We start from the raw sequence: 50,202 nt of genomic DNA on the forward strand, positions 1-50,202 counted from the left end.
ATGAAAAGACGTAACAAGTATTTACTTGTTACGTCTTTCGATTACATATATTTACTAAATCTATTTTCTAATCGTTCCTGGAAGATCGAAATAACAATACACAATGGCCAATAGATGAAGGCAACCAATATATACATGGTTAACGAATCAAACGTTCTGCCACCTGCAATTTGTGCCTTTTGAAACAATTCTGGAACCGTAATAACTGCTGCTAAAGATGTAGCCTTGACTAAATCCAGGAAAATATTCGTTAAAGGCGGCATTGCAATACGGGCTCCCTGTGGCAGAATGATTTTCAATAAAGATTGCCAATAATTTAATCCTAATGCCTTGGCTGATTCCCATTGTCCTTTTGGTACACTATTAATTGATGCACGAATCACTTCTGCAATATAAGCAGCGCTGTTTAACCCAAAACCGAAAATAGCGGACGTTAATGCCGTCATTTGCAAATCGACTGTTTCGATCATCGGTAATCCATAATAGATTATAAATAAGAAAACCAGAATAGGAGTACCTCTCATAAAGGATATATACACCCTAGCAGGATACCTTAATGCGATTTTACTCGAACTGCGCGCCAGAGCCAGAAATAATCCTAACACCAAACCGAAAGCCATACTTACAAAGGATACAATAACTGTCATTGGCAAACCACTTAATATCAGCGGTAAATTTTCAATCGCTAATTTTACATCAAAAAAATCTCCCATTTATGATCACACCTTATAAGTCTAGCCCCCTCAATTTCCTCTATTTCACCTTCAGGCTTTTGCGAGGCATCTTCTTGATAAAATTTAACAGCTAACTCTGATAATGTGCCATCTTCTCTCATTTCACTTAACGTCTCATTAATTTTTTGCTGTAGTGTTTCCGCATCTTTATCCATCACAACTGCTTGTTCCGTTGGATGAAATTTTAAATCCGGATGTAAATGGATATCGAACTCCGGAAATGCACCAACTCCGAATTTAGATAAATAATAATCATTAACTATTACATCTGTATTGCCATTATGAACATCGCGGAGATACGCTTCATTTGGGGCATTACCATATGTAACAACTTCTGCTCCAAAATGCTCTGCGATTTGACTAAAAATCGTGGTAGCACCTCCACCGGCACGTTTCCCTTCAAGATCTTCCAAACTTTTAATACCTGAATTATCTGCTTCTCTCACTACCATCGTCGTATAGGAATACTTATATGGTTCTGAAAAAGCAAATTGCTCTTTTCTGTTATCCGTTATCTCAATATCATTTACTGCTACATCAATTCTACCACTCTCAATTGCCGGCAGCATACTATCGATACCTAATATTTCAAATTTAATATCTAATCCCAATCGGTTCGCAACTTCCCGCATAATTTCAACATCATATCCGGTTAACTCTTCATTGTCATCATAGGTGGAAGCTGCGATAAGTGTACCTGAAGTACCTGCCACAATCGTTCCTTTTTCCTGAATTTCATTCCATTTTTCTGCATTTTTTGATGATGCCTGTTTCTCGTTAATGTCTGTTCCGCCACATGCAGCCAACATAACCATTACTGCGATAAAACTAATAAAAAGAATAATTTTTTTCACTTTTATTGCACCCCTTATTTTTGTTATATAATTTATTCCTATTAAAAGATAACAGTTTATCTCTCTTATTTCAACATATTTATAATCTGTATTATTTTTTAAATTATACCTGTTATATAAAAGTATACCACATTAATCCTGATTGACTTTTTATAAAAAAATGCTATGATAAAATTAATTATTTATTTATAATTATTATAAATAATGTATAATGAAAATCATTGTAAATTAGGCGCATCGCTGAATTTCATTCTCAATTAGAAGGAGGTATTATTAAAATGAGTAGTAGCATTAAAATAATTTTAAACAAGCCGAAGATGGTGGCTAAGTTTAACAACAACCAGTCTTCTTCTCTTGCTTTCATATGGACTCACCGTGAGTTAATTGCTGCCTTATTTAGTGGGTTGCTGATACTTCTGACATGGCAATTTCACGATTCACTAGCTGAACGTAACTGGATCCTGTTATTGTTGGGTGCCTTTATTATTGGCGGTTTTGCTAAGGCAAAGGAAGGTATCACCGAAACGATAACCAAGAAAAAATTAAACGTCGAACTACTTATGATAATTGCAGCGATTGGTGCTGCTTCTATAGGCTACTGGACAGAAGGAGCAATTTTGATCTTTATTTTCGCCTTATCTGGTGCATTGGAAACCTATACAGAAAATAAAAGCGAGAGAGAACTGGAATCACTAATGAATTTACAACCAGAGCATGCGACTTTAACTTCGAACAGAGAAATAAAAGTAAAAGATTTGCAAATTGGCGATCAAATTATAATAAAAGCCGGAGAAAGAATACCCGCTGACGGAGTGATTTTTAAAGGTGAAACATCCATTGATGAAAGTGCATTATCTGGTGAAGCTATTCCTGTCAGCAAAACTATTAAGGAGAATGTGTTCGCAGGAACTGTTAATTTAAATGGAACATTATATATCGAGATTAATACGCTACCTAATGAAACACTCTTTCAAAAAATCATCCAACTGGTGCAACATGCCCAAAGCGAGAAATCACCGTCTCAGCAATTTATTGAACGATTCGAAAGTATGTATGTAAAGATGGTCTTAATTTCAGTAGGAGTAATGATGTTTCTACCCCCCCATTTCTTGTTCAGCTGGTCATGGACAGATACGATTTATCGCGCAATGATCCTGCTAGTGGTAGCTTCACCCTGTGCGCTTGTCGCATCGATCATGCCAGCCACCCTGTCTGCTATCTCGAACGGGGCAAGAAACGGTGTTTTATTTAAAGGCGGTATACATGTGGAAGGTTTAGCAAACATCGACATCATTGCTTTTGACAAAACAGGAACTTTAACACAAGGCAAACCTGTTGTGACAGATGCTTTTTTCGCTCCAGTATATTCAAAACAAATGATCGCAAGTGTAGTATATGCCATTGAAAATGAATCCAATCATCCACTAGCTCAAGCTATGACGACATGGGCCGGTGAACTTAAAACAGACACCCCCCTCAAGTGGAAAAGGTCTTACATGAAAACGGAAAAGGTGTTAAAGGTTATATTAACGAGGAGGAATGGTTAATTGGAAATCAAGCATTAATAGGTGATAAGCAAGCACAGGCATTTATAAGTGACCAGCATATCAACTTGGAAAAGCATAGTGAGAAAACAATTATATTCATCAAAAAATCTAAGGAAATCGTTGCTGTTTTCTTATTAAAGGATACGCTGCGTCAGGATTCTGTTGAAGCTATCCAGACACTTAATAAATTAGGAATCAAAACAGTGATGTTAACAGGCGATAACCAGAGTGCTGCAACAGCAATCGCAAGAGAAGCGCATATTCAGGAATTCTATGCTAATTGCCTTCCAGAGGATAAAGTAACGCATTTAAAACAATTATCAAAGAATAACCAAAAGGTCGCGATGATTGGCGATGGGATAAATGATGCACCCGCCTTAGCTACAGCGAATTTAGGAATTGCGATGGGGGCTGGCAGTGACATTGCCCTTGAAACTGCTGATATTGTGCTGATGAAAAATAGATTGACGAAAATAGTAAACGCGATTCACTTATCCAAAAGAATGAATCGTATTATTAAACAAAATATTGTTTTTTCTATTGCAATCATCTTATCGCTGATCGCATCAAATTTCTTGCTTTTAATTGACATGCCCCCCCTCGGAGTTATAGGCCATGAAGGCAGTACCATTCTAGTTATCCTAAACGGCCTACGCTTACTGACATTTAGTGATACACTAGGTTAGAAAAATACCCTTTAAAAAGGGGGGGAAAATCCGAACGAATGGTTAGATCGTTCGGAATTTTCTCTGGTTATTTTTATGTGACAATTGTCTTTTTATCATGTTGTTTCCTTTCAATCTCTGCGTTTATTTCTCCTCCGGTGATAATAATTATTCCTGATAAATAGAACCAGATCATAAGAATGATGACACCACCCAAGCTTCCATATGTTGCCGAATAGTTACCCATCGATGACACATAATAAGAAAAGGCTAACGATGCTAATTGCCAAAATATGGTTGCAAAAATTGCTCCAATATAAACATGTTTGAAATAAACCTTCTTACTCGGCGCTAATCGATATAAAACTATCAAAACAAGAAAGAAAACAACAGATGAAATCACCCATCTCAAGGTATTCCACCATTGCAGGAATCCATCCGATAAGCCTAGCAATGAGAACAGGTAAACACCAATCATACGGCCAAAAATCGGTAATACGAATGCGATAATGATCACAAGCAACATAGCTATCGTTAACACGATTGATATTCCTCTCGTTACAATAAATGAACGGTCTTCCTCAATGTCGTATGCTTTATTAAAGGAACGAATTAATGCATTTATCCCGTTCGAGGCAGACCATAATGTACCAATAATACTAATTGAAAGTAAACCACTATTCCGATTATGCATTATTTGCGTTAAATTATCATTCAAAAGATTCATAATCTCATTCGGTGCATACGTGGATACAAAGTTCATTACATCAATATCATTGAAGGGTAAATACCCAATTAACGTCACAAGGAAAATCATAAAAGGAAATAAGGATAGCAGAAAAAAGTAAGATAATTGGGCCGCCAAGCCCGGCACTTCATCAGATGTTATCCGTTCTGCCAATCGTTTAATAAAACGAATGAACAAATTATCTAACAGCTTTTGCTTCATTCAGTATCTCTTTCAATATCTCTTTTTTCTACTTTTTGAGTTACCTCTTGTAATTGATTAAGCATATCCAAAGCGAACGTTAAACCTGAAGATAGCTGCTTCGAACATTTAGCGTATCCTTGATTTAATTGATGGATCGCATCTGCGGGATGTTTAACATAATATACGGATTTGCTTCCACATGTCTGTAAGTTTTTTGATACAAATGAACGCGTATCTTTATCAAATAATGTGATTAGTCCTCCAACTACCGCTCCTGTTACTACACCTTTTACTAACAATTCTTTTCCCATAAAACCTCAGTCCTTCTCTAATTATTTTGGTTATAACTCGTGTTGTTTCTCGATATAATCATATAAATGTTCACAACCTTCTCTGACTAAATCAAACGTATAATCAAAGTTTTTTGTGAAATATGGATCTGGTACATTCTGTTCTTTTGGACGCTCAACAAAATCCATTAATTTTCTGATCGTCACCTTTGAAGATATAGAGGAAAATTGCTGCAAGTCATCCATATTCTGTTGATCCATCGCTATCACATAATCAAAGTCTTTCATGTCTTCTTCTTTCAGTTGCCGTGCGAGTTGACCCTGATACGAGATTTCCATTTCATCAAGTTTTCTTCTAGTTCCTTCATGTGGAGGATTTCCGATATGCCAATTTCCTATCCCAGCTGAATCAATTACAAAGATATTCTCTTGTCCTTTTTCCCTGACGATTTGTCGAAATACCGCTTCAGCCATCGGTGATCTGCAAATATTACCTAAGCATATAAATAACACTTTAATCATATAATACCACCCCCCCGCTCATCAGGTTAATCCTTTTTTTAAAAATTGACTTATTAAAAAACATGACTATCCCCCCCTTTATCCTTTTATTTTCTTTCTAGTATACGTTAATTTGTTTTATTTAAAAAGGAATTTTTCACCTTAACATATCTATTCTTTTCTGGAATCTTGCTTTAACATTTGACGCTAGACCGCTTAATTGAAGATATTCTTGCATCCGTTTCTTATTTTGCTGATCATGAAACAAGCAGTGAAATATGTCAAAAGCGGAAACATGACTTTGTACTTCTTGTAACTTTTTTAGAGTATCCGCAGGTGCTACCCATCCCTCTTTTAATACTCTAAAATAATAACCACCATAACCCGTATCAGTGACCACAGCTGGCATATCCTTAATACCATGTGTTCTTGCAATTTTGTAACATGGCTGCCTGGGTTGAGATACTTGAATCTCAGCTTGACCTAATTGAAAAATTTCTCCAATATATACTTCCCGTTCCGTCAAGCCGTCAATCGTTATATTCTCACCAAATGAAGGATATGGAAATTGCTGTTGGTAACGTTGATTCCAAAAATTATAGTGTTCTTTTGGATACATTAATAATGCCTTTTCTTTTCCTCCATGATTTTTTAAATCTGCCTGTCCATCATCCTTAAAACCAGTCACCGTTAAATAATTCGGTTTATCTATCGGCCTTTTGATAAATCCTGTTTCAATATTTTGCCCATCTAATTGATAAACTGCCGGTTTTCCAACGTTTAAAGAAATAATCGTATACTCCATTATAAATTCCCCCCCACTCTTCTAACACTATTATACAAAAATTTCTTTTGAAAAATGAAGAATCTCCTCTTTTCACATTATTTTTTTCGTGTTAGAATGACACCTGCAACATTCTTAGTAAGGAGTGTTAGGAAATTGCACGTAGGCAGCAAAGGTTGGTACGTAGAGAAATTAAAAGACAAAGGTGTGCGTCATTATGAAGGAAGAAAAATCGAAAAATTTAAAGCACACGTTCTCGCCAATTTATTAGAGGAAAAAAATAAACCCACGCTCAACAGGTCAGTCCATGGCCTGTTTTTTTGTGTGATATCGCCTTTTACAATAGACATTCGTGTTCTAAAAATTATTTGTTAAAATACACCATCCTATCTACCGTCATAATTCTTGATTAAAAATAGAATAACTATAAGATGAAGAAGTACAACTATTGGAGGTAACAACATGTTTTCAAATACAGAAATTGGAATAGATCTTGGAACAGCAAATATTCTTATATATGCAAAAAATAAAGGAATCATCTTAAATGAACCATCTGTCGTAGCTGTAGATATCACAACAAATCAAATTGTAGCAGTAGGTAATGAGGCCAAAGAGATGATAGGTAAAACGCCACGAAATATTGTGCCTATTCGCCCTCTGAAGGATGGTGTAATAGCTGATTTTGATATGACCACCCAAATGCTAAAAGCGTTTCTAAAGAAAGTCAGCAAAAAAGCAGGTGTCTCGATGCGCAAGCCTAGTGTTGTCGTATGTACCCCCCCATCTGGGAGCACTGCTGTAGAACGAAGAGCGATTGATAACGCGATAAAAAGTTTCGGAGCAAAAGAAGTACACCTTATTGAAGAACCAATAGCAGCTGCAATTGGTGCTGATCTTCCGGTCTCTGAGCCTACTGCAAGTATGATTGTTGATATCGGGGGCGGCACTAGTGAGGTAGGCATCATCTCCTTTGGCGGTGTGGTTGCGAGCCGCTCTGTTCGAGTGGGTGGAGATCATATGGATGAAGAAATTATTCAATATATAAAGCGACACTATAATGTATTAATCGGAGAGAGCAGCGCTGAGAAAATCAAAATAGAAATCGGTTATGCGTTAGTCGATCATACCGAAGAAGAAATGCAGGTAAGAGGGCGTGATCTCGTCACTGGTTTACCAAAGGTCATAACCATTCGTTCCACAGAGATCCAACGTTCTATTAAAGAAGTATTAGATTCCATATTACACGCCATTACAGAGACATTGGAAAATTGTCCTCCAGAGCTAAGTGGGGGGGATATTGTCGACCAAGGGATTACCATCACTGGTGGCGGCGCGTTATTAAAGGGTATGCAAGAATGGCTTTCAAATGAGGTAAAGGTCCCTGTACATCTTGCGCCAAATCCATTGGAATCTGTTGCGGTCGGTACTGGCCGTTCTTTACAAATGATTCAAAAATTACAAAAAGCTGTAAAATAAAGCAAATTCACCATCAGTAGTGAGCACCTGCTCCTACTGATGTAATATAATTTTTAATATTTTATCTCATTTCCCATTTCTTAATATGTGATAAACTAGGAAAAAAGATTATATTTATGAGGAGTTTGAAGATGAAAATACCTTTTTCCATATCAAGAGATAAGCGAGAGGAAATGATACTTCCATTCAAGATTACTTTCTGAATGAGCGACAAGAAGAATTCGGAAATTTGGAAGCAGGATTTCTGCTGGATTTTTTCATGGTTGAATTTGCGCCAACCTTTTATAACCAAGGTGTGAAGGATGCTCATCAGTTTTTAAGTGAAAAATTAGAAGATGTGTTTGAAATTGAAAAAACAAAAAAGTAAATAAGCAAGAAAAATATCATCCTGTGTATAAAAAGATATACCTTCCATTTAATTAAGAAATCTTTTATCTTCCAATAAAAAGTGTTATGATGCCTTCTGTTGGGGGTGTTGAGATGAAAGCATATATTCTATTGACTTTAGCCACTATTTTTTATGCCGGAAATCTAATTGTCGGAAAGCCTGTCGCCCAGGAAATTCCTCCGATTACCTTATCGTTTTTTCGTTATGTTATTGCCGCATTAGTTATTTTACCAATTGGTTATCGGGAATGGCGAAATAATCAGGATTTATGGAAAAAGGAATGGAAAGCAATCCTAGCATTATCTGTAACAGGACTTGTTCTATTTAATATATTTGTATACTTAGCATTAAATTATACGACATCGATTAATGCAGGAATTGTCGAAGGATCTACTCCGATATTCACATTAATTCTTACCTTTTTACTATTTGGAGAAAAATTTTCTAAAAAACAAATGGTGGGGGGTCTTTATCTCGTTATTCGGTGTGTTTTTTGTCATTACAAAAGGATCGTTAGATGTAATAATGAGTCTGCAATTTAATATTGGGGATTTAATTATGTTGTTGGCAATGATCACTTGGGCCTTTTATTCGATTTTTATAAAACAGCACACATGGAAGTTTCCAACGTATGGCGCTCTGCTCGTAATGGCTGTCATTGCTATTATTATTTTTATCCCTTTACTAACAATCGAAATGGATCATTACCGTTCGATTAATTGGTCATGGGAAGTTATTAGTGGACTTGCTTATTTAGGTGTGTTTCCTTCTTTAATTGCATTAATTGCTTACAATAAAGGAATTGAAGCGATCGGTCCATCGCGAGCATCTGTCTTTTTAAATTTAATTCCTGTGTTTACTATGCTAGGAGCTGTGATATTTTTGCGCGAGCAGATCACATGGATACAATTAATCGGCACATCCTTTGTTATCTTCGGTGTACTTATTACCAATCGCGCAAAATAAGAAAAAACTTGCTTAACCCTCATAGCTTATTCCGCTTAGAAAGTTCAATAAGTTACCGTTCATAATAGATGTAGAGCAAATACGGCCGCTTTCACTCCTACGGAATGTTTTTATCCGAAGATCCACTTTGGCTTGCCAAAGTTAGCTGAGGAGAAATCCGTGGAAAGGAAAGCGGACAAGCCGAAGCGGTTGCTAAGCAGTCATACCATTTCAACATTACCACATCCGCACGTGCGCAGCATCTGCTGTTATTCACCAAATGTCCATTCAGCTAAGCTATCAATGGCAAAGGTGGGGGGTGTTTTTCGATTGATTTTAAATCCTCTTTTGTCGTCACGCCTGTGTGAACCAGTAAAGAATCAATGCCAGCATTAATTCCAGCTAATATATCTGTCGCATAGTTATCACCAACCATTAATGTCTCTTCTTTCGACGTTCCTAAAACTTCTAGCGCTTGCTCAACAATAATCGATTCTGGCTTGCCGATAAATTTTGGCTGGACCCCCCCTGTTGTTACGGATAAAACAGAAATAAGTGAACCAGCACCAGGAAGGAAACCTCGCTCACTTGGCAAAGCAACATCGCCATTTGTAGCGATAAACTTAGCCCCCCCACCACGAATATTTAGGGCACCTATCGCCAGTTTTTCATAATTAATTTCACGATCCAAGCCCATTACTACAACATCAGCATTATCTTCTACAATTTCAAGTTCTGATTCTCTTAACGCTCTGTGTAAGCCTTCTTCCCCCCCAATCGGGTAAACTTTCGCATCTGCCTTTTGTTCTTTGATATAACTGGCTGTTGCCATACTTGTTGTAAAAACATGTTCTGCTGTGCTAGGAACACCCATATCTACTAACTTCTTAGACACTTCACTGGGATGCTTTGTCGAATTATTTGTTAAGAAAAGATATGGTAGTCCTCGCCGTTCTAATTCTTTCACAAATTCTATCGCTTCCACAATCTTTTCTGTCCCTTTATAAATAGTTCCATCCAAATCAATTAAAAATCCACTATATTTTTTCATAACTTCCTCCTAAATTTTTTGAAAATTTCAATTATTTTATTTGTCATTTTCATAATACATGTTAGTATGTATTTATGGCAGTTACGTGAACACCTCTATTATTGTGTTATGTTGCAGAAGATTTCAAATGCATTTTCACACATGATAGTATAACATAGTATTATATTTTATTAACACGTCGATACAAGATTATAGCATATCGTGACACATATGTGTATAAATGTAAGACGTCCAGCGGTGGGATTTACTTCACTGGTGGTTAGCGGCTTAAAAACTCGTAAATTAACAAGTAGAAAGGTAGTTAAAGTCAATGACAACGAATAACCCAAAAGCAGTTATTGTTATTTTTGGTGCAACAGGGGGGGATCTAGCAAACAGAAAACTTTATCCTTCCATTTACAGACTTTATCGTAATGGGAAATTATCTGATAATTTTGCTGTTATCGGTGTAGCAAGACGACCATGGACGAATGAAGTGTTTCGTGACAAAGTGAAGGAATCAATTGAGAATTTCAATGATACCAACATTGATCCAGATGAATTCGCAAGTCACTTCCATTACAATCCTTTTGATATACAAGATTTAGAACATTATGAGGATCTTGATAAATTAATCAATGAATTGGATGATAAATATGAAGCAGAAGGGAATCGTCTCTTCTATTTCTCAATGGCACCTAACTTCTTTGGTACACTTGCAGCAAACTTAAAATCAGAAGGGTTAACAACGACAAAAGGTTGGACTCGTCTAGTTATCGAGAAACCGTTTGGCCATGATTTTAAATCAGCAAAAGAATTAAACAAACAGATTCGCGAAACATTTACAGAAGATCAAATTTATCGTATCGATCACTATCTTGGAAAAGAAATGGTGCAGAACATTGAAGTAATTCGTTTTGCTAATGCTTTGTTTGAGCCATTATGGAATAATCAATACATTTCTAATATTCAAATCACTTCAAGTGAAGTACTTGGAGTGGAAGAACGTGGTCGCTATTATGATGGTGCAGGTGCATTAAAAGATATGATGCAAAATCATATGCTCCAAATGCTTGCTCTGATTGCAATGGATCCACCTATAAAATTAACGCCAGAGGAAATTCGAAGCGAAAAAGTAAAAGTATTACGTGCACTTCGAGTTATGAATGAAGATGAAGTGGATAAATATTTTGTGCGTGGTCAGTATGATAAAGGGATAGTAAATGGTGAAGAACTTCCTTCCTACCGCGAAGGTAATGGTGTAGATCCTGAATCCAACACAGAAACATTCGTTGCGGCTAAATTAATGATTGATAACTTCCGTTGGGCAGGGGGGGTACCATTCTATATTCGCACTGGAAAACGTATGAAAGAAAAGTCTACAGAAATTGTGGTGGAGTTTAAAGATTTGCCAATGAATCTTTATTACGGCAAAGAACATGAAACAAAGTCAAACTTATTAGTAATTCATGTTCAACCACACGAAGGCATTACCTTACATGTAAATGCGAAAAAAGGCGATTACAATGCGTCTTCTACTCCAATTACATTAAGCTATGATAATAAAGCAGGAGATAAGATGAACACACCTGAAGCATATGAAATTTTATTACATGATTGTATGCGTGGTGATTCCACTAACTTTACTCACTGGGATGAAGTAGCGTTTTCCTGGAAGTTTATTGACGTGATTACTAATGCATGGTCTAAAAAGAAAGCTGATTTTCCGAACTATAATACAGGATCTAACGGACCAAAAGAAGCTGATCAACTATTGCTTAATGATGGATTCGAATGGTGGGACGTTACTCCAGAATAAATATCTACAGCAATCAATCAAGCATGACTTGGTTGGTTGCTTTTTTTCATAATATATACGGGGGGGAGTGTGATTTGATGAATTTTTTTGATATATCAATGGAAGTTCATTCTGAAATGCAAGTATGGGAAAATATTGAAGGTATTAAGCCAATGTTCGATCGTGAAACAAATGGTCATGTAACGAGCACTACTGCACATCTCAGTCTGCATACTGGCACACACATTGATGCACCATTACATATGATCAATGATGCTGATACATTTGAAACCATTTCATTAAAGAGATTAGTACGGAAAGTAAAAGTAATTGATTTAGAAAATGTGAAAGACGGGATTACCCGCTCAGACTTAGAGGGACACTCCCTTGCCAAGGATGATTTTATCCTTTGTAAAACGAAAAATTCTGATTACGATAAACCATCATTTGACTTTAACTTTATCTTTCTAAAAAAGGATGGTGCTGATTACTTAGCGGAGATTGGCATAGAAGGTATTGGAATCGACACATTGGGAATTGAACGCAGTCAGGAAGGAAATCCTACCCATCGAACATTGTTTCAAAATGATATTATCATTATTGAGGGATTGCGTTTAAAAAACATCGAGCCTGGTGACTATTTTATGGTAGCAGCACCATTAAAATTAATTGGTACAGAAGCAGCACCCGCTCGCGTGTTATTATTTAAGCAACTTTAAATTTATTGGACACTATTCACACTTTATTGGACACTTTCTCACAAAATCTACTTAATAAAGAAAAATCCCTCTCGCAAATGCAAGAGGGATTTCTTTTATAAATTAATCTTCTAACCATTCAGTATGGAAGATGCCTTCTTTATCAATTCGTTGATATGTGTGGGCACCGAAATAGTCACGTTGAGCCTGGATAAGATTTGCAGGTAATGTTTCCGTACGGTAGCTATCATAGTAAGCTAATGCACTTGCAAATCCTGGTACCGGAATTCCACGATCCATTGCGATAGACAACACTTTTCTTAGTGAATCTTGATAACTTTCTACGATCTCTTTGAAATATGGATCAAGTAACAAGTTAGTAAGTGCTGGTTCACGGTCATAAGCTTCTTTAATATTTTGCAGATATTGTGCACGGATAATACAGCCACCACGGAATATCATCGCGATATCGCCATAACTAAGGTTCCAATCATTCTCTTCAGAAGCTGCACGCATTTGTGCAAATCCTTGTGCATATGAAACAATTTTACTCATAAATAACGCTTTACGCAGATGTTCGATTAGTTCGTCTTCGTCACCATCATACGCTTTTTCCTGCGCAGATGGTCCGCGTAAGATTTTACTTGCTTTAACACGTTCATCTTTCATAGCTGAGATGAAGCGAGCAAATACAGACTCTGTAATTACGGGTAATGGTACACCTAAGTCAAGTGAACTTTGGCTTGTCCATTTACCTGTACCTTTTTGGCCAGCTGTATCAAGGATAACGTCGACAATTGCTTTGCCAGTTTCTTTATCTTTCTTCTTGAAAATGTCAGCAGTAATTTCAATTAAGTAACTATCTAGTTCACCTTTATTCCATTCAGCGAAGACTTTGTGTAATTTATCAGTATCATAGCCTAATACATGCTTCATAATGAAATATGATTCACTAATTAATTGCATATCACCATATTCAATACCGTTATGAACCATTTTCACAAAATGACCAGCACCATTAGGACCAATATATGTTACACATGGATCTCCATCAACTTTAGCGGAAATAGCTTCTAAAATTGGCGCTACTTTATCATATGCTTCTTTTTGTCCACCTGGCATGATAGAAGGTCCTTTTAATGCTCCTTCTTCCCCACCAGAAACACCAGTTCCGATAAAGTGGATACCTGATTCATCTAATTCTGTATTACGACGCATCGTATCTTGGAAGAATGTGTTACCACCATCAATTAAGATATCTCCTTTGTCAAGAAGTGGCTTAAGTGAAGCTATTGTTGCATCAGTTGGTCCACCTGCTTGTACCATTAACATAATTTTTCGTGGTTTTTCCAAAGAATCTACGAATTCTTCAAGTGTTTCTGCACCTTTAAAATTTTTTCCTTTTGCTTCATCATTCAAGAAATCTTCGGTTTTTTGATAAGTTCTATTAAATACTGCTACAGAGTAACCTCTACTTTCAACGTTTAACGCCAGGTTTTTGCCCATAACAGCAAGACCTACCACACCAAATTGTTGTTTTGCCATCGTTTTATTCGCTCCTTTTCTTTTATCACTATGTACTTATTCCAATCCCTATTTTAGCATGAAATCAGATATAACTGTAGTGATTGAAAAAATTCACTCCATATAATAAGTTATTATATCTACTCATTCACTGCAAGTAATAGCTATTAATTATCAGAAAATTTATATATTATAATACCCATTCCTTAATTGCCTTCGCGACGCCGTCCTCCTCATTAGACGAAGTTTGCCAATCAGCAGCGTCTTTGACAGCTTCTTGTGCATTTCCCATGGCAATACCCAATCCAGCCTGTTCAATCATTTTAATATCATTTAAACTGTCACCCATAGCCATTACCTGGGACATATTGATGCCAAGTCTCTCACATACTACATCAATTGCTGCAGCTTTGTTAACACCAACAGCATTGACTTCAATATTAGTTGGACTGGAATTACTTAATTCGACCTCTTCCCAGCTCTCAATCACTTCCATAATTTTTCCCTTTGTGTCGTCATCTTTTGTATCAAATCCAAATTTCAACCATTGGTGGGCTAAAATATCTTCTGGTAGCTCTCCACGCCAGATATTATCAACTGAAGAGAGCCATACCAACGCCTTATCCTGATGTTCTTCTTTTAATTGAACTAGTCTTTCGATTATATGAGCATCAACGGTCTGCCGAGCAATTAATTCACCAGCCATTGACCATATTTCACTTCCATTAACAGTAATAAGATAGTGTATGTCCAACTCTTTTGCAATTATCGAGCTTGTTTGATAATGTCTTCCTGTAGAAATAATAACTTCTATACCTTTTTCACGTGCCTGTTTGATTGCTTTCTTATTTGCTGAAGAAACTTGTTGATCATTTGTTAATAATGTTCCATCCATATCCAATGCAATTAAACGTATATCTTTTTTCATGATGAGCTCCTCTCGACATCTATTCTGTAATTATTTTATGTCAAAAAGTTCGAATTAGCAAAAAGCGAACTTCGTATCATCCGTGCTATAATAGCCATAATAATGATAAAAATGAGGTGATAAATATGCAAAGACGTGCAGTTGTCAGTGTTGTTGGCAAGGATCAGATTGGAATTATTTCGAACGTAACAACTGTTTTATCTGATAATAAAATGAATATTTTAGATATTAGTCAAACTATTCTACAGGATTTCTTTACAATGATTATGTTAATTGATATCAAGGATCCTAGCAATTTAGAAAAATTACAAAACAAATTTAAACCGGTGGAAGATGAATTGGGGCTTAAAATTAATATTCAGCTTGAAGATGTATTTCAAGCAATGCATCGCGTTTAAGACAGGAGGGTGACAGATGCCAATAGGTTTTACCGAAATCCAAGAAACAATCCGCATGGTTGAGATGGAGCATTTAGATATCCGCACCGTTACAATGGGGGGGATTAGTTTACAAGATTGTGCAGATCATGATTTTGAAAAAGTAAAAGAAAATGTTTATCAAAAAATTACAAGCTATGCGAAAGATTTACAAAAAACAGCAAATCAAGTAGCAACAGAATATGGCGTTCCAATTATTAATAAACGCGTTGCAATCTCCCCTGCTGCAGAATTGTTAGGACGTGCAACCAAACAGCAAGCGATCGAACTCGCTAAAACATTAGACAAAGCAGCCCAATCATTAAACGTTGATTTTATTGGCGGATTTTCTGCGCTCGTACATAAAGGCATTTCTAACGGAGATCAAGTTCTTTTAGATGCTTTACCTGAGGCACTTAGCCAGACAGAACGTGTTTGTGCATCGATTTCTGTTGCAACCACTCGAACTGGAATTAATATGGATGCTGTGGCCCAATTGGGTACGATAATCCATCAGACTGCAGTGTTAACCAAAGACAACAATAGTATCGGTTGTGCAAAACTTGTCGTGTTTTGTAACCCTGTTGAAGATAACCCTTTTATGGCGGGTGCTTTTCATGGGGCCGGGGGAAGGAGAAGTTGTTCTGAGTGTCGGTGTCAGTGGACCTGGTGTTGTTCTTAATGCTTTAAAAAGGTACCCAGATGTCGATTTGGGAGAGGTTTCAGACGTCATTAAAAAAACGGCATTTAAAATTACCAGAGCAGGCGAATTAATTGGTCGTGTCGTCGCGGAACGTTTAAATGTCCCATTTGGAATTATGGACCTTTCTCTTGCACCTACCAATGCAATGAATGATAGTGTAGCAGAAATTTTAGAAGAAATCGGTCTGGAACGTGTAGGGACACATGGTACGATCGCTGCCCTGGCTCTGATGAATGATGCCGTTAAAAAAGGTGGGGCAATGGCCAGTTCCTATGTAGGTGGACTCAGTGGCGCTTTTATTCCTGTTAGTGAAGATAACGGTATGATCCGCGGAATTGAAGATGGTGCGTTAAATTTGGCAAAATTAGAGGCGATGACATGCGTCTGCTCTGTCGGACTCGACATGATCGCTTTAGAAGGAAAAGCTAGCCCTGAAACATTAGCAGCTATTATTGCAGATGAAGCAGCGATCGGAATGATTAATAAAAAGACTACAGCTGTACGAGTTATTCCCATAATTGGCAAAGAAGAGGGAGATACGGTTGAGTTTGGTGGACTGCTTGGACGTGCCCCAATCATCGGTGTCAATTCTTTTTCCTCAGAAAAACTTATCAAACGTGGTGGAAGAATTCCCGCACCACTGCAGTCGCTTATCAATTAAATATAAAGATCGAGTCTTTTTAATAGTTGGCTCGATCTTTCTTATTTATTTATTTATTATAAAAGACAGTTTTCCTCGTTTCGCTCCATTTTTGTCCTTCATCCCCCCCCTAAATTATCTGATTATTTCAACTTTTAAAAAGGAATTGACGGATAAAGCCTAAAATGATAATATAAAGTTTACTTAATCTTATATGAAAACTCTTATCAAGAGTGGTGGAGGGAATGGCCCTATGAAACCCGGCAACCGTCAGCGATACTGATAGGTGCTAAATCCATCAAAGCTATCCACGCTTTGAAAGATGAGAGGACATCAAATTACCATCCTTTCTGTCCTCTTATGCAGAAAGGTTTTTTATTGTGTTTATGGCACAATAATTGAAAGGAAGTGATAAAGATGATTCAAATAAAAAATCTTTCGAAACTATATCAAACAAAACATCAAAAAATACAAGCTGTTGATAATGTTTCATTAAATATTGACCATGGTGAAATATTTGGTGTCATTGGTTACAGTGGTGCAGGTAAAAGTACCTTTGTCCGGTTAATTAATCGGTTAGAGGAACCAACAGAGGGTTCTGTTGTCATGCACGATCAAGATATTACAAAGATGCCAGCAAATAAATTGCGTAAGAAACGGCAAAAAATCGGCATGATATTTCAGCACTTTAATTTACTCTGGTCTCGAACTGTTTATGATAACATTGCTTTTCCACTAGAGATTGCAGGGCTTTCAAAAGCCAAAAGAAAAGAAAAAGTATTAGAGCTCATTCATCTGGTTGGCCTTTCCGGAAAAGAAGAGGCATATCCATCTCAGTTAAGTGGTGGACAAAAGCAGCGTGTTGGCATCGCACGTGCACTTGCAAATGATCCAGAGGTGTTATTATGTGATGAGGCTACTTCTGCTCTCGATCCTGAAACAACCGATGATATTTTAGATTTATTAGTATCCATTAATAAAAGATTAGGACTTACCATCATTCTTATCACACATGAAATGCATGTCATTCAGAAAATCTGCCATCGTGTTGCTGTTATGGAAAGTGGAAAAGTAGTCGAAACCGGTGATGTGTTAGATGTATTTGTAAAACCACAGTCAAAAACAACAAAACGTTTCGTTCAACAACTAAATCCACTGGAACATGAAAAAGATAAGCTATCCGACTTTATTAATGACCGTGATGATAGTGAAGTAATTAAACTTCATTTCATCGGTAATCGTGCCAGACGGGCATTAATTAGTGAAGTCGCTAAAAAATTTGATGTAGAGATTAATATTTTACAGGGATCGATTGCACCAACTCAAGAAGGTGCTTATGGCACTCTATTTATTGAGATAAATGGAGAGAAAACAATCTTGCAAAATGCGATCGCCTATATGAAAGAAACCGGCGTGGAAGCTGAGGTGGTAGAGCATGCTTAAAGATTTTTTTCCTAATGTCATACCGGAAGATTTATGGGAAGCAACACTAGAAACGCTCTACATGACAATAATTTCTGTGATAGGAACTTTAATTTTAGGTATCATTTTAGGGCTCTTATTATTTCTGACGGATAGAGGAAACTTATGGAAGAACAGCTTTATTAATTTCCTGACAGCTACTTTCGTAAATGTGTTTCGCGCCATTCCATTTATCATTTTAATTCTATTATTATTTCCTTTCACTGACTTCTTAATTGGTACAATTCGAGGCTGGGAAGCAGCATTACCTGCCTTAATAATTGGTGCCGGCCCATTCTACGCAAGGCTTGTAGAGATTGGCTTAAAAGAAGTGGACAAAGGTGTTATTGAAGCAGCCAAATCGATGGGTGCAAAATCACATACAATTATTTTTAAAGTATTATTACCTGAATCCATGCCTGCACTTATTTCAGGATTAACCGTCACAGGAATTGCTTTAATCGGTTATACAGCAATTGCGGGTGTAATTGGAGCAGGTGGTCTTGGCTCTCTTGCCTACTTACAAGGATTTCAGAGACGTGATTTTGATGTGATATTAGCATGTACCATCTTAATTATTATTATAGTTTTCATTTTTCAATTCATTGGGGGATTTACTATCCAAAGCGATAGATAAAAGATAAATAAAAGACAAGAAGGGATGATTTATTTTGAAAAAATTATTAATATTTTTATTTGCAACATTATTCTTATTTGCGCTAGTTGCTTGCGGCACAGCAGGAGATGAGGACCAAACAGCAGATAAAGGTAATGCTAGTGAAGAAACAGAAGAAACAACTGACGAAGGTAACCAGGAAGAAGACAGTGAAGCCTCAGAACAAGAACCTGTTAAACTTGTAATTGGTGCAACCAGTGTTCCTCACGCAGAAGTATTAGAAAAAGCTAAACCTTTATTAGCAGAAAAAGGAATTGAAATTGAAATTGAAGTATATCAAGAATATGTGTTCCCTAATGATGATTTGGAAAACGGCACTTTAGATGCTAATTACTTCCAACATATTCCATACCTTGAATCACAAAAAGAAGAAAAAGGCTTCGACTTTGTAAACATTGGTGGTATTCATATTGAGCCAATGGGAATCTATTCAAAAAACATTACCAGTCTTGATGATATTAAAGAAGGAACAGCTGTAATTATGAGTAACTCTGTAGCAGATCACGGACGTATATTATCACTTCTTGAAAGAGAAGGTTTGCTTACTCTGGATGATAGTGTAGAAGCAGTTGACGCTACTGTACAGGATGTGGCAGAGAATCCATTAAATCTTGAATTTGTTACAGATGTTGACGCTGGGTTCCTCCCTGAATTTTATGACCGCGAGGAAGATTCACTAGTAGCAATTAATACTAACTATGCTATTGAGGCAGGACTAGTTCCAACAGAAGATGCTTTAATTCTTGAAGGTGCAGAATCTCCATATGTAAATGTGATTGCAGCTCGTGCGGAAGATAAAGATAAGGAAGCTCTTCACACATTAGTTGAAGTATTACGTTCTGAGGAAATTCAAACTTTCATAGAAGAGGAATATAAAGGTGCAGTAGTACCAGTTTCTGAATAAGAACATTCAAAAAAGCGTGGCAGTTATTGCCACGCTTTTGTTTTACACTTTTTTAAAAAAATCTATACTTTAAATCTACTAATTAAACGATTTAAATCTTGCGATAACTTGGCAAGAGAATCTGCATTACTAGATATTTCCTGCATGCTAGCTGACTGTTGTTCAGCTGTTGCTGAGCTTTCTTCAATTCCAGCCGCTACCTCTTCTGATGTCGATGCAATATCCGTGCTTGAACTGCTTACTTTTTCACTAGAAGTTGCAATTTCATTAAGGTTACCTGTAATAACGTTGATTCGTTCCATCATATTTGCCATGGAGGACTGAATCGTTTGAAAGCTTTGCTGGCTTTCTAAAATCTGCTGATTACCCGCTTCTACTTTAGTATAACCACCTTCTAAAGCTCCAGCTACTTCTGTGGTTTCAGATTGTAATCCACCAATAATATCTGTAATTTCTGTAACGGAATCACTTACTTGTTCGGCTAATTTACGAACTTCATCTGCTACAACCGCAAAACCTTTACCGGATTCACCAGCTCGAGCTGCTTCAATAGCAGCGTTTAATGCTAATAAGTTGGTTTGTTCTGCAATACCCTGAATCACATCTATCAATGTTGATATTTTATTTGATTGATCCTCTAATCCTTTTACTTTAGCTACTGTCGTTTTCATCATCGAAGTAATTTGTTTCATAAATTCTACTGATTCATTCATTTGTGTTTCACTAGTCTTAGATAATGACAAAACCTCTTGTGAATCTGTTTGTAAGGATTCTCCTTCTTGACTAGATACGCCAATCTTTCTGTGTAATTCTTCCATAGAACTTGAAATATCGCTTGAAGCACTTGCCTGTTGTTCTGCTCCACGAGACATTTCTTCCATAGTAGTCGCAATCTGTTGAGAACCTTGACTCACTTCATCAGAAGATTGTGATAACTCCCTACTTTGATCGTTGACTTCCACAGATATTTCTTTAATATTCTGCACCATATTTTTCAGTTCATCTATCATACGATTGGTACTTTTAGCCAGGCTTCCGATCTCATCTTTTCGATCATCATCAATCTTTCAATATTCAAATTACCATTTGCAATCTGCTCATTAACGTCAACAAGCTGTGAGATTGGTTTAGTGATTTGTTTAATTAAAAGGAAACTTAATAAAAATAATAAGCCAATAAAAATTAATATCACGATAATAAAGAAAATAAAAATAATGTTAGTAGTCTGCTCAATTTCCTCTAAAGTGACAGTTGTTGTTGCTTCTAACTCTTGTTGCAATAGATCTATTTCATTTCTTGCCAGATCAAATTCTTCACGCATGTTGTCTAACAAACTATTAATCATGACTCTGTCCGTAGATTGAAATATCGACTCACTTATATTTTTCCATCTATCAAAGCTGGCATTAAAACTAGCAAAGTGTTTTTCGGTGACTGATTGATCAAGATTTGTATTATTTTTCAATATTGCTTCGACATTTTTCATTTGTTCTTCTACTTGTTGTACATTCTCCTCATATACCGACATGTACTCTTCTTTATTTCCCTCATCCAAAAAAGAAGTGATAAGTGCCTGATCAGATTGATATAAATCTCGATCTGCGTTCAATAAATTTGACGAAGGCTGGTAAAGATCATCATAAAGCTGTTGTTTTAAATCGTCACTTACTGTTAAAATGGTATTCATCAATAATGCACTACTTACAATAATAACAATAATTGCTAAACCAAGAATGGAATAAAGCTTGGTCGATAATTTTCGATCCTTTAGTAATTTTTTCATTAAATAAATCCTCCCTTGTTTATTATATCGACAAAAAATGACTAATATTTATCTAATCTCAAAAAATATTATAAGGAGCTGTGTAAATGCAAAAGCTATATTTCGAAAAAGCTTGGGAAAAGACTATTAGCGACCATGATAAGCAATATATCAAAAATCGCTTTGAACAAACAAAAAATGAGCAGGAACATAACATTAAACTTGTACCAATTCGAATTGCTTATAATCACCGTAATGATTTATTAGTAACGGTTTTAATCCACAATTTTGAAGCTGTTACTAACGATCTCAGTACAATAAATGTGGAACTCTTCGAACACTCAACTCAAATTGGAGAAGAAAATTTTACTGAACATCGATTACAGTTAGAGGCTCATACCAGTATGCCCTGGACATTCATTTTTCCTTATGGCAGCTATTCCGATATACGGAACACAAACAACATTACCGCTAAGTTAGCGGAATAAGCTATAGAGCATTATAGATCAGAAAAAACCTGTTCCTTTTTTAAACGGAACAGGTTTTTGATATTTTCTCAGCCTAATGCATCTCTTTTGCGATAGCCGATAAAGCTTAAAATTGCACTAATTATACAAATGACCAGCAATACCTCAATAGGTTTCCAACTAAACTCCTCAACAGGAAGCTGAGGAATATGAGAAAAACTGGATATATTCGCCACCCAAGCGGGCATGTCGAGCAATCCACCTAGATAAACCGTAAAAAAAGAATACACCAAATACATCCATACTAGCGGTGTCCACCTTGGCAAAAATCCGAATAAAAAAGTAGCTAGAATTAAAATAATCAACATCGCCGGAATGTAAGCCATCCCCGCTTTTAATAAATTAGTTAACGGAATAGGATCTACCATCACGTTAGTAGCAGTCATCCATAAACCAAAGATTGCAAGAAATAAAGAGAGCACTCCGATAACTATCGCAAGAATAAAATAATGCGCCAGCAACTGATACCTAGAGACACCCCTTGTTAATAAATGCTCGTTACGCTCCTTCTTTTCTTCTCCTCTTATTTTGAGGAAAATTAAGATTGCCGGTACGGTTGCGAGAATAGCTAAAACGACCATCAACATCGTAATAAATTGTTCTGTCAAGGTATACTCAGGATCAGACCCTAACATTTGCTTTACCACTTCATTCCCTTCAAAAAACGATTCCAGATCTCCAAAAACGGAACCATAAGAAACCCCCTATTAATAGCATGGCACACAGCCAGGAAATAATCGCAGTTCTTTGTAATCTTAAAATTAGTCCTATTGGAGATAACAACCATTTTGATGCTTCTTGTTTGCCAGGCTTTGATGGAAGAAGTCCAGCTCCTACATCTCTGATATTATTCAGATAGAATGCTATGATAATAAAAATTAAAAATAAGAGAAGAATTACCACAATCGGCCACCAATAATTATCCACGTATACCTCTGTTCTTATAAGCAAACCAAGAGGAGAAATAAGACTTAACATTTCACTGCTGACATCTCCAATTGCTCGCATTAAATAGCAGAATAATAATATTCCAATTGATAAGCCAATTGTGGCTCTTGACGTTTCCATTAGCTGCGAGATAATCGCAGTAATTCCAGTAAAAATTAAACCGGCAGCTGCCAGTGTAGCGCCATATAAAATAGATCCTTGTATATCCATTCCTTCAACATCTATGGCTATTAAACCAATTGCTGTCAATAAACCAATCGCAACATTTAATAAACTTACTAAAATTAAGGAAGCACTTAGCCCAGACAATCGGCCTACAGGTAATGATCTGATTAATTCATACTTTCCTTCTTCCTCCTCTTTTCTCGTCATTTTAGCGACTAACAATATACTCATAATCGCAAGGACGATCGCCGTAAACAATAACATCTGGTGGGCCATCATCGCACCATTCGTATAATCCTCAATACCATAACCAGGTCCTACCATTGCAATCATAGCGGGATTTTCCATTGTCTCTGCTATCGCTTGACGTTCCTGTTGATTTTGATACATCCCACTAAAGGCTGAAGCCGTTAAAAGGCTTACACCGACCAATGAAATGGTCCATATTATACTTGAGATTCTCGTCTGACGCCATTTGAAAAAGAACAGTTCTAACAGTTTATGAAATAACATGTTATTACCCTTCCTTCGAACGGTAGTCATTTTGATAATGACGCATAAATAAGGCTTCTAAGGTTGGCGGCATACTCTCTAACTTCCTAACACCATACTTGCTAAGTTCTTCTATTACTTTTGCTAAACGTTCTGTATCAACTTGAAAAGAATACTCCTCATCGTTTTCGATAAAATCATGCACTCCCTTTAACTGTTGAAGGGCTTCAGCAGATCTTTCTGTTTTTAGTTGAATATGAGTTCTTGTTAAATGTCGTAATTCATCAAGTGTGCCACTTTCGATCATTTCTCCCTCGCGAATAATACCTACTCGATCACAAAGCTTCTCCACTTCTGATAAAATATGACTGGACAGCAATACACTTTTACCGTTAGCTTTTACTTCCTGTACACACTCCTGAAAAATTTGCTCCATTAATGGATCTAAACCTGCTGTAGGTTCATCCAGGATATACAAATCAGCATCTGAAGAAAATGCAGAGATCAAAGCAATTTTTTGACGATTACCTTTCGAATAAGATCCAGCTTTCTTTCTCGGGTCAAGCTGAAATCGTTCCACCAATTCATCTCGCTTCTGTTTATTAATACTCCCTTTTAATTTTAAAAAAGTATCAATTATTTCCCCACCAGTTAAGCTTTCCCATAAATATACATCTCCAGGTACATAGGCAACCCTACGGTGAATATCAACAGCCTCTTTCCAAACATCCTTTCCAAAAATGAGAGCATTACCTGAAGTAGCTTGTATGATTCCTAACAAAATACGAATTGTTGTCGACTTTCCAGCACCATTCGGTCCTATAAATCCATATACTTCGCCTTGTTTCACTTCAAAATTAATGCCGTTTAACGCTTTAAAAGAACCAAATTTCTTCTCTATCTGTCTTACTTCAATCATCTTTATATCAAGACCTCCTTAAAATTTTTAAATAGAAATTAATAACTATATTTTACTAACTACAGAGGATATTTGGAACTTATTTTTTATGGTATAATGGGTAAAAGTACTTAATTTTTAAAAATGAACGCCATTACATCTATATTAAAAGTACATAAAGGAGCGTATCATCATGCCATCACCTTTTTCATACAAAGAGTTAATAACCTTATTAAATCAGATACCTGATCCGATGTTTATTACGGAAGCTAAGAAAGATGGTTTTTTGCATATAATCGAGGCAAATGATGCTGCTGTGGAACATATGAAGTACACGAAAGACGAATTGCTTACGATGTCACCATTCGATTTAGTTGAAAGTGATTTTTTAAAGAAGGCTACTATTAATCATACGGAATTAAAAAGAGGAAAAGTACTTGAACTGGAATCTATTCATGTTACAAAGGAAGGCAAAAACGTTCCTGTTAATCTGAAATTAAAGCAAGTTAATTTCACTGATAAGAACCCTTATGTAATTACTTTATTTAATGATATTAGCGATAAACATCATACAGAAGCTCTGTTAAAAAATACTCATCAACAACTAGAAGCTTTATTTGATTATAATCCTGATTTAATATTTATGATGGACAACGAGGGATATTTCATCAATACGAATCCTGCGAACTACCGTATATTAAAGTATACGAAGGAAGAAATGTTATTAAAAAATTTTAGCGATGTCGTCTATCCTGACGATATGGAACTTACCAATGAGCATTTTCAATTGGTATTGAATAAACAAAGTGTTCAAGTCGAATTAAGAGTTTTAGATAAACAACAGAACATTTTAATTTTAGATGTTACAGCAGTACCGATTATTACTAAAGACAAAGTTGCAGGAATAATCGGCATAGCCCGAGATATTTCTGAAGAAAAAAGAATGTCTAATGCGTTACAAGAAAGTGAACAGCGCTACCGCTCGATATATGAAAATAACATAGATGCAGTACTTTCATTTGATTTAAATGGTCGATTTTCATATATGAATAAAGCAACAGAAGACTGATGGGATATACTGCTGATGAATTAATTGGCACTCCCTTCCTGCCTCATATTGTTCCAGAGGAAAGAGAACGCACAGCAGAGGAATATGCAAAAGTTAAGAGTGGAAATGCGGTACAGTATGAAACATGTATGTTCAACAAACAGCAAGAACGAGTTCACCTACACGTAACCGTTATTCCAATTATAGTTGATGGTGAAGTTACAGGTATCCACTGCTTAGGAAAAGACATAACTGACAAGAAAAAATTCGAAGAAAAGCTGAATTATATGGCATACCATGATTATTTAACAGCACTGCCAAACCAGCATCATTTTCATTACCTGTTAAAAAAACTTTTATCTAATAATACTTCAGCAGAATTTGCTATTTTTTTCTTGGATTTAGATCGTTTTAAAATTGTGAATGATTCACTCGGACATGAATATGGCGACGTACTTTTAAAAAAAGTAGCACAACGAATTCAGTCTAATAAACCTTCAACTAGTACTGCATTTCGCTACGGTGGTGACGAATTTATTTTATTATTAGAGCAAACTACAGAAGCTAAATCAAAAGCAATCGCTGAAAAATTATTAAAAAAGTTTATCGTTACCATATGACTTAGAAGGGATCGATTTAGTTGCAACACCTAGTATTGGAATAAGTATCTATCCTCATGATGGACAGGATGCCAAAACATTGATTAAGAAGCAGATAATGCAATGTATCATGCCAAAAGAAATGGAAAAAATAACTTTCAATTTTATTGCGATTCCATGCATAGTAAAATTCAAGGCAATGTTGAGATGGAATCTTTATTAAGAAAAGCCATTACGAATAAAGAATTTATTCTCTTATATCAGCCACAAATAAATGCTAATTCAAAAACAATTCGCGGTGTTGAAGCACTAATTCGCTGGAACAATAAAGAACTTGGCATGATTTCACCGGCTGAATTTATACCTTTAGCAGAGGAAAGCGGACTGATTGTTCCCATTGGTGAATGGGTTTTGAAAGAAGCGTGCCAACAAATTAAAGCTTGGCATCAACAAGGATTACCAAAATTCCCTGTTTCCGTAAATCTCTCTATCAGGCAGTTTTATCAGCATGATTTAGTACCAACCATTCAGCAAATCTTAGAAGAAGCTGACGTTGATCCCAAATATTTAGAGCTTGAAATTACGGAATCGATGGCAATGGACGCAGATTCAGCCTCAACAATTTTAAATGAATTAAAGAAATTAGGCGTATGTATTGCGATTGATGATTTTGGTACAGGATACAGCTCCTTAAGCTATTTAAAGAAATTCCCGATTGATCATTTAAAGATCGATCAGTCCTTTGTCAAAGATATATCAGTAGATGTCGATGATCGTGATATAATATCTACAATTATTATGCTTGCACATAATCTTGATATTGTAACAATTGCAGAAGGTGTCGAAACCGAAGAACATATCACTTTTTTAAAGAAACATGGTTGTGATGTATTGCAAGGCTATCACTTCAGCAAACCATTACCACCAAAAGACTTTGAAAAGTGGTACTCAAACTGGAACTTTAAGTAAATAAATAGTTACCCATTACGTCTAATTAATCTCAGTTACCATTGTATTTTATGATAAAGAAAGTGGACAACTTCTATAATTATTAGAAAATTTGTCCACTTTCTTTCGTTACTTATTCATAAATTCCATAGGTTTGATTGACGTCCTGCACAAAAATGATCCCATTACCTGGTTCATCAATTTTTAAATCTTCGCGGATTTTAGTTACAATCGCCTCAGTATAATTTTCATCAGATAAGATCATCACGATTTCTTTCTCCGGTTCAATATCCATCGAAAATAATTTACTTGTTTCATGCACACCCGAACCACGGGCATTAAGAATTGTCCCACCTTTAGATCCTGCCTTTTGAGCAGATTCTATTACATCTTCCGCTTTTCCTTTATCTACAACAGCCATAATATTCTGGTACATGATTTTTCCATCCCCCTCTTTCATCATCGTCATCTATTTGACAACTTCTCGTTCCCATTAAACTTGTTAAGGACGTGGTAAACACAATACCATGATTCGGTTTTTCAAAATGAAACACTTTATTTAAATGTTCTAATGTTTTTGTTGTTGTTTTGCGATTAGAGATCATCATAACAATCTCTTTTTTCATATCTGTAATGGCTAAAAGCTTTAAAATCTTGTTACTAATTGTCCCCCTGCCAATACAAAGGGTACCACCAGAAACACCACACTTTTTTGCCTCTTTTAAAATTTTACTTCCTAAACCATCTTTCACAATCACATGTATCAACTCGAAATGAGGTATTTTTTCCTGCGAGGTCATATTATTCTAAGCCTCCTTTTTTCGACTTCATCTTAAATATTAACCCTAATATTTGTAAGGCAATCAGCGGGGGGGTTAATGCCACCATCGCTATCATACCAAATCCATCTACTAGTACATCTGCACCTTCAATAGCATCAGCTGCTCCATAAGTAAAAGCAAGAATAAAGGTTGCGGTCATCGGACCTGATGCAACACCTCCAGAATCAAATGCAATACCAACAAAAAGCTTTGGTGTGATATACATTAATCCAATAGCAATTGCATACCCGGGTAGCAGATAATGCCATAATTGCAATTCTGGAATCAAGATTCTCAGCATTGATAATGCAATTGCTACCCCTACACCTATTGCCAAGGTAAATAATACTACTTTTCGTTTTACATAACCACTTGTTACATCTTCAATCTGGTTGGTTAATACGTAGACAGCAGGTTCCGCTAATATTGTTACAATTCCTAGAATTAAACCAATAATAACAATATACGCCTTATTATCTAAGGAGGCAATACTATAACCTAATTCCGTACCTAATTCCATAAAACCAGCATTTACCCCCCTACTAAGAACAATACCAATCCGATAAAAGTAAAAACAAGACCTGTAATAATTTTGCGAAAGCTACTCTTTGATAATTTAAATGATATCTTCTGAAATATTAAAAAGATTAAAATAATCGGTAATAACGCAATAAATACTTCTTTGGAAATATGACCGAATTCACTAATAAATGGTCCAAATAACGAGTTGGAAACTTGATGACTCTGTTCTATTGTCCCTGTTAATTCATTTTGATCCGTAATGATACTCATTAACATAACAGTAATAATCGCACCAACTGAAACAATTGCGACTAGACCAAAGCTATCTTTTTCTGATGCCTTACTATCTTTCTTTAACATTGAAATACCTATTGATAACGCTAGAATAAATGGTACTGTTAACGCTCCAGTAGTGGCACCGGCAGCATCAAATGAAATTGCCAAAAATTGTGGCGAAGTAAAAATCGCAATTACCAGTACAATTCCATAAAGAACAGTTAAAATTTTAAATAATGGAATATTGTGCACAATCCGGATCAATCCGAGTGAAAGTAATGCAGCAATTCCAATTGAAACGACAACCACAATCATGTATTTAGATACTGCTCCGGCTGTGATTGAGTCGACCTGTCCTGCTAAAATATGCAAATCAGGTTCAGCAATAGATATAATAAAGCCTAAGAATAAACCAGCTAATATCACGATCCATATCTTATTAGACTTTGCTATCATCTTTCCCATATGATTACCGATTGGAGTAATACCGATTTCCACTCCTAATAAAAAGATCGATAATCCTAAAATAATAAAGACTGCACCGATAAGAAAACGAAGGATTAAAGCAATATCAAGTGAAGTGATTGTGAAGTTTAAAACTACCACAATAATTGTTATCGGAAGTACCGCAAGAACTACTTCTAAGAGCTTTGATGTTAATATATTCAATTAAGACACATTCCTCTCTTCATTGGATGTTTATTTTATCTATGGTAATGTTTTTATACGGAAAAAATTGAGGGAATACACTGTAGTTAATTAAATTATAGCATAAGAAAAGTGACGACTACAAAGAAGAAAGATAACTCATATATTCTGCCAATATGTATAATGTTGAAATAAGCGTTTTTTTAATAAGAGTTCAAATCAGCTATGATAAACTGTAAATACAGTCGGACAATGTTAATATTCGTTTGCACACTTAAGGTCCTGCTTCCCACTACATCTTCTATTTCATTAAATAACGGTCGATCTTCTTCATCAAATATAAGATCTATTCCGACCATGCCAAATGGAAATATTTCAACAATCTTTTCTACTATTTCTTTTTCTCGTTGTTGCAATTGATAGGATCTTGCCGTACCACCTAGTGAGTAATTCGCTCTAAAATCATCGCTGGACTCTCTTAAAATTGCAGCAATGATTTTTTTGCCAATCACAAATACTCTTAGATCTTTTCCAGGCTTCGCTAGAGCCTGCACGATAAACCTGTCACCTTTTAGTTTTTCTAGTATCTCCTTTAACTCTTGATTAGAATTTATTTTAAATACTTGCTTACCTCCGCGACCAGCGACTTCTTTTATAACAATAGGAAATGTGCGAAACGAGCGTTTATTCAATGTTGACCGATTATAAAAATAAGTATCAACCATTGGGATGTCATGCTGTGCCAATAATTGATGTGTTTTTGCCTTGTCATTGGTGATACTGGCGACAGAAGCAGTGTTGTATACTGGAATATCAAGTGCTTCAAATTGATTGCTTAAAAGATCATCGATCGCCCGCATAATTATAAAATCAGGCAAGAAATCTTCTTGCTCCCATTCAAGGAAGAGCTGATTACTTTTCACTCCATATTGCAATTGATCAGCGAGCACAAGTTTTAATTCAATCTGCAGCATCTTTGCTTCTTTTATAAACCATTCGATATATGCGCGATTTCTAATGGCGTCTTCCTGTTGATACACAATCCATGCCTTCATCATACATGCCTACCTTCTAATACCTGCTGAATATAACTCATCATATTTATTGTAATATCAATTCCAGTGCAATCATAAATATTTTTAAAATGTGCGTTTGAATTTACTTCACATAGCACCGGTTCCCCCATTCTCTCCAAAAAGTACATCCACACCGGCAAAGTCTGCTCCAATTAATTGACTGCAACGAACGGCCAGCTCTTTTTCCTGATCTGTTGGTTGATAAGGATACATATTTCCACCTGCTGTTACATTTGCCCGAAAATCATGTTCGGATTGGCGCAGCATCGAAGCAACTACTTGATCTCCAACCACATTTAAACGCAGATCTTTCCCATAGCTTGATTGGAGATATGATTGGAAAATATAAGATTTGTTTCCAAGCTCGGTTACTTTTTGCACTAACTCTTCTTCATTATGTATCAAATAAACCTGCTCCCCCAAAAGAACCAAATACCTCTTTTATTATTAATGGAAAACCTAACGCTTGCTTAATCATTTGCAAATGGCTGCTGTCCTGTAATTCCACAAAAATTTTTGGTGCAATAATGGTTTTCGGCATATTGATCTGTTGATCTGCAAGATGTTGATATGTTAATGCTTTATCATCACAAATTTCTATAGCTTTTGCTGAATTGAATAACCGAATTCCCATTTTTTCCAATTGTCTTGCTAAAAATAAATCTTTATCCCAAAAAAAGACGAAATCCGGAAGTTCTTCCACTCCAGTTAATGTCGTCGTACTATTTTCTATCGTCACTAATATTTCGTTATTTTTAATCGCCTTCATATCAAAACCAAAAGAAGAAGCTGTTCTCATTAGCCAATCTACTTGTTCTGTAAATTTGTCACTATTTAAATTACCATTGTAAATAATCCAACCTTTTTTACCCATAGTAAAACTCCTTCAACCTCTTTGTTTTTTAAGTATAGCATATCAGCAGTCGAAGGGGGGGGACTAGTGTTTATAACAAACCAGTCACATTTAATGAACTAGGTGAATATCATGGATGTGTACAGAGAAGGAAGGAGTGATTACTCATGTATCAGTATCCTGAAGGAATGTACCAGCAGGATGAAATGAAAAAACTATGCCAAAAATATATGAGCTATTATGTTGCAGGCCAACTTCATGATGGTTCAGAAATTGAAGGCATTATTGATAGCATTGATAACTCTGGTGTAACGATGTTAATTCCAGAGGAGATCGAGGAAGAGCAAATGAATCGACAATATGGTTATTATGGACCAGGCCGAAGAAGATATCGCCGGTTTCGTCGGCAACGATATCCTTTTGGATTACTAACCAATCTATTATTGTATCCTTTTTTTATCCTCCGTATCCTTATTATCCTTGGTATTAAAAGAAATCCACGTTTCTCATTATTTTAAAAAATATTTGTCTAATCCCATATCTTTCTTACTTATGGAGATTAGACTTTTTTGTCCAAAATTCAGCTTCTTTATGTTAGTTATACTTTACTATTATTATGGTAATAATAGTATGACAAAGACTAAGTTATTATATGTTAACTATAAGTAAGGAAGTATGTAATCATGAACAAAATTTCAAATATACAACTTTTTTCATTGATATTAGTATTTGAGATTGGGAGTACCACCCTGTTCGCATTAGGAATAGGCGCTGACCGCAATGCATGGATTGTTGTTCTTATTTCGTATTTACTAAGCTTTATTTTATTATGGACTTACACGCAAATTCCTCGATACTATCCAAACCAGAACTTTTCTGAAATCTTAATAGACAGTTTAGGTGTCATTCTAGCAAAACCGCTTCTAATGCTGTATGGTATATATTTTTTTAGTCAAACAACACATAATTTCTATGAATTTGGTGTACTAATTAGAATCACAGCTTTACCAAACACTCCATTATTGGTTATTTTATATTTATTTATTGCTGTAATGGTATACATTTTACATAAAGGTATGGAAACAGTTGCAAGGACGATTGAAATACTTGCACCTTATTTTATTTTATTTTTAATGCTGATTTACTTCTTAACTTTTATTTCAGAAGATTTTCAACTCTCCAATCTTCAACCAATTCTTGCTAATGGCTATAAACCGATTTTAAAAGAATTACCGAGCGTAATTGCATTTCCATTTGGTGAATTGGTGGTCTTTCTCATTTTCTGGCATTATATTAACAAACAGCATCTAATTAGAAGAACAACTTTTATAGCCGTTACTATTTCGACTTTATTCATAATAACATCGCTAATAGTATTTCTTGCTATTTTAGGACCTGAGTTTACCTCAAGGTCTGAAATACCATTATTAGAAACTTTGTTATCTATCCATATTGCAATGATTTTTACAAATCTTGACAGCATTGGTGTGTTTATTATGTTTATCGGTGGATTTTACAAAACAGCTTTACATTTTTTTGGTTTTTCCTTAGCTTTAACATGGCTATTTAATAGATCTAATCCCAAGTGGGTAATTACTATCTTTGGCTTGCTATTGCCCATTATTACTCAATATCGTTTTTCTAGTTTAGATGACCAGAGATGGAAGGGTATGGAAGGAGGAGTCTATGCTATACTTTTATATTCATTGCTACCAATATTAGTATTATTCATTATAATGATAAAGAAAAAAGCAAAATATTAAAAAGGAGATTTTTTTCAATGCTTGATCCAAATGTACTTAAAGCAGATCCTATACTAGCCTTCCTCATATTTAGTGGCTTGACCTATGCATTAATTCTTATACTCGTAATCATAGTACAACTTACAAAGAAATTTTTTCATTAGGTTATTACTTAGGTTTTAATGATCCCTGTATTAATCCAGAATTTAGAATTTCCACTTGCACATCCAAATCAAATGAGACGTTTGAAAATTCAGTCTCCCAATTTTTTTCATTTGAGTCCATACGGCAGGATTTTTTTTGTTTAACATATCACCGAACCCAAAAATATCTGCTTGAAATTCATCTTGCGCTTTTGATAACACTTGAATTATTTTACCTTCGATTTCAGATTCCGCAATTTTTTCAATTTCTTCGATAAAATGAACAACATCTTCATTGCTGGAGAAATTTTTCATTTGTTGCTGCTCAGCAATCTCTACTGTTTTCTTTATTTCTATAGTGAAAGATATATCGGTTTTATTTGTAACATTAGGAACAATTTTAGATTCTAATTCAGATAACTCGAGTGTTATATAGTTGTTTTCTTTATAAGGAAAAGTTAAAGCACCAATCTGGCTGTTTATGTTTTTATTAGTAATCCAGTTATATGCCATCGTTTCTTCATTATTGATAAACCCTACAAGTTTATCCTTTTTAAACACAGCACCTCCTGATAAATTTAAATCATTTTCTAATTTAAGAACACCTAAAACGGGATTATTCCCCCATTTTTAATGCATCTTTATAAAATGTTAGTAAATTAGTAGCTACTGCATCATATTCAGCATTATCAAATAAACTATACAAAAAATCAGCAGGAAGTTTAGAAATGCTGTTCTGTTGTTTTTCTAAACTAGCGAAAGCACTTGTTTCATGTGCTACCGCAACCCACACATAGCTACGGACTTCCTGTTTCCTTTGAAAGGTTTCAAATAAAGATACCAAACCTTCCTTAGCTACCTGTTCACTTACTACTATTACTTTATTATGGGCATAAAAAGACTTTCTATCTATTTTATGATTTGCTTTTCTCATTAACTCTGAAATTGTTCTGCCCTTAACAGAAACAATTAAAAAAGGCTCCTCTTGGGAGGGTGCAAAAGTACTTTCTGCAGAGGGACGAAGATATTGAGAAGTCAAAATATATTCCCCAGTCTCCTCATCCTTATCAATCGCTATTGCAGTTACAATTCCTAACTCTGTTAATTCTTGCACATCCCAACAACCTACTAAAACAGTTCCAGATATAAATAAAACCAGCAATAGCCTTTTCAATAATGCCAACTCCTCATAATAGCATTTCCGCATTGATCTACACCCTATAGATTAGAACCTCTTTCTTATAATTGATTTTGACTTACTCTGCAAAAATTTTAATGGTAGTCTGATGATACTATCTCTTAATTCCTTCGTAACCATCGGTGCTAAAGGAGTTAGATATGGTACGCCAAAGGATCTTAAAGAAACAACATGAGCAACCATGAAGAGAGTACCAATTAGTATGCCATAAAATCCGAATGTACCAGATAATAACAATAAGATATACCTCATTAATATCACAGCATTATTTAAAGGTGTCACTACAAATCCAGTAATTGCTGTCAAAGCTACAACAATTACCATCGGAGCTCCTACAATACCAGCTTGAACAGCCGCTTCTCCAATGACTAAAGCACCTACTATACTTACTGCAGATCCTATTGGTCTAGGCATTCGGACCCCCTGCTTCTCTCAACAATTCAAAAATGACGATCATGATGATAGCTTCTAAAAGAATAGGAAACGGAACTCTCTCCTCTGCAGCAGCCATCGTTGTTAGAAGTAGTGTAGGAACCATTTCATGATGAAAAGTAGCCGCCGCTACGAATACCGCGGGAGTAGAAACTGTCAAAAACAATGACATTATTCGAAAGATACGAATTAATGATGAGGTATAAGTATTTATATAATAATCTTCTGGAACTTGAAAAACTTCAATAAATAGATGTGGAACCGTCAATACAAATGGTGTACCATCACAAAAAATAGCAACCCTACCTTCTAATATTTTTGCTGCAACTTTATCTGATTTTTCGCTATTACCGATCGTTGGGAAGATAGAAGAAGGATGGTCCTCTATATATTGTTCAAGGTATCCTGTTTCTAGAATGGCATCTGTTTTTATCTTCTTAAGACGTGTTCTAACTTCTTCTATCACTTCTTTATTAGCGACATTATCTAAATATGCAATTCTTACTTTCGTTTTAGTTTCTTTACCAATTATTAATTCCTCAAAAATTAAATTAGGATTATTAATTTTACGCCGTATCAAAGAAGTATTCGTTTGTATAACTTCATTAAATCCTTCTCTAGAGCCTCTAACAGTTGCCTCCGTCTCCGGCTCTTCAATACCTCTAGATTGGAAATGGACTGTAGTAACTAAAAGTACCCGGTCAGATTGATTGATAAAAATTGCAGTTTGTCCTGTTAATATTCCGTCTATTACTTCATCTAGTATGATTGAATCCTTCATTGATGGTGCTTTTATCATCTGATTTTTCAGAATGGTTATAAATCCAGGAGAATCTACGTTCATATCCTTCAAGTCAGTTCCTACTAACCCATCCATGATGTTAAAATGAATAAACTCCTCGCTAACCATTCCTTCCATATAGCAAATAAATGCGGAGGTCTTTTCTTGATTTTGAAGTTGAAAATTTCTAAATTTAATGTCAATACTGTTATGAAAAATCTCCTGTAGCATTTCTTGATTTTCTTTCAGATCTTTCTTAATATTGTTATCTGCTTCTATATTTCGCTTCAAAGTCCGTTGCCTTCTCATCAATCTACCTTCTTTTATAAAATTATTACTTTATTGTTTGTTGTTAATATAAAATAGATACACATGAATAAGGAAAATAACCATAAAATTTTTCTGAAATAAGGTTTTCCAGTATTTCCTTATGTGAATTAGGTCAAATACTAATGAGATAAGAATTTGTCGGGTTTTTGCTATGTAATTGTTGTTAAAATCCTGATGAGCTTGCCTAGAATGGTATTCTAAGCTGCAAGTTAGTGCATATTTTTTAAACATTTAGCATCAACAAGCGGCAATATTTAATGGAAATTTCTCACATAAAAAAAGCTGATCATATGCTTTTACACATACAATCAGCTTTTTCAATATTTTTAAACAGAGTATACTCAATAAAGCTCAAAAGCAGCATCATATAGCTTTTCTGTTTCCTCAAACCGCTCCGTTTTAGAAGAAGTCCCCATGACGACAGAAATAAGGCGAACTCCGTCTTCCTCCACTGTCCCAGCAAAACAGTAGCCTGCAAGATCTGTAAAACCTGTTTTCAAACCGTCGACACCTTGATAAGCTAATCCATAAGCGGTGACACCTGGTAACATCCAATTTGTATTATGATAATATTGATCGTTTTTTATATATTGATTTTGACTGATGACTTCCAATAGTTCAGGATATTTATTGATCAAGTATTGTGCCAGAGTGGCGATATCCTTTGCAGACATTGTATTTGTATCCTCAAATGTGCCAACAGAAAAATACTTTCCAAGATGCTCATTATCAAGTCCAGTACTATTAACAAATTGAGACTTCGCTAAGCCTAATTGTTCTGCCTTTTCATTCATTTTCATAACAAAATCTTTTTCGCTAGTTGCGACTGCCTCAGCTAGAGCTATTGCTGCCCCATTTGCAGAATGAATTGCCATTGCATCAAATAAATCCTTTACGGTATAAACCTTATCCTGCTCTAAATGAACAGAAGCAAAACCTGGTTGACTGGAGATCGCATATACATAATCACTAATCGAAACAGATGTATCCCAATTAATAATTTGTTTATCAATCGCTTCTAATACAAGTAGTTCTGTCATCATTTTAGACATGCTTGCAGTCGGAAGTGGTAGATCACTATTTTTTTCATATAATACTCTGCCTGTCTCCGCATTGATAAGATAAGCAGAACTAGCATTAATCTCCAGATCCTTTATCTTTAGAAAACGAACCAACTTTTGCTCTGGTAACGTTAATTGCTCTACTTTTTTTCAGATAATACTGCTTTCTTAAATGATAATGACTCACTTTCTACAGTAGCCATTGTACCTATAAAATAAAACCCGACCGTGAAGAAAACAACGAATAAAATAATTAATAATTTTTTCATAATACCTCACTTAATTCTCCCATTAATTTCACGCTCATCATTATAGCACAACATAAGTAATTGTGGAATAACCGAAAAGGAGAATACGATCAGCAAAGGGCTTACAAACAGTAAAATAACTACCCTAATATGTTGTAACCAGAATCGACATATACGATCTCACCTGTCACCGCTCGAGACAAATCACTTAACATGGCAAGGGACATATCTCCTACTTCGGATTGTGTTACATTTCGCTTAAGTGGGGCAGTTTCTTCTATTTTATGCAATATTTCATTAAAAGATGGTACACCTTTTGCTGCTAAGGTTTTAATAGCACCTGCTGAAATAGCATTGACTCTGATATTTAAACTGCCTAAGTCCATTGCTAAATACTTTACTGTTGATTCTAACGCTGCTTTTGCTACACCCATTACGTTATATCCTTCTACTACACGTTCTGCACCTAAATAACTCATCGCAATAATCGATCCACCTTCTGACATCAATGGCTGTGCTTCTCTTGCTACAGCTATTAATGAATAGGCACTAGTGTCCTGTGCAAATGCATAACCCTCACGTGATGTGTTCACAAAACTATTTTTCAAATCTTCCGAATTGGCAAATGCGATTGAATGAACCACCCCCCCATGTATGACACTCACTTGCTCACCAATTTTCGAGAAAGCTTCCTGTATGCTTTCATCACTATTGACATCACATTCTACAACTAATTTAGCATCGATCTCTGTCTTTTCTAATAACTTTGTTAATTTGGATAAAGATCTTTCTTTTCGGTAGGTAAAAATAAGGTTTGCTCCTGCTTGATGAAGTGATTTTGCCACACCCCCCCATGCAAGACTTCTTTCATTTGCTACACCCATCACTACAAAGTTTTTATCTTTCACTCTTAATAAGTCCGTCAAATTGTTCACCTCGTTAATTTATATATGATATTAACACCTGATACTAATATAGCATAGTTTTCCTTTTTAAAAAATGACTACTCTTCTTCTGTGTATAATAACAGTGAATTTGCCTAAATATAAAAGAAGAATTAAATCCGTTATATCGTACTTTATATAAAAAAGGTGGTTGATTTGAGTATGGTCACTACATTGGTCAGTATCGGGCTTATATTAGCCGTGATATCTCTGATTTACACGGTGAATGTCGGAAAAACAGTGAATGCACAAAAAGGGGGGGAGCATGATCACAATTCAAAAACAGCAGAAAAGCATCCTCTATTACTTAATCCAGTATTGCTAGCGTATGTATTAGGATTTGGTATTCTTTTCATCTTCATTTTCGTGCTAGCTATGCAATTTTACTAAAATTTAAAATAATTTAATCCTGTTAGCATGCTCTCTCCATTGTTGGAATATTTTTTATAATAGCTAGACTATTTCAATATTGGGAGGGAAGTATATTGGAGAATTTTATTGACTGGTTGGCAACATTCAATGAAGAAGGTGCAGAACTACTAGGTAAAATTGGTGGCTGGGTCTGGGGACCTCCACTTCTGGTCTTATTAGTCGGTACTGGCTTATATTTGACCTTTCGTCTGTTATTCCTGCAGTTTAGACTTCTACCATATGCATTAAAATTATCATTCAGTAAAAACCAGGATAAAACATCGAAAGGTGACATTAGTCATTATCAAGCATTGACGACTGCGATGGCGGCAACAATCGGAACCGGTAATATTGCCGGTGTAGCAACAGCTGTAGTTGCAGGTGGTCCTGGTGCTGTCTTTTGGATGTGGATTACAGCGTTGGTTGGAATGGCGACAAAGTATGCAGAAGCGTTATTAGCGGTTAAGTATCGGGTCCAAAATGAGAACGGCGAAATGTCTGGGGGACCGATGTATTATTTAGAACAAGGTCTCAAGAACAAAAAGCTCGGCAAATGTTTAGGAGTGTTATTTGCAATATTCGCAGCAATAGCTGCCTTTGGAATTGGTAACATGGTGCAGTCCAATACTGCAGCGGCATCTTTAGAGGAATCATTTTCTATTCATCCATTTATTACTGGTATTGTTTTTGCTCTATTAGCAGCCTTAGTTATTATTGGTGGTATAAAAAGTATCGGAAGAGTCACTGCCTACTTTGTTCCAGTTATGGCTGCCTTTTATATCCTGGGTGGTCTAGTCTTAATTGTCTTAAACTTTGATCTTGTGCCTGCTGCAATTGGCTTCATTTTTGAAGATGCCTTTACAGGTAGTGCAGTTGGTGGCGGGATTTTAGGTACCGTTATCCGTTATGGGGTAGCCCGTGGTGTCTTCTCTAATGAGGCTGGTTTAGGTTCTGCTCCTATTGCCGCCGCTGCTGCAAAAACAGATTATCCCGCAAGACAAGCATTGGTATCCATGACGCAGGTTTTCTTTGATACAATTATTATTTGTTCGATTACTGGTATCACGATCGTCATGGCTGACCAATGGAATTCAGGACTGGACGGTTCTGCCTTAACAAGTGCTTCCTTTGCTCAATTCCTGGGAACAACCGGATCTTATATTGTGACATTTGGCATACTATTCTTCACTTTCTCCACTATTTTAGGATGGTCCTACTATGGTGAAAAGTCGGTAAACTATTTATTAGGAGCCAATGGGGTAAGAGTTTATCGGTATATTTTTATTGCTTTTATCTTTATCGGCGCGATCGTTTCACTAGATATCGTCTTCAATTTCTCTGATGTGATGAACGGTTTAATGGCATTTCCAAACTTAATAGGATTACTTGCTCTATCCGGCATTGTCGTTGCTGAAACCAATACTTTTATGAAGATCGCTAAAGAAGAAAGAAAATCATCCCGAGCATAGAAAAGTCTCCTAATAATAGGAGACTTTTATCTTTTTCTATTAATAATGTAGTGGAGAAACTGTTCAAAAAAAGCGGTATCCACGCTTAGTTTTTGTAAAGACTCGAATGCTTCACAATAATGATTCCACATCTCTTTTTTAGCGCCCTCAATGCCTAAGATAGCCACAAAGGTAGCACTATTATTCTGCTTATCTATACCTGCTTGTTTTCCTAATATCGCGGTATCTCCTTCTATATCTAACAAATCATCTTTCACCTGAAAAGCAATACCTGCATGATACGCAAATTTTCTTAGTATTGTTCTTTCTTCTTCATCTCTTTTAGCCAAAATAGCAGGCATCATGATCGACGCTTCAAAGCCTATCCCCGTTTTATAAAAACATAACTGATTTAATTCGGCTAAAGTGAGTCGCTTTCCTTTTGATTCTAGGTCGATAATCTGCCCTTTACACATTTCTTGAGTGATTTTCGTAGAATAAGCAATCAGCTCTAAAACCGTCTCAGCATCATATTGTGTCAGTGTTGTCTGCTCTTCCACTGCCCGTTGCGTCATAAACAGTCCAGCCAATTCTGCTACTGCACTGCTATAAACCTCATGAACCGTTTTACGACCCCGCCGGATTTGAGCATTGTCCTGTGAAGGAAGGTCATCAAAAATTAAGGATGCCGTATGCATATACTCGATTGCCTTAAGTAAGGGGGGGATAATGTTTTTTTATCTAATTTGTATCCATCAATCGCCATCACCCATGTCAAGATTGGACGAATCCTTTTGCCATCCCCCCCTTGCAAGCTATAATTAGCTGCATCAATTAAGGGGGGGTGATTCAAATGTTGCTCATTATTTTTTTCTTCCATTTTAAATAAAGGATTAATCTCCGTTTTTACCTTTTTCAATATATCACGAAAATACTGTTTTTGAAGTTGTTCATTTTCTAAAGTATTGACCATTTGATCACGGAGTAATTTATCAAAAAAGGCTACATTTTTCGATTTTCTAACTGCTTTTTGCAAGAGTTGCTCAAATGCTTTATCATCAACTTGAAAAAGCTTCATTAGTTCCTGATATCTTTGGTAACCTAAACGTTGTTTTAAACGCTTTAATCCGTTGATAGCCCTGTCCAAAATAATAAAACAAGTGTTTCGATCTGAATGAAAAACATCATGAATCAGGTAGGTAATCACCGTCCAATAAAGTGCAAATGGATTGATTAAATCGTCCCTTTTTTGATGATGGGTTAGATAGTACGTATACGGCGTTACACTTCCGTCCGCTAAGTCTTGATCCAAGTCAGCAAGATCGTCTGCCAATTGATTGTAAATCCCATAATAAAACATTCTTTCTTCAATTTGATCATCTGTTGTAAAAATTTGAAAAGAGCGAACAATCCTTCTTGAGGAAGATGATTTCAAAATGATCGGCACATACAACTCTTCATTGGTGTAATGTGTATTGGTTAATTCTTTATTTCGGTCTATTTCCTGTGAATGAAAAAATAGATAGGCATGCTGATAAAACTTTTCTAAATTTTCTCGTTCCTGATTGGTTTTTAAATAGTCAAAGGCAGTCGCTAATTCCTGATAAATTCGTTTAATTGTCTCGCGATTTTTCCCTTTCCAATTCGTAAAAGGGATGACACGACCTGACAGTAATGTGGAACGAATTAGATCTGCATATTGTTCTTTTTCATGATCAGATAAAAAGCTTGCATCTAATAAGTCATCAATAAACGGATAGGTCAAACCATAACAGTACCCAATTCGGACGGCCTTATCTAACCGTTTAGCACGTTCCTCCTGTGATACATCTTGATTGAGCTCTTCTATTTCATGTATTAAGACCCCAGCAATAATCTTAATTAACTTTCGTTTCGCGTGAACATGATCTAATTCTTCAGGTATAACTGAGGAGACATGTCTCAGCTTTTCCATTAACCAAAAAAAGGTTGGTTCAAGGGATTCATTCTGTGCGAGACGATAAAGTGACGATAAACTAAACCATTCTGTTTGAGAAGGGTTACTCAGATAGTCGCGAAGACTATCTGTTACAGAATGTATACGTTGCTGGATGCTTGCTGTAGTAATGTCTCTGCCTAAATCCCGCATATAAATATAAGAGATACTTCTTTCTAAATAATTATCGAGCTTTCCTCTTTTCGTTAAATGCTGGATGTATTGCCGATACTGTTTTGATGAAGATTGATCGAAATTAAAAGGGCGATTTTCGGAACGTTTATGTCGTAAATATTTTTTCAAATCTGATGCTAATTCTATTGCATAGCGTTTCTCTTTTACCTGTGTGAATAAAAGTTGGAAATAATCACTAGCCTTCTGCTCTGCATGTATATAATAATTGGTTATATTATTTTCTTTTTGTTCCACCATATCTGTCCATTCCTCTAAAATTGTTTTCTTCATTATACCATTTTATGGGGGCACTCTTACGATGCATGCAGCCTAGTTTTATAATTATTTATTTTACTTGTGACCCACGTTCATATTGAAAATAATCAAAATCAACATATCCACCAGGTTCTTGTGTCGCATAATTAAATAATCCAATTCGGTAACCCATGAAGTGATCTAAAGTATACTTCATTTGCAGCTTTTCTCCGATTTTCACCCAATCGTTACCATCTATTGCATAATAAAAGCTAGCAAGATCCACACTCTCCTCGAAATCAAAATGAATTTTCAGAAATAAATGGTTTTCTGGACAGGGTTGTTCTTCTACAATCTGCTCTTGTCCTTCTCCATTATTCATCGTCATTCTGACATAACGATCGCCATTTTCCTTCTGACCGACTCCAACTGTCCCAAAATTACTTTGCAGCGCAATTAGTCCTGCATAATCGCCATTCTTCATATTGGTAAGATTCACCGACACGATACCGTTGCACTTTGGTCCTTCTGTTCGCTGTGTGAGCGTATTAGGTGCCTGTAATACATGATTGGTAATATGGCCCGTTTTTAAACGAAGATTGCCTGGTCTTTCCGTGACAGACCATAACCGGTTATCAGGATTATGATTCCATTGCCAGTTTAATGCTAATGATTCTGTCTCATATTTAAAATCATCACTAATCACTAATGGTTTAGCTTCATCTGTTGGCAGATTAATGTCTATGGATTCTGGGGGCTTTTCCAGCTATTCCAATCATTGGCCAGCCATCTTTCCACTCAACTGGCAGCACATACGGTATACGTCCAACCGCATCATGATCCTGGAATAACATCGCATACCACTTATGATCAGGTGTATCAAAGATGGCCCCCCCTTGAGCAATACCTTTATTGTGATAACCCATATCATCATCTAATACTACTTTGCGTTCATAATCTCCAAGCAGTTCTGTTGATCGATAGCACACTTGTCTGCGTCTTGCATTACCATCTGTTGGCCATTCGATAAATAATAAATAATATACCTCATCTATTTTATATGCATGACAGCCTTCACATCGAAGTCCTATATTTTCTTTTGGCGTTTCTAATAAAAGCTGATCAATTCCTCCCTTTTTGACATCTGAGAGATCGGATGTAAGTTCAGTAATTCGGATATCTCCACAGCCATATATGACGAAAACTCTGTCCTCATCAAAAAGCAAAGCAGGATCATGATAAATACCTTCGATAACAGATCGTGTCCATGGTCCTTTTTCGATATCAATTGTTTGGTATACATAAAATTGCTTCATATCATTACTCGAAAAGCAAAGATAAAAAGTCTCATTATGGTATCGCAGACTTGTTGCCCATTGTCCCTGTCCATATATACCTTTTTCATCTAACAGTACATGGGCTTTATTATCTTCCAATGTGTCATACACATAGGAAACAATCTCCCAATCTCTTAGATTAAACGATTTCATAATTGGGCATCCTGGCATCGAATGCATGCTGGTGCTTACCATATAAAAAGCATCTTCTACTCGTATCACATCTATATCTGGCACATCTGACCAGAAAACAGGGTTTGTAAGCGTTATCTTATTCATTTTCCTTCGTGCTCCCTTCCTATTCTGTTAATCTATTATTTCAAAAGCTGATTTATTAAGCAATTTAAAAAACAAATTGCTTTTTAATCATGGGAGATGAGGCTTCACGGGATAAGTGATGTTGTTCATGGGAAATATTGATTAAGTTTACATTTGGATAGAAATGCTTTACGTACCACAAAAGGTCTGATAATTATCATCACTATCTGGTGGTTCGATGGTATATGGTTCCTGATCAGCAGTATAAGCATATGGGTTAGATAATACAGACAGTAATTGATCCATTACCTGGTAATCCGCTTCACTAACTGCCGCTTCGATTGCTTCTTCTACTCGATGGTTTCTTGGAATGATCGAAGGGTTGTGAGTCCGCATTAATTGTTGGACTTGCTCTTTCGATTCATTTTGTTCGTCTAATCTATCTTGCCATTGCTGATACCACTCTTTGAATGCTTTTGATTGGAAAAGTCGGATATTATCATCAAATTGATCCAATGTTAAAGCTCTAAAAGTATTGGTAAAGTCAGCTTTGTGCTGCTCCATTAAGTCTAATAGACGCCTTATCAACACTGTATCATCTTCTTTTTCTTTAACTATACCCAGTTTTTTACGGATACCATTCAAATAGTTTTGATCATATAATTGTACATATTCCTCGATAACCTCTTTAGCTAATGGTAAAGCCTTCTGTTCATCCTCATTAATTAAAATCAGTATCGATTCCGCAAAACGCGCCAAATTCCAGCCACCGATATCCGGCTGATTTCCATACGCATAGCGACCTTGCACATCAATGGAGCTGAAGACCGTACTTTTATCATAAGAATTCATAAAAGCACATGGACCATAGTCAATGGTTTCCCCACTAATAGCCATATTGTCGGTATTCATCACGCCATGAATAAATCCAACTAACTGCCATTTAGCGATTAATGCTGCTTGTCGTTTGCTAACTTCTTTTAGTAAGGACAAATATGGATTATCATCTTCTTTTATATCAGGAAAATGGCGATCGATTGTGTAATCCGCTAATGCTCGCAAATCATCAACCGTTCCCCCCCACTGTCTTGCAAATTGAAAAGTACCTACACGTATATGACTAGACGCAACTCTCGTTACAATAGCTCCTGGGAAATCGATTTCACGTTGTACAGACTCTCCAGTAGTTGCCACCGCTAAACTACGATTAGTAGGAATATTCAATCCATGCATCGCTTCACTCATAATATATTCACGTAACATCGGACCTAAAGCAGCACGTCCATCTCCACCACGGGAATATGGTGTTCTTCCTGATCCCTTTAATTGGATATCCACACGTCTTCCTTCTGGAGTTATTTGCTCTCCTAATAATACAGCCCGGCCGTCACCTAGCATCGTAAAATTCGCAAATTGGTGACCTGCATAAGCCTGAGCAATCGGCACGCTACCTTCTGGAAGCTGATTTCCGGCAAATATATCCGGTTCCTTTTTCAATTCTTCTATATCTAAACCTAGTTCCTTTGCTAAAGATTCATTAAGCTTAATTAAAATTGGTGCTTTAACCGCTACAGGACTAACTCGCGAATAAAAAATGCCTGGCAATCGCTGATAACTGTTATCTAAATTCCATTCATTATGTTTAGTCATACAATCTCCTTCCATTTACACATTTTCACTAAGGTTGATAGTCTGCGATAACATGCAATAATTGGTTCTTTTATTGCTATTATAACAAAAAATTTCAAAGTTCCTAAAAATCAGTTTCAACGAAAATTAAATGCAAAAAATCCACAACTAATTTAGGGTAGCTGTCTCTTTCGCTACATATGGGTTGTACATATACTAATAGTGATCTCTATAGAGGAGGAATTCAATTGGCTAAAAATACAAAACCCATGACAAACAATTTAGCGAAGAAATTATTAAATGATAAGACTGTTTATTTAACAGAAGAAGGCAGGCGAATGTTAAATAATATGTCAAGAAAATCTTAAATAAACTACTAATGTCACGTTAATATTCCAAAAGGATTAGTAGGTAATATCATTCTACTAATCCTTTTGGATTTGACTGCTATACTGTTTTCTTCAATACAAGTTCTTCGTGTTTTTCCGTGGCTGTCAACAATCCGACAATGCCCATTACGACAAAGGATGCTAAAGAAGCAAAGAACATTGCTAAATATATATTCTCGATTAAATTAAGCTGAGTAAATGCGACATACAGCCCTGCTCCGGTGATAACAGCAGCAATCGCGCCGTAATTTGTTGCCTTCTTCCAGAAATACCCCAAAGCAATTGGCGCTAGAATACCCGATAAAATCGCTGAAAAGCTAAATTGAATTAAAATCGATAAAGATTCTGGTCGATCTAGCGAAATATATAAGGACAATAAACCAACTACAATAAGAGAACCTTTAGCCACTTTCAGCGATTGGGAATCAATTTGTTCCTTCGTTAAGTCCTTTTTAAACAGTGGTGCTAATATTCTATAGGAGTCATTTCCAATACTTGTTGTTACCCCTAAATACAAGCTATCTGTACTTGATAGTATGGCAGATATAATACCCACAATAATGATGGCAGAAATAATAGTAGGGAATGACTCAATTACATACATCGGAATCGCAGCATCCGCACTGTCCAATGCTGGGAATAATACTCGTGCAGCTAAACCACCTAATACCATTAATGTTGAAATAACAAATAATACTACACCGGTTGAAAGCGTAAAAGGTGCCAACTCTTCTTCTGTTTCAATTGATAATATTTTGTTTAATAAGTGTGGCATCAAAATAAAACTAAAAAGCAAAAATTGTACTGCCATGATTGCTAACACACTATTATACGGTCCCTCTACCCCCCCAATAGCCTTTGTTAAATTGGGATCTACAGCATTTAATTGGCTGGTTAATTCGCCAAATACATTTATTCCACCGCCAATTGTCCAGAAAAAAGAAACAAAAATCAAAATCGAAGCAATCGCCATTAATAATCCCTGGATCCCATCGGTAATCATTTGTGCGAACGCACCACCAAGTCCGATATAAAGAATTGTAATAGTTACCCCAATAATAATGCCCCATACATACGGGATACCGATAACTGTTTCAAAAATAGTAGCAAGTCCTACATTCTGACCAACAATATAATAAACATTAAATAAAATAAGTACCGAAACAATTACTTGCAAGGCTTTTGAATTATAACGACGTCCCAACCATTCCGGCACAGTCGAAACACGGCCGAATTTTCCATAACGCCAAAACGTTTGGAAAAAATCAATAAACCGATCCACGATACTCCAAAACACCCTAACGTATACCATAATACGGATGTCCCAAATTGATAGGCAAGTCCTGGTACACCGATAAATAAGTTAGCACTGGAATAAGAAGCCGCAAAGCTTGTGCCAACTAACCAAGGGCTTACTTTCCCTCTGGCAGTTGCAAAACCATTCATTGATTTACTATACTTTCTACCTCTCTGCCCTATCCATGTTACCACACCAAAATAGACTACTAATAAGATAATAACAGTCCATAAAAGCAGACTAGAATCTGTTAACATGTTAAAAAACCCCCCTTTAGTTATTTTTGTAAAATTTGTTCCATATCACAAGTCCGATTATCCAAAATACTGCGATTAAAATGAGATATGTGTAGATCATGTGTTAATCTCCCTTCTTTTTGAAAAATGGCAGATATCTTTCGTCCAATTGCTGATACGAAATAGTGACTGGTAATTGATAACGTAATTGCTGGTTGTCAATTAGCAAATGGGTTAATAAGGAAGGTCCCTCTTCCAACTCGACAATACCTACAACATACGGCACTTTTTCCTGCCATGCTGGATGTCCTGCACGATGGACGATACTCCATGTTTTCAGTCTTCCTTCTCCTGAGGCTTGTTTCCATGTAAGCTCTGAGCCAAAGCAATGAGGACAATGCTCACGAGGATAGAAGATCCACTTCTTACAGTCCTGACATTGCGGAAGATAAAATTGTTGCTGGTTGATTTTATCCCAAAATGGTTGACTGGTCGGAGTAATGGTCGGTTCTGGGAATGATATGTTCTTCATCGTTCTCCTCCTAACACGAGTGCTGTAGTTTCACTTAGCGTCGCACCATTCCTGTTACAAGAGCATGCCCGATATTCGGAATTTGACGCTCCCCTGCTTCGCCTCTTAGCTGAACAACTGCTTCAATTACGTGCGACATACCACCTGCCAAATCAGCCTGTCCAAATCCCAATTGGCCACCATGTGTGTTAAGAGGAAAGTCTCCGGTATGATCAAACGTATGATCTCGTACAAATTTAGAAAATTGTCCTTGTGCACAGATACCGATACTTTCCAATTGCGTAGCTACTACACTCGTATAACAATCATATAGAGATAATAAATCCATGTCCTTGCCTTCCATACCCGCTTGCTTAAGGCTTGTGGGATCGAATAGACAAAAGGTAATCTATCAATAGCAGGTGCCTGACTCACGGCACGATGGGTGATTTTTTCTCCGGCACCTTGCAAATACACAGCTTGTTTACTTGCTTGTTTTGCCTTATCTGCTGAAGTAACCACTACTGCCGCTCCTCCCGCACATGGCATCACAATCTCTAATAGATGTAAAGGATCAGAAATCATCGGAGATTCCAGAATATCCTCCAAACTTACTGGCTTATCATAAAAAATAGCTTTAGGATTTTTTAACGCATTTTTACGTGCCCAATAAGCAATACAAGCAAAATCTTCCTGCTTAGACCCATAGACTTCCATATGCTGTCGTTTTAATAAAGCATAGGAGGTGTTTGCACCTGAGGCACCAAAAGGTACATCAAATTCTCGAATGGGGTTACGATTAGGAGAACGTGGTATATTTCCTTTTTCATTCTTATTTGCTAATACACAGACAACTGTTTCACACATCCCTGCTTCAATTGCAGCTGCTGCTCGCCAAACCATCCCGGCGCCGGTTGCCCCCCCACCTAAATCAACGGTATTGGACATTGTCGGTTCAATACCTAAATATTCTGATACCGTTGCTGGTACATGTTGGGGGGTTTCACCAACCTGTGGTCCTACAAGTAACCCGTCAATTTCCTCTTTTGAGATCCCCCCCGCATCTTTGATCGCCAGTTGTACCGATTCAGCTATTAAACCTAAGGTTGTTTTCCCTTCTGAATAACGTATTGGCTGTAATTCACCGATACCTATAATAGCTCCATTCGGTCGTTTCGCCATTAATAGCACTCCTTTGTCTTAATATCTGTAAAAGATTGCAAACACTCTGGATTACGAATAGACGCTTTATTTTGAACATCATCCCCCCCTATTGCAACTTTCTTCACTGCTCCCTCTACTTTTTTACCATTGATCGTATGAGGAATCTCATCTACTTGATAAATCCTTCTTGGCACATGACGCGGTGAAGCATTGGAGCGTATTTGCTGACGGATATGTTGAGCTAAATCCTTCGACAAATTGTCGGTTACAATACATAAAACGATTTCTTCATCATTGTCACAAGGCAAGCCGAATACAATTGAATCTTTTACTTCTTTGATTTGTTCGACTACACTATAAATTTCTGCAGTCCCGATTCTGACACCACCAGGATTAAGCACAGTATCTGCACGACCATAAATAATGAAGGACTGATCAATCGTTTGTTCTGCAAAATCCCCCCCATGTGTCCATATTCCCGGGCGATCTGAAAAATAATTAAGTCGGAAACGTTCATCGCCGTTTTCTCCGTAAAAGGTAATCGGCATGCTTGGAAAAGGCTGAAGACATACGAGATCTCCCTTATAACCGTAAACGGTGCACCACGTTGGTCGACTACTTCTACAGCCATTCCTAATGCTTTACAGCTAATTTCCCCCACGAATGACCGGATGAACAGGTGAGCCCATGACAAAACAACCGATAATTTCTGTTCCTCCTGAAATAGATGCTAATAAGAGATCTTCTTTAATAGTCTCGTAGA

The 50,202-nt window shown here is 36.2% G+C and carries 51 protein-coding genes, 7 pseudogenes and 1 riboswitch; of the genes and pseudogenes, 21 read left to right on the plus strand and 37 right to left on the minus strand.

Going from position 1 to position 50,202, the window contains the following annotated elements; translation table 11 throughout:
* Positions 1 to 41: 41 nt before the first annotated feature.
* Complete coding sequence (locus JCM21714_RS13070; RefSeq protein WP_035724941.1) at positions 42 to 713, minus strand: amino acid ABC transporter permease; 672 nt, start codon at positions 711 to 713, stop codon at positions 42 to 44.
* The gene (locus JCM21714_RS13075) at positions 692 to 1,588 is read right to left on the minus strand and encodes a transporter substrate-binding domain-containing protein (RefSeq protein ID WP_052000638.1); all 897 of its coding nucleotides are present in this window, start codon (positions 1,586 to 1,588) and stop codon (positions 692 to 694) included. Before JCM21714_RS13075 ends, JCM21714_RS13070 begins: the two co-directional genes overlap by 22 nt.
* A gap of 317 nt (positions 1,589 to 1,905) precedes the next feature.
* Between JCM21714_RS13075 and JCM21714_RS13080 the strand changes: the two are divergent.
* Positions 1,906 to 3,821: pseudogene (locus JCM21714_RS13080) on the plus strand (heavy metal translocating P-type ATPase).
* 73 nt (positions 3,822 to 3,894) lie between these two features.
* Here the strand turns inward: JCM21714_RS13080 and JCM21714_RS13085 are convergent.
* The 4 genes from JCM21714_RS13085 to JCM21714_RS13100 form a co-directional block, all read right to left on the minus strand.
* Positions 3,895 to 4,749 carry a YihY/virulence factor BrkB family protein gene (locus JCM21714_RS13085; RefSeq protein ID WP_035724944.1) on the minus strand — a complete coding sequence of 285 codons (855 nt, stop codon included), beginning with the start codon at positions 4,747 to 4,749 and terminating at the stop codon, positions 3,895 to 3,897.
* The gene (locus JCM21714_RS13090) at positions 4,746 to 5,042 is read right to left on the minus strand and encodes a hypothetical protein (RefSeq protein ID WP_035724946.1); all 297 of its coding nucleotides are present in this window, start codon (positions 5,040 to 5,042) and stop codon (positions 4,746 to 4,748) included. Before JCM21714_RS13090 ends, JCM21714_RS13085 begins: the two co-directional genes overlap by 4 nt.
* Before the next feature lie 30 nt (positions 5,043 to 5,072).
* On the minus strand, positions 5,073 to 5,543 hold the full coding sequence (locus JCM21714_RS13095; RefSeq protein ID WP_035724949.1) for a low molecular weight protein-tyrosine-phosphatase: 471 nt from the start codon (positions 5,541 to 5,543) through the stop codon (positions 5,073 to 5,075).
* A gap of 136 nt (positions 5,544 to 5,679) precedes the next feature.
* The gene (locus JCM21714_RS13100; protein WP_035724952.1) at positions 5,680 to 6,327 is read right to left on the minus strand and encodes an MOSC domain-containing protein; all 648 of its coding nucleotides are present in this window, start codon (positions 6,325 to 6,327) and stop codon (positions 5,680 to 5,682) included.
* A gap of 96 nt (positions 6,328 to 6,423) precedes the next feature.
* On the opposite strand from JCM21714_RS13100, the gene JCM21714_RS24815 reads away from it, so the two are divergent.
* The 5 genes from JCM21714_RS24815 (at position 6,424) to JCM21714_RS21810 (ending at position 9,136) form a co-directional block, all read left to right on the plus strand.
* Positions 6,424 to 6,681 carry a YflJ family protein gene (locus tag JCM21714_RS24815; protein WP_439644477.1) on the plus strand — a complete coding sequence of 86 codons (258 nt, stop codon included), beginning with the start codon at positions 6,424 to 6,426 and terminating at the stop codon, positions 6,679 to 6,681.
* 87 nt (positions 6,682 to 6,768) lie between these two features.
* Positions 6,769 to 7,782 (plus strand): rod-share determining protein MreBH, encoded by a 1,014-nt coding sequence (gene mreBH / locus JCM21714_RS13110; RefSeq protein WP_035724959.1) that lies wholly within the window; start codon positions 6,769 to 6,771, stop codon positions 7,780 to 7,782.
* 229 nt (positions 7,783 to 8,011) lie between these two features.
* Complete coding sequence (locus tag JCM21714_RS21800; RefSeq protein ID WP_235182849.1) at positions 8,012 to 8,149, plus strand: DUF2164 family protein; 138 nt, start codon at positions 8,012 to 8,014, stop codon at positions 8,147 to 8,149.
* Between the two features lie 113 nt (positions 8,150 to 8,262).
* Positions 8,263 to 8,712, plus strand: coding sequence for a DMT family transporter (locus JCM21714_RS21805; protein WP_235182850.1), 450 nt, complete (start codon positions 8,263 to 8,265; stop codon positions 8,710 to 8,712).
* The gene (locus tag JCM21714_RS21810) at positions 8,696 to 9,136 is read left to right on the plus strand and encodes a DMT family transporter (RefSeq protein WP_235182851.1); all 441 of its coding nucleotides are present in this window, start codon (positions 8,696 to 8,698) and stop codon (positions 9,134 to 9,136) included. The genes JCM21714_RS21805 and JCM21714_RS21810 overlap by 17 nt, the downstream gene beginning before the upstream one ends.
* Before the next feature lie 271 nt (positions 9,137 to 9,407).
* Here JCM21714_RS21810 and JCM21714_RS13125 read toward each other — a convergent pair whose 3' ends face one another.
* Positions 9,408 to 10,166 carry a TIGR01457 family HAD-type hydrolase gene (locus JCM21714_RS13125; protein WP_439644478.1) on the minus strand — a complete coding sequence of 253 codons (759 nt, stop codon included), beginning with the start codon at positions 10,164 to 10,166 and terminating at the stop codon, positions 9,408 to 9,410.
* Between the two features lie 310 nt (positions 10,167 to 10,476).
* Between JCM21714_RS13125 and zwf the strand changes: the two genes are divergently transcribed.
* A complete protein-coding gene (zwf, locus tag JCM21714_RS13130; protein ID WP_035724961.1) occupies positions 10,477 to 11,964 on the plus strand; it encodes a glucose-6-phosphate dehydrogenase in 1,488 nt (495 codons plus the stop codon).
* A gap of 77 nt (positions 11,965 to 12,041) precedes the next feature.
* Positions 12,042 to 12,662: a cyclase family protein gene (locus JCM21714_RS13135; RefSeq protein ID WP_035724962.1), complete on the plus strand. Its 621-nt coding sequence runs from the start codon at positions 12,042 to 12,044 to the stop codon at positions 12,660 to 12,662.
* A 102-nt stretch (positions 12,663 to 12,764) separates the two neighbouring features.
* Here the strand turns inward: JCM21714_RS13135 and gnd are convergent, their stop codons facing one another.
* Both gnd and JCM21714_RS13145 read right to left on the minus strand, forming a co-directional pair.
* Complete coding sequence (gene gnd, locus JCM21714_RS13140; RefSeq protein WP_035724964.1) at positions 12,765 to 14,186, minus strand: NADP-dependent phosphogluconate dehydrogenase; 1,422 nt, start codon at positions 14,184 to 14,186, stop codon at positions 12,765 to 12,767.
* A gap of 169 nt (positions 14,187 to 14,355) precedes the next feature.
* On the minus strand, positions 14,356 to 15,093 hold the full coding sequence (locus JCM21714_RS13145) for a Cof-type HAD-IIB family hydrolase (protein ID WP_035724966.1): 738 nt from the start codon (positions 15,091 to 15,093) through the stop codon (positions 14,356 to 14,358).
* A 125-nt stretch (positions 15,094 to 15,218) separates the two neighbouring features.
* On the opposite strand from JCM21714_RS13145, the gene JCM21714_RS13150 reads away from it, so the two are divergent.
* From JCM21714_RS13150 to JCM21714_RS13170, 5 genes and pseudogenes are all read left to right on the plus strand, one after another.
* Entirely contained in the window at positions 15,219 to 15,491 is a 273-nt protein-coding gene (locus JCM21714_RS13150) for an ACT domain-containing protein (protein ID WP_035724968.1), read from the plus strand.
* A gap of 16 nt (positions 15,492 to 15,507) precedes the next feature.
* Positions 15,508 to 16,873 (plus strand): annotated as a pseudogene (locus JCM21714_RS13155) (PFL family protein).
* Between the two features lie 200 nt (positions 16,874 to 17,073).
* Positions 17,074 to 17,181: riboswitch (SAM riboswitch) on the plus strand.
* Between the two features lie 88 nt (positions 17,182 to 17,269).
* Positions 17,270 to 18,295 carry a methionine ABC transporter ATP-binding protein gene (locus JCM21714_RS13160; RefSeq protein WP_035724971.1) on the plus strand — a complete coding sequence of 342 codons (1,026 nt, stop codon included), beginning with the start codon at positions 17,270 to 17,272 and terminating at the stop codon, positions 18,293 to 18,295.
* Positions 18,288 to 18,957, plus strand: a pseudogene (locus JCM21714_RS13165) (methionine ABC transporter permease). Before JCM21714_RS13160 ends, JCM21714_RS13165 begins: the two are co-directional and overlap by 8 nt.
* 27 nt (positions 18,958 to 18,984) lie before the next feature.
* Positions 18,985 to 19,893 carry a MetQ/NlpA family ABC transporter substrate-binding protein gene (locus tag JCM21714_RS13170; RefSeq protein ID WP_035724979.1) on the plus strand — a complete coding sequence of 303 codons (909 nt, stop codon included), beginning with the start codon at positions 18,985 to 18,987 and terminating at the stop codon, positions 19,891 to 19,893.
* A 62-nt stretch (positions 19,894 to 19,955) separates the two neighbouring features.
* On the opposite strand, the gene JCM21714_RS13175 is transcribed toward JCM21714_RS13170, so the two are convergent.
* Both JCM21714_RS13175 and JCM21714_RS21815 read right to left on the minus strand, forming a co-directional pair.
* The gene (locus JCM21714_RS13175) at positions 19,956 to 20,957 is read right to left on the minus strand and encodes a methyl-accepting chemotaxis protein (RefSeq protein ID WP_369403597.1); all 1,002 of its coding nucleotides are present in this window, start codon (positions 20,955 to 20,957) and stop codon (positions 19,956 to 19,958) included.
* Positions 20,900 to 21,676, minus strand: a complete 777-nt coding sequence (locus tag JCM21714_RS21815; RefSeq protein ID WP_052000642.1) for a HAMP domain-containing protein — start codon at positions 21,674 to 21,676, stop codon at positions 20,900 to 20,902. Before JCM21714_RS21815 ends, JCM21714_RS13175 begins: the two co-directional genes overlap by 58 nt.
* A gap of 86 nt (positions 21,677 to 21,762) precedes the next feature.
* On the opposite strand from JCM21714_RS21815, the gene JCM21714_RS13180 reads away from it, so the two are divergent.
* A complete protein-coding gene (locus JCM21714_RS13180; protein ID WP_052000644.1) occupies positions 21,763 to 22,143 on the plus strand; it encodes an SLAP domain-containing protein in 381 nt (126 codons plus the stop codon).
* Between the two features lie 68 nt (positions 22,144 to 22,211).
* Here JCM21714_RS13180 and JCM21714_RS21820 read toward each other — a convergent pair whose 3' ends face one another.
* Genes JCM21714_RS21820 through JCM21714_RS13190 form a run of 3 tightly spaced genes read right to left on the minus strand, consistent with a single transcriptional unit; the run spans position 22,212 to position 24,712 of the window.
* On the minus strand, positions 22,212 to 22,829 hold the full coding sequence (locus tag JCM21714_RS21820) for an efflux permease Rv1217c-related protein (RefSeq protein WP_235182852.1): 618 nt from the start codon (positions 22,827 to 22,829) through the stop codon (positions 22,212 to 22,214).
* A gap of 10 nt (positions 22,830 to 22,839) precedes the next feature.
* Positions 22,840 to 23,808 (minus strand): ABC transporter permease, encoded by a 969-nt coding sequence (locus tag JCM21714_RS21825; protein ID WP_235182853.1) that lies wholly within the window; start codon positions 23,806 to 23,808, stop codon positions 22,840 to 22,842.
* Positions 23,809 to 23,812: 4 nt separating this feature from the next.
* Positions 23,813 to 24,712 carry an ABC transporter ATP-binding protein gene (locus tag JCM21714_RS13190; RefSeq protein ID WP_035724982.1) on the minus strand — a complete coding sequence of 300 codons (900 nt, stop codon included), beginning with the start codon at positions 24,710 to 24,712 and terminating at the stop codon, positions 23,813 to 23,815.
* Between the two features lie 226 nt (positions 24,713 to 24,938).
* Here JCM21714_RS13190 and JCM21714_RS24820 point away from each other — a divergent pair.
* The 3 genes and pseudogenes from JCM21714_RS24820 to JCM21714_RS21840 all read left to right on the plus strand — a co-directional run.
* Positions 24,939 to 25,205, plus strand: a pseudogene (locus tag JCM21714_RS24820) (PAS domain-containing protein); the annotation flags it as partial.
* 60 nt (positions 25,206 to 25,265) lie between these two features.
* Positions 25,266 to 26,353 (plus strand): annotated as a pseudogene (locus JCM21714_RS24825) (sensor domain-containing diguanylate cyclase).
* A gap of 102 nt (positions 26,354 to 26,455) precedes the next feature.
* A complete protein-coding gene (locus JCM21714_RS21840; RefSeq protein ID WP_052000648.1) occupies positions 26,456 to 27,301 on the plus strand; it encodes a putative bifunctional diguanylate cyclase/phosphodiesterase in 846 nt (281 codons plus the stop codon).
* 112 nt (positions 27,302 to 27,413) lie between these two features.
* On the opposite strand, the gene JCM21714_RS21845 is transcribed toward JCM21714_RS21840, so the two are convergent.
* The 7 genes from JCM21714_RS21845 to JCM21714_RS21870 all read right to left on the minus strand — a co-directional run bounded on the left by JCM21714_RS21845 (position 27,414) and on the right by JCM21714_RS21870 (position 31,497).
* A complete protein-coding gene (locus JCM21714_RS21845) occupies positions 27,414 to 27,716 on the minus strand; it encodes a P-II family nitrogen regulator (RefSeq protein WP_235182854.1) in 303 nt (100 codons plus the stop codon).
* Positions 27,685 to 28,080 carry a hypothetical protein gene (locus JCM21714_RS21850; RefSeq protein WP_235182855.1) on the minus strand — a complete coding sequence of 132 codons (396 nt, stop codon included), beginning with the start codon at positions 28,078 to 28,080 and terminating at the stop codon, positions 27,685 to 27,687. Before JCM21714_RS21850 ends, JCM21714_RS21845 begins: the two co-directional genes overlap by 32 nt.
* Before the next feature lies 1 nt (position 28,081).
* Positions 28,082 to 28,621, minus strand: a complete 540-nt coding sequence (locus tag JCM21714_RS21855; RefSeq protein WP_235182856.1) for a DUF1538 domain-containing protein — start codon at positions 28,619 to 28,621, stop codon at positions 28,082 to 28,084.
* A gap of 11 nt (positions 28,622 to 28,632) precedes the next feature.
* Positions 28,633 to 29,568, minus strand: a complete 936-nt coding sequence (locus JCM21714_RS21860; RefSeq protein WP_235182857.1) for a DUF1538 domain-containing protein — start codon at positions 29,566 to 29,568, stop codon at positions 28,633 to 28,635.
* A gap of 182 nt (positions 29,569 to 29,750) precedes the next feature.
* Positions 29,751 to 30,605, minus strand: coding sequence for an ATP-grasp domain-containing protein (locus JCM21714_RS13215; RefSeq protein ID WP_035724988.1), 855 nt, complete (start codon positions 30,603 to 30,605; stop codon positions 29,751 to 29,753).
* A gap of 105 nt (positions 30,606 to 30,710) precedes the next feature.
* Positions 30,711 to 31,028 carry an ATP-grasp domain-containing protein gene (locus JCM21714_RS21865; protein WP_235182858.1) on the minus strand — a complete coding sequence of 106 codons (318 nt, stop codon included), beginning with the start codon at positions 31,026 to 31,028 and terminating at the stop codon, positions 30,711 to 30,713.
* Complete coding sequence (locus tag JCM21714_RS21870) at positions 31,018 to 31,497, minus strand: ATP-grasp domain-containing protein (RefSeq protein WP_235182859.1); 480 nt, start codon at positions 31,495 to 31,497, stop codon at positions 31,018 to 31,020. The genes JCM21714_RS21865 and JCM21714_RS21870 overlap by 11 nt, the downstream gene beginning before the upstream one ends.
* 146 nt (positions 31,498 to 31,643) lie before the next feature.
* Here JCM21714_RS21870 and JCM21714_RS13225 point away from each other — a divergent pair, with 146 nt between their 5' ends.
* Positions 31,644 to 31,994: a hypothetical protein gene (locus JCM21714_RS13225; protein WP_052000650.1), complete on the plus strand. Its 351-nt coding sequence runs from the start codon at positions 31,644 to 31,646 to the stop codon at positions 31,992 to 31,994.
* Between the two features lie 165 nt (positions 31,995 to 32,159).
* On the plus strand, positions 32,160 to 33,239 hold the full coding sequence (locus tag JCM21714_RS13230; RefSeq protein WP_052000651.1) for a GerAB/ArcD/ProY family transporter: 1,080 nt from the start codon (positions 32,160 to 32,162) through the stop codon (positions 33,237 to 33,239).
* A gap of 185 nt (positions 33,240 to 33,424) precedes the next feature.
* Here JCM21714_RS13230 and JCM21714_RS13235 read toward each other — a convergent pair whose 3' ends face one another.
* The 7 genes from JCM21714_RS13235 to fabI form a co-directional block, all read right to left on the minus strand.
* Positions 33,425 to 33,922, minus strand: coding sequence for a Ger(x)C family spore germination C-terminal domain-containing protein (locus JCM21714_RS13235; protein ID WP_035724991.1), 498 nt, complete (start codon positions 33,920 to 33,922; stop codon positions 33,425 to 33,427).
* Between the two features lie 55 nt (positions 33,923 to 33,977).
* On the minus strand, positions 33,978 to 34,535 hold the full coding sequence (locus tag JCM21714_RS13240; protein WP_148295042.1) for a Ger(x)C family spore germination protein: 558 nt from the start codon (positions 34,533 to 34,535) through the stop codon (positions 33,978 to 33,980).
* 51 nt (positions 34,536 to 34,586) lie between these two features.
* The gene (locus JCM21714_RS21875; protein ID WP_235182860.1) at positions 34,587 to 34,973 is read right to left on the minus strand and encodes a spore germination protein; all 387 of its coding nucleotides are present in this window, start codon (positions 34,971 to 34,973) and stop codon (positions 34,587 to 34,589) included.
* Positions 34,966 to 36,081: a spore germination protein gene (locus JCM21714_RS13245; RefSeq protein ID WP_235182861.1), complete on the minus strand. Its 1,116-nt coding sequence runs from the start codon at positions 36,079 to 36,081 to the stop codon at positions 34,966 to 34,968. Before JCM21714_RS13245 ends, JCM21714_RS21875 begins: the two co-directional genes overlap by 8 nt.
* Before the next feature lie 362 nt (positions 36,082 to 36,443).
* Complete coding sequence (locus tag JCM21714_RS13250) at positions 36,444 to 37,277, minus strand: D-alanyl-D-alanine carboxypeptidase family protein (protein ID WP_052000653.1); 834 nt, start codon at positions 37,275 to 37,277, stop codon at positions 36,444 to 36,446.
* Between the two features lie 26 nt (positions 37,278 to 37,303).
* Positions 37,304 to 37,432, minus strand: coding sequence for a hypothetical protein (locus tag JCM21714_RS23150; RefSeq protein ID WP_268748359.1), 129 nt, complete (start codon positions 37,430 to 37,432; stop codon positions 37,304 to 37,306).
* A gap of 119 nt (positions 37,433 to 37,551) precedes the next feature.
* Positions 37,552 to 38,337 carry an enoyl-ACP reductase FabI gene (fabI, locus tag JCM21714_RS13255; RefSeq protein ID WP_035724995.1) on the minus strand — a complete coding sequence of 262 codons (786 nt, stop codon included), beginning with the start codon at positions 38,335 to 38,337 and terminating at the stop codon, positions 37,552 to 37,554.
* A gap of 180 nt (positions 38,338 to 38,517) precedes the next feature.
* Here fabI and JCM21714_RS13260 point away from each other — a divergent pair, with 180 nt between their 5' ends.
* Positions 38,518 to 38,745 (plus strand): hypothetical protein, encoded by a 228-nt coding sequence (locus JCM21714_RS13260; RefSeq protein WP_035724997.1) that lies wholly within the window; start codon positions 38,518 to 38,520, stop codon positions 38,743 to 38,745.
* A 116-nt stretch (positions 38,746 to 38,861) separates the two neighbouring features.
* Positions 38,862 to 40,235 (plus strand): alanine/glycine:cation symporter family protein, encoded by a 1,374-nt coding sequence (locus tag JCM21714_RS13265; RefSeq protein WP_035725014.1) that lies wholly within the window; start codon positions 38,862 to 38,864, stop codon positions 40,233 to 40,235.
* Between the two features lie 26 nt (positions 40,236 to 40,261).
* On the opposite strand, the gene JCM21714_RS24330 is transcribed toward JCM21714_RS13265, so the two are convergent.
* From JCM21714_RS24330 to JCM21714_RS13300, 9 genes and pseudogenes are all read right to left on the minus strand, one after another.
* Positions 40,262 to 40,912, minus strand: coding sequence for a polyprenyl synthetase family protein (locus tag JCM21714_RS24330; RefSeq protein WP_369403595.1), 651 nt, complete (start codon positions 40,910 to 40,912; stop codon positions 40,262 to 40,264).
* Complete coding sequence (locus JCM21714_RS13270) at positions 40,894 to 42,654, minus strand: polyprenyl synthetase family protein (RefSeq protein WP_369403596.1); 1,761 nt, start codon at positions 42,652 to 42,654, stop codon at positions 40,894 to 40,896. Before JCM21714_RS13270 ends, JCM21714_RS24330 begins: the two co-directional genes overlap by 19 nt.
* 55 nt (positions 42,655 to 42,709) lie before the next feature.
* Positions 42,710 to 44,234, minus strand: a pseudogene (locus JCM21714_RS13275) (glycoside hydrolase family 43 protein).
* A 168-nt stretch (positions 44,235 to 44,402) separates the two neighbouring features.
* The gene (locus JCM21714_RS13280; protein ID WP_035725003.1) at positions 44,403 to 45,863 is read right to left on the minus strand and encodes a protein adenylyltransferase SelO; all 1,461 of its coding nucleotides are present in this window, start codon (positions 45,861 to 45,863) and stop codon (positions 44,403 to 44,405) included.
* Positions 45,864 to 46,289: 426 nt separating this feature from the next.
* Positions 46,290 to 47,785 (minus strand): annotated as a pseudogene (locus JCM21714_RS13285) (sodium:solute symporter family transporter).
* A 103-nt stretch (positions 47,786 to 47,888) separates the two neighbouring features.
* Positions 47,889 to 48,296 carry a Zn-ribbon domain-containing OB-fold protein gene (locus JCM21714_RS13290; protein WP_035725004.1) on the minus strand — a complete coding sequence of 136 codons (408 nt, stop codon included), beginning with the start codon at positions 48,294 to 48,296 and terminating at the stop codon, positions 47,889 to 47,891.
* Positions 48,297 to 48,330: 34 nt separating this feature from the next.
* Positions 48,331 to 48,624: a thiolase C-terminal domain-containing protein gene (locus JCM21714_RS21885; protein ID WP_235182864.1), complete on the minus strand. Its 294-nt coding sequence runs from the start codon at positions 48,622 to 48,624 to the stop codon at positions 48,331 to 48,333.
* The gene (locus tag JCM21714_RS13295) at positions 48,585 to 49,457 is read right to left on the minus strand and encodes a thiolase family protein (protein ID WP_235182865.1); all 873 of its coding nucleotides are present in this window, start codon (positions 49,455 to 49,457) and stop codon (positions 48,585 to 48,587) included. Before JCM21714_RS13295 ends, JCM21714_RS21885 begins: the two co-directional genes overlap by 40 nt.
* Positions 49,457 to 49,987, minus strand: coding sequence for an AMP-binding enzyme (locus tag JCM21714_RS13300; RefSeq protein WP_052000657.1), 531 nt, complete (start codon positions 49,985 to 49,987; stop codon positions 49,457 to 49,459). The genes JCM21714_RS13295 and JCM21714_RS13300 overlap by 1 nt, the downstream gene beginning before the upstream one ends.
* Between the last annotated feature and the right edge of the window lie 215 nt (positions 49,988 to 50,202).

Origin of the sequence: Gracilibacillus boraciitolerans JCM 21714, assembly GCF_000521485.1 — a bacterium.
Classification (GTDB): Bacteria; Bacillota; Bacilli; order Bacillales; family Amphibacillaceae; genus Gracilibacillus; species Gracilibacillus boraciitolerans.

Bases quoted from the DNA above. Each gene is read 5' to 3' on its own strand.
- JCM21714_RS13070 (WP_035724941.1), bottom strand. From the start codon at position 713: ATGGGAGATTTTTTTGATGTAAAATTAGCGATTGAAAATTTACCGCTG.
- JCM21714_RS13085 (WP_035724944.1), bottom strand. From the start codon at position 4,749: ATGAAGCAAAAGCTGTTAGATAATTTGTTCATTCGTTTTATTAAACGA.
- JCM21714_RS13090 (WP_035724946.1), bottom strand. From the start codon at position 5,042: ATGGGAAAAGAATTGTTAGTAAAAGGTGTAGTAACAGGAGCGGTAGTT.
- JCM21714_RS13095 (WP_035724949.1), bottom strand. From the start codon at position 5,543: ATGATTAAAGTGTTATTTATATGCTTAGGTAATATTTGCAGATCACCG.
- JCM21714_RS13100 (WP_035724952.1), bottom strand. From the start codon at position 6,327: ATGGAGTATACGATTATTTCTTTAAACGTTGGAAAACCGGCAGTTTAT.
- JCM21714_RS24815 (WP_439644477.1), top strand. From the start codon at position 6,424: ATGACACCTGCAACATTCTTAGTAAGGAGTGTTAGGAAATTGCACGTA.
- mreBH (WP_035724959.1), top strand. From the start codon at position 6,769: ATGTTTTCAAATACAGAAATTGGAATAGATCTTGGAACAGCAAATATT.
- JCM21714_RS21805 (WP_235182850.1), top strand. From the start codon at position 8,263: ATGAAAGCATATATTCTATTGACTTTAGCCACTATTTTTTATGCCGGA.
- JCM21714_RS21810 (WP_235182851.1), top strand. From the start codon at position 8,696: ATGAGTCTGCAATTTAATATTGGGGATTTAATTATGTTGTTGGCAATG.
- JCM21714_RS13125 (WP_439644478.1), bottom strand. From the start codon at position 10,166: ATGAAAAAATATAGTGGATTTTTAATTGATTTGGATGGAACTATTTAT.
- zwf (WP_035724961.1), top strand. From the start codon at position 10,477: ATGACAACGAATAACCCAAAAGCAGTTATTGTTATTTTTGGTGCAACA.
- JCM21714_RS13135 (WP_035724962.1), top strand. From the start codon at position 12,042: ATGAATTTTTTTGATATATCAATGGAAGTTCATTCTGAAATGCAAGTA.
- gnd (WP_035724964.1), bottom strand. From the start codon at position 14,186: ATGGCAAAACAACAATTTGGTGTGGTAGGTCTTGCTGTTATGGGCAAA.
- JCM21714_RS13145 (WP_035724966.1), bottom strand. From the start codon at position 15,093: ATGAAAAAAGATATACGTTTAATTGCATTGGATATGGATGGAACATTA.
- JCM21714_RS13150 (WP_035724968.1), top strand. From the start codon at position 15,219: ATGCAAAGACGTGCAGTTGTCAGTGTTGTTGGCAAGGATCAGATTGGA.
- JCM21714_RS13160 (WP_035724971.1), top strand. From the start codon at position 17,270: ATGATTCAAATAAAAAATCTTTCGAAACTATATCAAACAAAACATCAA.
- JCM21714_RS21815 (WP_052000642.1), bottom strand. From the start codon at position 21,676: ATGAAAAAATTACTAAAGGATCGAAAATTATCGACCAAGCTTTATTCC.
- JCM21714_RS13180 (WP_052000644.1), top strand. From the start codon at position 21,763: ATGCAAAAGCTATATTTCGAAAAAGCTTGGGAAAAGACTATTAGCGAC.
- JCM21714_RS21825 (WP_235182853.1), bottom strand. From the start codon at position 23,808: ATGTTATTTCATAAACTGTTAGAACTGTTCTTTTTCAAATGGCGTCAG.
- JCM21714_RS21840 (WP_052000648.1), top strand. From the start codon at position 26,456: ATGTATCATGCCAAAAGAAATGGAAAAAATAACTTTCAATTTTATTGC.
- JCM21714_RS21845 (WP_235182854.1), bottom strand. From the start codon at position 27,716: ATGTACCAGAATATTATGGCTGTTGTAGATAAAGGAAAAGCGGAAGAT.
- JCM21714_RS21850 (WP_235182855.1), bottom strand. From the start codon at position 28,080: ATGACCTCGCAGGAAAAAATACCTCATTTCGAGTTGATACATGTGATT.
- JCM21714_RS21855 (WP_235182856.1), bottom strand. From the start codon at position 28,621: ATGGAATTAGGTACGGAATTAGGTTATAGTATTGCCTCCTTAGATAAT.
- JCM21714_RS13215 (WP_035724988.1), bottom strand. From the start codon at position 30,605: ATGATGAAGGCATGGATTGTGTATCAACAGGAAGACGCCATTAGAAAT.
- JCM21714_RS21870 (WP_235182859.1), bottom strand. From the start codon at position 31,497: ATGGGTAAAAAAGGTTGGATTATTTACAATGGTAATTTAAATAGTGAC.
- JCM21714_RS13225 (WP_052000650.1), top strand. From the start codon at position 31,644: ATGTATCAGTATCCTGAAGGAATGTACCAGCAGGATGAAATGAAAAAA.
- JCM21714_RS13230 (WP_052000651.1), top strand. From the start codon at position 32,160: ATGAACAAAATTTCAAATATACAACTTTTTTCATTGATATTAGTATTT.
- JCM21714_RS21875 (WP_235182860.1), bottom strand. From the start codon at position 34,973: ATGCCTAGACCAATAGGATCTGCAGTAAGTATAGTAGGTGCTTTAGTC.
- JCM21714_RS13245 (WP_235182861.1), bottom strand. From the start codon at position 36,081: ATGAGAAGGCAACGGACTTTGAAGCGAAATATAGAAGCAGATAACAAT.
- JCM21714_RS23150 (WP_268748359.1), bottom strand. From the start codon at position 37,432: ATGAAAAAATTATTAATTATTTTATTCGTTGTTTTCTTCACGGTCGGG.
- JCM21714_RS13260 (WP_035724997.1), top strand. From the start codon at position 38,518: ATGGTCACTACATTGGTCAGTATCGGGCTTATATTAGCCGTGATATCT.
- JCM21714_RS24330 (WP_369403595.1), bottom strand. From the start codon at position 40,912: ATGCATACGGCATCCTTAATTTTTGATGACCTTCCTTCACAGGACAAT.
- JCM21714_RS13270 (WP_369403596.1), bottom strand. From the start codon at position 42,654: ATGAAGAAAACAATTTTAGAGGAATGGACAGATATGGTGGAACAAAAA.
- JCM21714_RS13280 (WP_035725003.1), bottom strand. From the start codon at position 45,863: ATGACTAAACATAATGAATGGAATTTAGATAACAGTTATCAGCGATTG.
- JCM21714_RS13290 (WP_035725004.1), bottom strand. From the start codon at position 48,296: ATGAAGAACATATCATTCCCAGAACCGACCATTACTCCGACCAGTCAA.
- JCM21714_RS21885 (WP_235182864.1), bottom strand. From the start codon at position 48,624: ATGGATTTATTATCTCTATATGATTGTTATACGAGTGTAGTAGCTACG.
- JCM21714_RS13295 (WP_235182865.1), bottom strand. From the start codon at position 49,457: ATGGCGAAACGACCGAATGGAGCTATTATAGGTATCGGTGAATTACAG.
- JCM21714_RS13300 (WP_052000657.1), bottom strand. From the start codon at position 49,987: ATGCCGATTACCTTTTACGGAGAAAACGGCGATGAACGTTTCCGACTT.